The organism is Arenibacter sp. P308M17, from assembly GCF_003426735.1.
Lineage (GTDB): Bacteria > Bacteroidota > Bacteroidia > Flavobacteriales > Flavobacteriaceae > Arenibacter.
The window spans coordinates 115,343-173,013 of the sequence record NZ_QVON01000006.1; the positions used below are offsets into that span (position 1 = coordinate 115,343).

At 39.7% G+C, this 57,671-nt stretch carries 61 protein-coding genes (2 of these 61 running past the window's edge); 44 read left to right on the forward strand and 17 right to left on the reverse strand.

The features are described from left to right. The 12 genes from D0S24_RS14920 to D0S24_RS14975 all read right to left on the reverse strand — a co-directional run. Positions 1-379 carry the 5' portion of a universal stress protein gene (locus tag D0S24_RS14920; RefSeq protein ID WP_093978453.1) on the reverse strand. It extends 92 nt beyond the left edge of the window, so 379 of the gene's 471 nt are visible here — the first part of the coding sequence; it begins with the start codon at positions 377-379; the stop codon falls past the left edge of the window. A gap of 46 nt (positions 380-425) precedes the next feature. Beyond that, a complete protein-coding gene (locus D0S24_RS14925; protein ID WP_117020657.1) occupies positions 426-1,130 on the reverse strand; it encodes a lycopene cyclase domain-containing protein in 705 nt (234 codons plus the stop codon). Further along, positions 1,131-1,403: a DUF5676 family membrane protein gene (locus D0S24_RS14930; protein ID WP_093978455.1), complete on the reverse strand. Its 273-nt coding sequence runs from the start codon at positions 1,401-1,403 to the stop codon at positions 1,131-1,133. Between the two features lie 78 nt (positions 1,404-1,481). Then, complete coding sequence (locus D0S24_RS14935; RefSeq protein ID WP_117020658.1) at positions 1,482-1,928, reverse strand: hypothetical protein; 447 nt, start codon at positions 1,926-1,928, stop codon at positions 1,482-1,484. A gap of 125 nt (positions 1,929-2,053) precedes the next feature. Next, entirely contained in the window at positions 2,054-2,269 is a 216-nt protein-coding gene (locus tag D0S24_RS14940) for an SHOCT domain-containing protein (RefSeq protein ID WP_117020659.1), read from the reverse strand. Positions 2,270-2,386: 117 nt separating this feature from the next. Then, positions 2,387-3,202, reverse strand: coding sequence for a 5-fold beta-flower protein (locus tag D0S24_RS14945; protein WP_117020660.1), 816 nt, complete (start codon positions 3,200-3,202; stop codon positions 2,387-2,389). A 71-nt stretch (positions 3,203-3,273) separates the two neighbouring features. Then, a complete protein-coding gene (locus D0S24_RS14950) occupies positions 3,274-3,492 on the reverse strand; it encodes an SHOCT domain-containing protein (RefSeq protein ID WP_117020661.1) in 219 nt (72 codons plus the stop codon). A gap of 27 nt (positions 3,493-3,519) precedes the next feature. Next, entirely contained in the window at positions 3,520-3,735 is a 216-nt protein-coding gene (locus D0S24_RS14955) for a heavy-metal-associated domain-containing protein (RefSeq protein ID WP_117020662.1), read from the reverse strand. Between the two features lie 20 nt (positions 3,736-3,755). Beyond that, positions 3,756-4,025, reverse strand: a complete 270-nt coding sequence (locus tag D0S24_RS14960; RefSeq protein WP_117020663.1) for a hypothetical protein — start codon at positions 4,023-4,025, stop codon at positions 3,756-3,758. A gap of 32 nt (positions 4,026-4,057) precedes the next feature. Beyond that, the gene (locus tag D0S24_RS14965; protein WP_251795800.1) at positions 4,058-4,447 is read right to left on the reverse strand and encodes a hypothetical protein; all 390 of its coding nucleotides are present in this window, start codon (positions 4,445-4,447) and stop codon (positions 4,058-4,060) included. A gap of 340 nt (positions 4,448-4,787) precedes the next feature. Next, positions 4,788-5,369 (reverse strand): AraC family transcriptional regulator, encoded by a 582-nt coding sequence (locus D0S24_RS14970; protein ID WP_117020665.1) that lies wholly within the window; start codon positions 5,367-5,369, stop codon positions 4,788-4,790. A gap of 180 nt (positions 5,370-5,549) precedes the next feature. Further along, entirely contained in the window at positions 5,550-5,972 is a 423-nt protein-coding gene (locus D0S24_RS14975; protein ID WP_117020666.1) for an HYC_CC_PP family protein, read from the reverse strand. Between the two features lie 272 nt (positions 5,973-6,244). Here D0S24_RS14975 and D0S24_RS14980 point away from each other — a divergent pair, with 272 nt between their 5' ends. Next, complete coding sequence (locus D0S24_RS14980; protein ID WP_117020667.1) at positions 6,245-6,688, forward strand: ubiquinol-cytochrome c reductase iron-sulfur subunit; 444 nt, start codon at positions 6,245-6,247, stop codon at positions 6,686-6,688. A gap of 112 nt (positions 6,689-6,800) precedes the next feature. Here D0S24_RS14980 and D0S24_RS14985 read toward each other — a convergent pair whose 3' ends face one another. From D0S24_RS14985 to D0S24_RS15005, 4 genes are all read right to left on the reverse strand, one after another. Continuing rightward, positions 6,801-7,520 (reverse strand): gluconate 2-dehydrogenase subunit 3 family protein, encoded by a 720-nt coding sequence (locus tag D0S24_RS14985; RefSeq protein WP_117020668.1) that lies wholly within the window; start codon positions 7,518-7,520, stop codon positions 6,801-6,803. A 4-nt stretch (positions 7,521-7,524) separates the two neighbouring features. Further along, on the reverse strand, positions 7,525-9,246 hold the full coding sequence (locus D0S24_RS14990) for a GMC family oxidoreductase (protein ID WP_117020669.1): 1,722 nt from the start codon (positions 9,244-9,246) through the stop codon (positions 7,525-7,527). Positions 9,247-9,602: 356 nt separating this feature from the next. Beyond that, a complete protein-coding gene (locus D0S24_RS15000; RefSeq protein ID WP_117020671.1) occupies positions 9,603-10,349 on the reverse strand; it encodes a DUF6503 family protein in 747 nt (248 codons plus the stop codon). A gap of 104 nt (positions 10,350-10,453) precedes the next feature. After that, positions 10,454-12,688 (reverse strand): TonB-dependent receptor domain-containing protein, encoded by a 2,235-nt coding sequence (locus D0S24_RS15005; protein ID WP_117020672.1) that lies wholly within the window; start codon positions 12,686-12,688, stop codon positions 10,454-10,456. 273 nt (positions 12,689-12,961) lie between these two features. Here D0S24_RS15005 and D0S24_RS15010 point away from each other — a divergent pair, with 273 nt between their 5' ends. From D0S24_RS15010 to D0S24_RS15225, 43 genes are all read left to right on the forward strand, one after another. Further along, positions 12,962-13,378 carry an HYC_CC_PP family protein gene (locus tag D0S24_RS15010; protein WP_117020673.1) on the forward strand — a complete coding sequence of 139 codons (417 nt, stop codon included), beginning with the start codon at positions 12,962-12,964 and terminating at the stop codon, positions 13,376-13,378. Between the two features lie 102 nt (positions 13,379-13,480). After that, positions 13,481-17,314, forward strand: coding sequence for an efflux RND transporter permease subunit (locus tag D0S24_RS15015; protein ID WP_117020856.1), 3,834 nt, complete (start codon positions 13,481-13,483; stop codon positions 17,312-17,314). Further along, the gene (locus D0S24_RS15020; protein WP_117020674.1) at positions 17,311-18,534 is read left to right on the forward strand and encodes a TolC family protein; all 1,224 of its coding nucleotides are present in this window, start codon (positions 17,311-17,313) and stop codon (positions 18,532-18,534) included. The genes D0S24_RS15015 and D0S24_RS15020 overlap by 4 nt, the downstream gene beginning before the upstream one ends. A 4-nt stretch (positions 18,535-18,538) precedes the next feature. Further along, the gene (locus tag D0S24_RS15025; RefSeq protein WP_117020675.1) at positions 18,539-20,326 is read left to right on the forward strand and encodes an efflux RND transporter periplasmic adaptor subunit; all 1,788 of its coding nucleotides are present in this window, start codon (positions 18,539-18,541) and stop codon (positions 20,324-20,326) included. 47 nt (positions 20,327-20,373) lie between these two features. Further along, on the forward strand, positions 20,374-22,800 hold the full coding sequence (locus D0S24_RS15030) for a multicopper oxidase domain-containing protein (RefSeq protein ID WP_117020676.1): 2,427 nt from the start codon (positions 20,374-20,376) through the stop codon (positions 22,798-22,800). Between the two features lie 3 nt (positions 22,801-22,803). Continuing rightward, complete coding sequence (locus D0S24_RS15035; RefSeq protein ID WP_117020677.1) at positions 22,804-24,102, forward strand: APC family permease; 1,299 nt, start codon at positions 22,804-22,806, stop codon at positions 24,100-24,102. A gap of 12 nt (positions 24,103-24,114) precedes the next feature. Then, on the forward strand, positions 24,115-24,270 hold the full coding sequence (locus D0S24_RS15040; RefSeq protein ID WP_117020678.1) for an SHOCT domain-containing protein: 156 nt from the start codon (positions 24,115-24,117) through the stop codon (positions 24,268-24,270). 40 nt (positions 24,271-24,310) lie between these two features. Next, a complete protein-coding gene (locus D0S24_RS15045) occupies positions 24,311-24,697 on the forward strand; it encodes a DUF302 domain-containing protein (protein WP_093978480.1) in 387 nt (128 codons plus the stop codon). Positions 24,698-24,768: 71 nt separating this feature from the next. Further along, entirely contained in the window at positions 24,769-25,398 is a 630-nt protein-coding gene (locus D0S24_RS15050; protein WP_093978481.1) for a DUF3347 domain-containing protein, read from the forward strand. Next, a complete protein-coding gene (locus tag D0S24_RS15055; protein ID WP_093978482.1) occupies positions 25,399-25,851 on the forward strand; it encodes a heme-binding domain-containing protein in 453 nt (150 codons plus the stop codon). 24 nt (positions 25,852-25,875) lie between these two features. Continuing rightward, the gene (locus D0S24_RS15060) at positions 25,876-26,394 is read left to right on the forward strand and encodes a DUF3347 domain-containing protein (protein ID WP_093978483.1); all 519 of its coding nucleotides are present in this window, start codon (positions 25,876-25,878) and stop codon (positions 26,392-26,394) included. A gap of 146 nt (positions 26,395-26,540) precedes the next feature. Beyond that, positions 26,541-27,071, forward strand: coding sequence for a hypothetical protein (locus D0S24_RS15065; protein WP_093978484.1), 531 nt, complete (start codon positions 26,541-26,543; stop codon positions 27,069-27,071). A gap of 350 nt (positions 27,072-27,421) precedes the next feature. Next, positions 27,422-28,102: a class I SAM-dependent methyltransferase gene (locus D0S24_RS15070; protein WP_093978485.1), complete on the forward strand. Its 681-nt coding sequence runs from the start codon at positions 27,422-27,424 to the stop codon at positions 28,100-28,102. Positions 28,103-28,159: 57 nt separating this feature from the next. Continuing rightward, positions 28,160-28,648 (forward strand): nuclear transport factor 2 family protein, encoded by a 489-nt coding sequence (locus tag D0S24_RS15075; RefSeq protein ID WP_093978486.1) that lies wholly within the window; start codon positions 28,160-28,162, stop codon positions 28,646-28,648. 16 nt (positions 28,649-28,664) lie between these two features. Beyond that, positions 28,665-29,246, forward strand: a complete 582-nt coding sequence (locus D0S24_RS15080) for a DUF2911 domain-containing protein (protein ID WP_093978487.1) — start codon at positions 28,665-28,667, stop codon at positions 29,244-29,246. 1 nt (position 29,247) lies between these two features. Then, positions 29,248-29,964 (forward strand): PepSY domain-containing protein, encoded by a 717-nt coding sequence (locus tag D0S24_RS15085; protein ID WP_093978488.1) that lies wholly within the window; start codon positions 29,248-29,250, stop codon positions 29,962-29,964. A 493-nt stretch (positions 29,965-30,457) separates the two neighbouring features. Continuing rightward, positions 30,458-31,024, forward strand: coding sequence for an AraC family transcriptional regulator (locus D0S24_RS15090; RefSeq protein WP_093978489.1), 567 nt, complete (start codon positions 30,458-30,460; stop codon positions 31,022-31,024). 81 nt (positions 31,025-31,105) lie between these two features. Beyond that, positions 31,106-31,753 (forward strand): trans-aconitate 2-methyltransferase, encoded by a 648-nt coding sequence (locus D0S24_RS15095; protein WP_117020679.1) that lies wholly within the window; start codon positions 31,106-31,108, stop codon positions 31,751-31,753. A 142-nt stretch (positions 31,754-31,895) separates the two neighbouring features. Beyond that, positions 31,896-32,270: a metalloregulator ArsR/SmtB family transcription factor gene (locus tag D0S24_RS15100; RefSeq protein WP_031442533.1), complete on the forward strand. Its 375-nt coding sequence runs from the start codon at positions 31,896-31,898 to the stop codon at positions 32,268-32,270. Continuing rightward, positions 32,267-32,860, forward strand: a complete 594-nt coding sequence (gene merTP / locus D0S24_RS15105; protein ID WP_093978491.1) for a mercuric transport protein MerTP — start codon at positions 32,267-32,269, stop codon at positions 32,858-32,860. Before D0S24_RS15100 ends, merTP (D0S24_RS15105) begins: the two co-directional genes overlap by 4 nt. 17 nt (positions 32,861-32,877) lie before the next feature. After that, positions 32,878-33,219 (forward strand): heavy-metal-associated domain-containing protein, encoded by a 342-nt coding sequence (locus D0S24_RS15110; RefSeq protein ID WP_093978492.1) that lies wholly within the window; start codon positions 32,878-32,880, stop codon positions 33,217-33,219. A 29-nt stretch (positions 33,220-33,248) separates the two neighbouring features. Beyond that, positions 33,249-34,955, forward strand: a complete 1,707-nt coding sequence (gene merA, locus D0S24_RS15115; protein WP_181938115.1) for a mercury(II) reductase — start codon at positions 33,249-33,251, stop codon at positions 34,953-34,955. Between the two features lie 9 nt (positions 34,956-34,964). Next, on the forward strand, positions 34,965-35,351 hold the full coding sequence (locus tag D0S24_RS15120) for a metal-sensing transcriptional repressor (RefSeq protein ID WP_008992792.1): 387 nt from the start codon (positions 34,965-34,967) through the stop codon (positions 35,349-35,351). A gap of 68 nt (positions 35,352-35,419) precedes the next feature. Then, a complete protein-coding gene (locus D0S24_RS15125; protein WP_093978493.1) occupies positions 35,420-35,689 on the forward strand; it encodes a thioredoxin family protein in 270 nt (89 codons plus the stop codon). 35 nt (positions 35,690-35,724) lie between these two features. After that, positions 35,725-36,306, forward strand: coding sequence for a mercuric transport protein MerTP (gene merTP, locus D0S24_RS15130; RefSeq protein WP_232514112.1), 582 nt, complete (start codon positions 35,725-35,727; stop codon positions 36,304-36,306). Between the two features lie 153 nt (positions 36,307-36,459). Continuing rightward, positions 36,460-38,718, forward strand: coding sequence for a cation-translocating P-type ATPase (locus D0S24_RS15135; RefSeq protein ID WP_117020680.1), 2,259 nt, complete (start codon positions 36,460-36,462; stop codon positions 38,716-38,718). Between the two features lie 20 nt (positions 38,719-38,738). Next, positions 38,739-38,951 carry a heavy-metal-associated domain-containing protein gene (locus D0S24_RS15140; RefSeq protein WP_009778930.1) on the forward strand — a complete coding sequence of 71 codons (213 nt, stop codon included), beginning with the start codon at positions 38,739-38,741 and terminating at the stop codon, positions 38,949-38,951. 14 nt (positions 38,952-38,965) lie between these two features. Beyond that, positions 38,966-39,760 (forward strand): zinc-dependent peptidase, encoded by a 795-nt coding sequence (locus tag D0S24_RS15145; RefSeq protein WP_117020681.1) that lies wholly within the window; start codon positions 38,966-38,968, stop codon positions 39,758-39,760. Between the two features lie 56 nt (positions 39,761-39,816). Beyond that, on the forward strand, positions 39,817-40,212 hold the full coding sequence (locus tag D0S24_RS15150; RefSeq protein ID WP_251795801.1) for a hypothetical protein: 396 nt from the start codon (positions 39,817-39,819) through the stop codon (positions 40,210-40,212). A 118-nt stretch (positions 40,213-40,330) separates the two neighbouring features. Next, complete coding sequence (locus D0S24_RS15155; RefSeq protein WP_117020682.1) at positions 40,331-44,746, forward strand: CusA/CzcA family heavy metal efflux RND transporter; 4,416 nt, start codon at positions 40,331-40,333, stop codon at positions 44,744-44,746. Positions 44,747-44,762: 16 nt separating this feature from the next. Next, positions 44,763-46,019, forward strand: a complete 1,257-nt coding sequence (locus tag D0S24_RS15160) for an efflux RND transporter periplasmic adaptor subunit (RefSeq protein ID WP_117020858.1) — start codon at positions 44,763-44,765, stop codon at positions 46,017-46,019. A gap of 246 nt (positions 46,020-46,265) precedes the next feature. Then, positions 46,266-46,604 (forward strand): P-II family nitrogen regulator, encoded by a 339-nt coding sequence (locus tag D0S24_RS15165; RefSeq protein ID WP_117020683.1) that lies wholly within the window; start codon positions 46,266-46,268, stop codon positions 46,602-46,604. 16 nt (positions 46,605-46,620) lie between these two features. Continuing rightward, positions 46,621-47,043 carry a Fur family transcriptional regulator gene (locus tag D0S24_RS15170; protein WP_117020684.1) on the forward strand — a complete coding sequence of 141 codons (423 nt, stop codon included), beginning with the start codon at positions 46,621-46,623 and terminating at the stop codon, positions 47,041-47,043. A gap of 42 nt (positions 47,044-47,085) precedes the next feature. Next, on the forward strand, positions 47,086-47,433 hold the full coding sequence (locus tag D0S24_RS15175; protein WP_008992769.1) for an STAS/SEC14 domain-containing protein: 348 nt from the start codon (positions 47,086-47,088) through the stop codon (positions 47,431-47,433). A 9-nt stretch (positions 47,434-47,442) separates the two neighbouring features. Next, positions 47,443-49,968: a heavy metal translocating P-type ATPase gene (locus tag D0S24_RS15180; RefSeq protein WP_008992768.1), complete on the forward strand. Its 2,526-nt coding sequence runs from the start codon at positions 47,443-47,445 to the stop codon at positions 49,966-49,968. Between the two features lie 37 nt (positions 49,969-50,005). Continuing rightward, complete coding sequence (locus D0S24_RS15185) at positions 50,006-50,443, forward strand: Fur family transcriptional regulator (RefSeq protein ID WP_008992767.1); 438 nt, start codon at positions 50,006-50,008, stop codon at positions 50,441-50,443. Between the two features lie 2 nt (positions 50,444-50,445). Then, positions 50,446-50,694, forward strand: coding sequence for a hypothetical protein (locus D0S24_RS15190; protein ID WP_040460583.1), 249 nt, complete (start codon positions 50,446-50,448; stop codon positions 50,692-50,694). Then, positions 50,691-51,482 carry a cation transporter gene (locus D0S24_RS15195; protein WP_040460578.1) on the forward strand — a complete coding sequence of 264 codons (792 nt, stop codon included), beginning with the start codon at positions 50,691-50,693 and terminating at the stop codon, positions 51,480-51,482. The genes D0S24_RS15190 and D0S24_RS15195 overlap by 4 nt, the downstream gene beginning before the upstream one ends. 45 nt (positions 51,483-51,527) lie before the next feature. After that, positions 51,528-51,728, forward strand: coding sequence for a sodium:calcium exchanger (locus D0S24_RS15200; protein WP_117020685.1), 201 nt, complete (start codon positions 51,528-51,530; stop codon positions 51,726-51,728). Positions 51,729-52,020: 292 nt separating this feature from the next. After that, the gene (locus D0S24_RS15210) at positions 52,021-52,221 is read left to right on the forward strand and encodes a hypothetical protein (RefSeq protein WP_031442553.1); all 201 of its coding nucleotides are present in this window, start codon (positions 52,021-52,023) and stop codon (positions 52,219-52,221) included. Between the two features lie 475 nt (positions 52,222-52,696). Next, the gene (locus D0S24_RS15215; RefSeq protein ID WP_117020686.1) at positions 52,697-53,896 is read left to right on the forward strand and encodes a di-heme oxidoredictase family protein; all 1,200 of its coding nucleotides are present in this window, start codon (positions 52,697-52,699) and stop codon (positions 53,894-53,896) included. Further along, on the forward strand, positions 53,897-54,337 hold the full coding sequence (locus D0S24_RS15220; protein ID WP_031442555.1) for a ubiquinol-cytochrome c reductase iron-sulfur subunit: 441 nt from the start codon (positions 53,897-53,899) through the stop codon (positions 54,335-54,337). Beyond that, positions 54,327-55,541, forward strand: coding sequence for a hypothetical protein (locus tag D0S24_RS15225; RefSeq protein WP_220377773.1), 1,215 nt, complete (start codon positions 54,327-54,329; stop codon positions 55,539-55,541). The genes D0S24_RS15220 and D0S24_RS15225 overlap by 11 nt, the downstream gene beginning before the upstream one ends. A 236-nt stretch (positions 55,542-55,777) precedes the next feature. On the opposite strand, the gene D0S24_RS15230 is transcribed toward D0S24_RS15225, so the two are convergent. Then, a protein-coding gene (locus D0S24_RS15230) for an efflux RND transporter permease subunit (protein WP_093978507.1) crosses the window boundary here: on the reverse strand, positions 55,778-57,671 show its 3' portion. It continues 1,187 nt past the right edge of the window; the window shows 1,894 of its 3,081 coding nt (coding positions 1,188-3,081); its start codon lies off the right edge, out of view; its stop codon occupies positions 55,778-55,780.

The following is a 57,671-nucleotide window of genomic DNA, read 5'->3' on the forward strand; positions in this document are numbered from 1 at the left end:
AGCGTTTGAACGCTCCATGGCCATGTGACCCGATCACGATTAGTTCCGCACCAAATGTCTCTGCCTCATCCAGAATCGTGATTTTTGGAAGGCCTTTCACAACAGCCGTCGTAATGGATAAATCGGCGTTCTTCTTTTGCAATACCAGACTGGCATTCTGTACGATGTCTTCTGCTGTTTTTTTTGCGTTTGACACGGCTTCTTCATAATAATTGCCCATGGAACCGCCCAAGGGAACTACTCCCGGAGCGGCCAATAAGGGATTCTCGAAAACTGAGATGACACGTACTTCGGTGTTGGCTGGGAACCGCATTCTAGAAAGTTCTTCCACCGCTGTATTGCTGTATTCCGATCCATCTATTGCTAATAGTATTTTCATGACATTTAATTTAATGGTGATACTTTATGTTCGTATTAGATAACCTCTAATCAATGGTTATCGGTTTCATTACTTTTCTCCAATACAGATGCTCATATAACCCTGACCAGTACATCCCGAAAGTGAAGGCAAATAAAAGCTCTTCAATGGGTATGCCCAGAACAATAAGATGAGTCAGGTTTTCCAGATTCCAGTACAACTCCACATATTGAGGATAGAATGGAAGAATACTTCCGAAATAAATGAAGTACAGTACAGTAAATAAGATTCCTCCAACCCATATCTTTCCTTTTAAATCCGGGCGACAGTACAATGTTGCCATACCACCAAAAAACATTGCAATGATGCCACAATAAATATGGTTGAGCGATGTAAACAGCGCCATTATGAGGAACACTATTGCTGGTATAAAGAGAACATAAATATGTAGCTTATGTCTTTGGTGGTTCCGTTCGTTATGTGGTATTTCGGCAAGGCTTCGTTTAAAAATAAGGTTGTAAAGTACCGTGCCAATCCCGCCGATAGCAAAAGAAAAAATAAGGCTCTCTATGTCGAAACCTGATTTTTCTGCCAAATCGAACAGCGAAGGTGGAAACCAATATTCTGGGACAAATAAGGGCTCTGTTAACCCAAACGGCATAGTAATAAGGCTCATTTTGAGCATCTCTTTTCTTGATGCTTTTCTCAACAGATAAATGACTGCCCAGAGCGCAAGAATTATTAGTGACCATATAAACCAGACGTATTGCATCTATTTTTTTATTTGTGCATTATAAAAAGCCGCAATACAGGCACCTATAAGCCACCCTAAGATGAATGTTTGTACTATTCCTAAACCTGCTTCCCATAATGGCACATCCATCCTGATAATGCTTGTGGTATCTAAACCGTGCAAGAGGCTGTTGAAAAAATCAATAGTGCCTTCTCGACCTGCTGTTGACATAACTATCATACAGCCCAAGTAAATTAGTGCTCCCGTAAGACCGAAAGCATATCCGAGTTTTTTTACGTTTAATCGATTCATGATTGTGTGTTTATTTTAATAGTTATATCAAATTTATTTGAATGATACATACCCAGCAGGGTAAATCTAAAATTGTAATCAATGGTTCTTTTCCATACTCTTTTTGTACTCCATCTTATTGTGCATAGCTTTTTCCAAATCCTTATGCTCAAGAGTATGGTCACAAAAGGTGTCGCTCAAAAGACTATCGTTGGCGATGACCGGCATAAAATGATGTGTAGTTAGCAGCATCAGATCTGGATATCTGGAAATCATATCACTGAGTTTTCCGGCAAGAATGGTATCGTTTGCCGCTGCGTTTACGAGTTCGTCAACCATCATGCCCGTGGCATGGTCATTATCCATCATTTTGGTAATATACTTCTTGCCCAAATCATGGTCTTCCACCATCAATGTCAAGATCTCATCTTGTTGTGACGGATCTTTAAGCATATCCTTTACAGAACTTTCCTGTTTTTGTGCACAGGCCGATAATGTGAAAGTGGCCAATACAATTCCTACTGCCATTTTGATTTTTGTTTTCATTTCATTTTGTTTTAAGTGTTAAAATTTTACTCGATAATCGAGATTTAAATACACCGAGGCTTACCTCGAAATCAAATGTTTTTCTGTTAAATGCCTCGAGGGCTTGCCCCGAGGTAGTTTACTCCTTATTCAGATTTTAAAAGTTTCTTGGACTCCTCGTATTCCTCTTTCGTGATTTCGCCTTTGGCATATCGCTTTTTAAGAATGCGCAGTGGGTCTTCTTTTCTGTTTTTCGTATAGGGCAGGTCGTATGGTGCGTAAAAGATCCAGATCAATAGAATGAACCATACGATCCACCATATAAAGTGCATACCACCGAAGTGTCCGTTAAAAAAGTGCATAGTTTTCAGTTTTAAAAGATTAGACTTATTTGTTTAAAAAAATTCTGTTGATGTATCGACTTCATCCCAAATTAATTTTTTATGGATGACGTGATATTAGTCCTGTTTGATATAGGCCTATTTTAAGGTCTCCTTTACCAAACCGCAGCCGGGCATAGTTTCTCCCATATAAGGATTGCTAATATTTTCGCTCAAGCTTAGCCAATTTGCCCCTTTCCCTTCCATGGCCATCGGGCAATGGTTCCAGTAAAGGGTTTTCCCGTTCAAGCCTGTTTCCTTAAAAATAATGTACAGTTCTTTGGACAAATTCGCAAAGTGCTCTCGCTGTTCTCTAAGATCGTAGGCGTTGGACAACTCCTCTAAAGTCTTTTTCATATGGGTTTCGTTCAAGGCAGTAGCGTCATTTAAAAGTTGTGCTGCCGCTTCGCTTGCGGACTCACTGTTATCATCAACAAGGGCATTTTCGATGTTCATATACCCGGCCAATATTGCATCCGTGTCATCTTCAATCTTATTCTCCTTGAAAAAACAGTGTACCGCACAGGCATGGAGTTTGTAGTTTTTATGTATATAGCCCAAGGAATGGCCTTTGGGATCAAGAATTTCACATTTTTCATCGTTCCCTTCAACATATAGCACGAACTCACCGCTATCGTTATAATATCGACCTCCCTTTTTTGCCTTTCCCATTGAATTGCCCTCCGCATCATATACTTTCCCGTTTTTAATGAAGCCGAGCTTCTTTCCCTTGTTATTAAAGATAATATCCTCCTTGCTTATATAGCCGAGCTTCATACCACGGTCAGAGACTTCCCCCTTCCCGTTGATATACATCTGCCTTTTGGTTTTATCGCTTGCCTGAGCAGAGGTAAATTGTGCTGAGAGCAGTATTCCTGCCAGGAATACAAGGCTCATAATTAAGTGCTTTTTCATTTTCTTGGTTCTTTACATTTCACTACTATTTTTTGTTTTTAATTTTCAAATGTGCTAATAAGGGGCCTTGATCAATCGTCCGATTTTAAAAGTTCCTTTGATTGCTCATATTCCTCCTTGGTAATCTCGCCTTGGGCGAACCGCATTTTGAGCAACATTAGTGGGTCGTCTCCCTCAATTTCTTGATAAGTCGAACTGGACGGGGCAAAGAATATCCAGGCCAGCAACACAAACCAAATAGCCCACCAGATAAGGTGCATGCCCCAAAAAATTCCGTCTCTATAAAACATACTGTTAGATTTAAGATTATTGTTATTTTAATTAATTTCTGTTATGGTATAGCCTTCAAGTTCGTTGAGTTGCTCTTGCAGCTCATCTACTGAAAGTTCTTCCTTCATGCTGATAATCGTGGCACCTTTCGGCTGCAAGAAAATCTGTGTTTTCTCTACCGCCGGATGTTCTTCCAAAGTTCTTTTGACCCTTGTCACACATCCGCCACAGCTTATTCCTTCGATTTGAAATTTGCGTTTCATTGTCCAACTTTTACTGTTATTTAATGATGTCGATGTCCTTCATGTCCTTTTTTGTCCCCATCATCTAGCACTTCCTCTTTACTTTCTCCGTGCTTCTTATTGCTATGGCCGCCATGGTTATGGCCACTGCGACCATGTGAGCCATGCGGCATAAAGAGATGCACTACGAACATCAGGATTATGAAGGCAAAAAGGCCGTTATACCCTGTGATCCCCAACGCCGGGGCGAAAAATATCAGTAGTAGGGGCAGCCCACAACCGATAACCATCCATATCCAATGACTTTTCATGTTTTCCTGTATTTGCGTTAAACTTTAGTGTTTTAATGATGATCACCATGACTTTGGCTCTTGCTCAATTCCATTTCGCCCTGCTCGATAATGTCCAATCCTTCCTCGGCCATCATATTTTTACAGGACTCCATACAATCCTCGCTCATCATGCCTTTTTCATGCATCATTTTCATCATGTTCCCCATCATCTTACCATTTTTCATCATGGATTGCATCATGTTCTTCATCATCGTACTGTCTTTCATCATCATTTGCATACCATCGCCTTTCATCATGCCACCCATCATTTTATGGTTGCCCTGCATCATTTGCATTGCATGATCGCTCTCTTCCATGTTTTCCATAAGACCGGTCATGTATGCATGATTGTTCGCAATGGCATCAAAAATCTCACTTCTTGTTTCGGAGTTGTCGAGCATTGCGTTAACGTCAGTTTTCTGGCTGCAACCGTTTAAGGCAAACAAGCCGATCGTCAAAAAAATTAGTGTTGCTGTTTTCATTGTATTTGATTTAAGGTTTATTCGATTCGTTTTAACTTTTTCCTTTATTTACTTCCGAAGTTTCACAAACACATTTCGTACCTTAATTTTTGCTTCAATCCAAAAGTTTAAATGGGTTCGCTTCAACTTTTTGTCCCAAGGAAACTTATCAACGCCAATGTGGTCATTATTGGCAAGAATTTTTCATTTTATTCGTATTAAGTTGTTAACAAATCTATTTTTTCTTGTATGTGTTCGTCTGCATAATTTTCTTTCTTATCTATATAATTTCGTCATAGAATTTACGCTCCCAGCCTTCTGCATTCTTATAATCGGTCATGCTGATACCCGTGATGTTCTTGAACTGCCTCGACAGATGGTTTACACTACTGTAGTCCAGCATATAGGCTATATCCGAAAAGGTATATTGTTGTAGCTGTATCAGTTCTTTGACCTTCTCGATCTTTAGTTTTATAAAATACTTTTCAATGGTGGTATGTTCTTTTTTGGAAAACAGCTTGCTCAAAGTCTTATAGTCACGATGAATGGTCGATGCCAAATGTTCCGAGGTCTTTTCCCTTAAATGCAATGGCAACTCTTTGATAAGATCTATGAGGGTGATCTTTACCTCCTCTACCAACATTTCCTCTTCGCTTTTGGCGATTTCAAATCCATTTACATGGAGTATGTTTATAACCTTCGCATCTATTTCTCTGTCATTGTTTTTGGTCGAACGAACGGTCAGCTTTCCCAATTCAAGGGAAAGCACCTCGATATTGATTTCTTCAAGCTCATGTTTTATGACCTTTAGGCACCGTCTACAGACCATGTTCATGATCCAATAAATTCTAGTGGATTCCATGTATGAAAATATTAATGTTCTTAACTGAACTATAAAGCGTCAGAGGATTGATTCTCTGATAAAATACAGGTCGAAAAAGGTTGTCGCTAGAAAATAGGTGCGACAGTAGATAACCAACAATGTACTGTTGGCCAATGGGGAAGCACAGATTATTTTTACAATAATCTGCTTAAATAAAAATCAAATCAAGAGAGTTTCGTGAAGTACGAGTATGTCCTTCTCGATCCAGGGAGGATCATGGTTTATTAAGGGAACTGTTTTAAGTTCAAGTCTTTGAAATAGATTTACATTGGTGTAGAAAAATGCTTTTAAGAAAACTACCTTGTTGGCATCCAGTTCGAAGGAATCCGATTTTAGATTGTCCTCTCCTTGCTTTACAAAGGTTTGGTTGCTACAACAATCCTTTTGACCTAGGGAACATTCTTTGGTAGATTTTTCATCTTGTTGCTTGACTTTTTCATCGCAAGATTTTACTTTACGGAAAACAGCAAGGTCCACCAATTTATCACAACAAAAGTGCATATCGGCTGCAAACGCGGTAGTGGAAAAAAGCACCGCGAAAGCTAAAGTGAATGCAAATATTTTGTGAAAAAGGCGTTTCATGTTCTCAAGTTAATCAATTTTTTTTCAAGTTTTAAAGTAACTTATTCGGATTTTATGTGCTTAAAACGCTTAAAATAATAGAGTTATATTGTTTTTTAGCTAATTACCTGTACAAATGTAAATGAAGGGTTTAAACAAAAATATGACTATTGTCATGTTTGTCAGAAAAATTCTGTAATCGCTAAAATCGGCCAAATAAATAATTAAGTGCAATTAGTTTAAGGATACTTTTTTTCCAATAAAGTCGTTCCTTTCTTATAAACATATCTGTTATGGAAAGAAAGCGGTTTTTACGGAATTTGGGTGCCGGTGCGGCATTCGCCATAGTTTTTCCCTGTGTTCATGGTTGTTCGAAAGATGGCAACGGAGATGTTGCCCCCGAGGATATGAGGCCTATACCTACTGGAATTGACTTTACCATTGACCTTGACGCTCAGGAAGGTGCGCCTTTACAGAACAACGGCGGATTTATCCTAAAGGAATTCGTGGTAGTGGCCAAAAACTTGGAGGGGCAGTATGTGGCCGCCAGTCAAATATGTAGCCATCAACAGACCGAGGAAGTGCGATTTATTTCGAAGGATGGGGGTATCTATTACTGTTCAACGCATGGTGCACGGTTTGACCAAACGGGAAAACCGTTAAACAGCATCACAAGCAATCCGCTAAAAATATTCAGAACTGAGCTTACCGGAAATATACTGCGCGTGTTTGAGTAAAACAGTTGCTTCATGACACCAACGAACACCATTTGTTAACTTTTTCGACATTGTAATATTTGCCTTTGGGGCCAGATGCTATGCTCTTGAGAAAAATAAGATAGTTTATGGGCTATGTCAATAAATTGCCATCGCTATCCCACTCGGCCAGAATGCCCCTTTTACTTTGGTCCACACATTTTGCGAGCCATTCTTCTTCGTAAGCAACTCCGTGCTGTTTCAGTACATCTTCCGGTACGCCATCCCAAACCGTGGGTGTGTTGCCTTTATAGCCCAAATCCTGAATGCCGATCTTAGAGGTATAATATCCGGTAATCGTCAAATTTCTCATCAACGAGAAAAACTGTATTTCCAAAGGGCGTTCGGCCTCGGGGACTTTGATATCGGGGTAGGCGATGGCATCCAATAGTTGTTTTTGTTGTTCTTCCGGTGCCGATTTAAATTCTGCACCAAATTCGGTATTGCTACTATGGTCCAACCACATCAGACCGCCTCGGAGGGTTGTCTGCATTTCAGGAATATCCTTGGCCATGAACTCTATAAAATCGGGAACCCCGGCATCCGATGCACTACCAAATTCTTCATTGGCGGGCAAGATTAAATCACCCAGAACGGCAATGGTTTCCAGCTCGTGTTCGTTGAAAAACTGTTCCTTCTCCAGTTCCACGATCAACCCCTTTTCCTTTGGGGTTCTTCCATATTTGTAGTTGTAGCCAGGTAAGGCCTTGGTCTGTTCCGCCTTGGCCTCTGCTTCCGGTTTGCATCCGTGTACGGCCAATCCTCCTGCGACCGAACCCAAAATAATAGATTTTATACTGTTTCTTCTGTCCATTTTCCTAGATATTTTGCTGTTTCAATTGTTCGATGATATAGTCCGATGTTCTCCAAGAGAGGGCCAAAATGGTCCAGGTTGGGTTCTTGTCCGCTTGGGATACGAAAGGGCCCGCATCAACGATAAATACATTATCCGTGTCGTGAAGTTGTTGAAACTTATTGGTTACCGAAGTTTTGGGATTATTGCCCATTCTGGTAGTGCCTACCTCATGAATGATCCAGCCTGGCGGGGATATGCCATAATCCTCTTCCTTGATGGGTTTTGCGCCCAACGCTTCCCCACCCATATTGTGGATCAGTTCTTCAAAGGTATCCTGCATGTGCCTTACCTGTTTGCGTTCGTAATTGGACCATTTGTAATGGAAGCGAAGTACGGGAATACCAAATTCATCGACCTTGGTAGGGTCTATTTCGCAGTAATTATCCTTCATGGCAATAGATTCGCCCCGGCCTCCAAAGCCAAGGACAGCCCCGTAATATTTTTTGATATCCTCCCGGAGGCCTTTGCCATATCCTCCGACAGTTGTCCCAAAGAACTTGTTGAACTCATTTACATTGAACCCGAACCCATAGTTAGGCATGCGCATACCGCCCCATACCTCGATATGGTAGCCACGCGGAAAATCCAATTTCTTATTATCGCCCCACCAAGGGGAATAAACGTGCATGCCTCCCACACCATCCTCATTATAGGATACTTTACGGTTCATCAGGCCTGGGATAAAGGCCGCCCTGCTCGCCCCCGTGGAGTCGTGCAGGTACTTTCCGACTATATCGCTGCTATTGCCCAATCCATTTGGGTGATGGGCACTTTTGGAATTTAGCAGTATACGGGCCGTGCTACAGGCCGATGCTGCAAGCACAACGACCTTTCCCTTTAGCTTATATTCTTTTCTATCCTCTTTGCTGATGTAGGAAACGCCCGTTGCCTTACCTTCTTCATTGGTCGTAACCTCCCTTACCATGGCATTCACAAATAGATCGATCTGGCCTCCGTTTTTTTGTGCGGGGAAAATCAAACAGGTTTCCGAAGAGAAATCGGCATATACCATACACGCCCGATAACATTGCCCACAATAAAAGCAGATGCCCCTATCGGGATTTATCATCTTGGTAAGGATAGACATCCGTGAGGGATAAACAGGTATGTTCGATTTTCGTGCTCCGCGTATATAAAAAAGTTCGTGTAGTCTTGGTTTGGGAGGGGGCAGGAAGAAACCGTCCGGATCATTGGGCAAGCCTTCATTGGTGCCAAAAACCCCGATCAATTTGTCCACTTTGTCATAATATGGCTTGACATCCTCATAGGAAATGGGCCAATTGTCGCCTAATCCATCCTCGTTTTTTTGCTTAAAATCCTTGGGGCCAAATCGTAATGAAATCCTGCCCCAATGATTGGTTCTGCCGCCGAGCATCCGAGAACGGAACCATCTGAAATTGCTGCCCTCCATATTGGTATAGGGCTCTCCCTCAATATCCCAGCCACCATAGGCACTATCAAAATCGCCAAATGGCCTCACGGTGCCCGCCCCTCTTCTCGGAGATTCCCATGGCCACTTTAGCTGTGTCATTTGTTCAGGATCTTTGGGATCAAAAAAAGGGCCTGCCTCCACCACGGCAACCTTTAGACCCGAATCGGCAAGTATTTTAGTGGCCATTCCACCACCTGCCCCAGAGCCGACGATGATAACATCATACATTGTCGAAGATTCCTTTATCTGCATGGTTTCCGGTTTTAAAGAGATTCGTTCTTTCGGCAAAAATCCATCATTTCAAAACAGTCTCTTAGAAAAATTCAAGTTAGAACTTTATTGGATTCATGGGTTCTGTATGCTTTTGCCATTCCAATTGAATTATTGGAATAAATGTATGCAACCGCAAAGACCTTCTTCTACACAATTTTCTTTCTTTTTTATACAATTTCCTCAAAAAATGCTTTCAGATCCCAACATTTAAAAAAACCGGTATAGTTCCTACACTAGGTGGAAAGACGTATAACTTTGGTGATAGAACATATGTAAGGAACTTATCTGAATAGGTGTTTGTAGTTTTTAAGAATACTATACTGGTAGGCCAAAATTTAGGATTTTGGAATTGCTTTTATTTTCACATTTTTTAATTCTATAATGGAAAGCTCTTCCAGTTTTCCATTTTCAAAGGCTTTTTCAATTTGCCCGAAAGGAACCCCGTCTTTTATTTTCGGTTGCAGGTTCCGATAGTCCTGTATGGTAACGCCGTTAACGGTACGTTGATTATATGCCTCGCGAAACCGCATCCCTCCTTTACCGGTAAAATACTTATAGGCCAAGTAGTCCATACTATAATCCTCAACATCGAACCAGTAAAGGAACACGTCCTCAAAATCAACGCCACCGCCCTCCTTTTTAAAGGTTACACGAATCTTATGGTATTCTATTCCTTTGATAAAGGTGGTGCCCTTATTCTCAAGAACAACGGCAGGGTCTTTTAGCCACAAGGGAAGAAATGCAAAGTACATTACGGAATTGACTGAATTTGTATAGGCATTTTTTCTTTCCTCCGTGATAGATGCCATGGTTTCGTCAATATAACGGGTAAACCCTTTATTGGTATATATATCCCTCACCAAACTACTGTCCCTGTTCTTACCGATTCTTGTATAAGTAAATTGTCCGTTTTGCCGTTTGTAACTATAGGTATGCTTACGGAAGGTAAAGGAAGCCTCTGCATTTTTCATTTTTTCCATACCCGATACCTCAATGGCCTTGTCCACTATCCTTTCTTGTGCCAAGCTAAGGAAGGGCAAAATCAAAAGGGAAAAGAGTAATTTTCTTCTAAAGGCTTTCATATATATTTCAATTTTTTTAATTCATGATTCTTCGCTACAGGGAATAAAATCAAAAATAACTTTATACCATTAGGTACAACGATACTTAATCTTCGATTTTTATTTCAAAAACCATAGGCTAGTGAAAAGTTGATGCCAAAAGGATGCCCCGGTCTTAACCCTGCCGGAACCCTGGATACCGCATAGGTTTCATCCATTAAATTGATAATGTTAGTAGAGAAGGTGATGTGTTTATTGTAAAAATATCGACCCGACAGGTCAATAACATAATTGGAATCTACTTTTTGGTTTTCCGGTATTGTGCCCGTTCCCGCTCGCGTCCTAAAGGCGTCGGTATAGCGCAAACCCATATCTAGTGCAAATTTTTCATGCTCCAATCCAAGATTCAAATTAAACTGATTTTTGGCGATGTAAGGAATTTCATCGCCTTCCGTGACCTCTCCGAATATATCGGTATCACTTTCAAAGGAACTGAGGAACTTGGTGTCGGTCAAGGTATAGGATACCGATACGGGAAGTCTTAACTTTTCGGAGCTGTTCTTTAAAAAATCGTAGTTCAACAATACCTCTACCCCGCTTACCCGTACCTCGCCTGCATTGAATTGGTCAAGGCTGCCCGTACCGCCAGTGGCGGCAAGGTCGCTTCCCAGTAGGTTTTGATAATCATTGTAGTACGCTATTATTTCGCCTTTTAGACCACTGTGGTTGAAACGTGTACCCAGTTCGTAATTTATGCTTTGTTCCGGATTTTGGCCGTCAGTATTTCCTGGAGGAGAAAACCCTTTGTGAATTCCACCAAAAACGGACAAATTATTGGCAAAGCTATAATTGGCACCCAATCCCGGTATCCAAACATCCACCCTGTTCTCCCTTTCGGAAAGGTCAATGCCCGACCTCGCCGCATCGTTGCTTCCATAATCCGTTCTACCCAACGTTATATTCTCATAGCGCAGGCCCGGAGTAACTGTCAGTCCGTTAATACTTAATTTATATAAAAAATGCGCAGCGACGGCTTTCGCATAACTTATACGATTGGCATCTTCACCCTTTTCGCCTACTGTAGTCCTTATTAATTCTTTATTTTGAAATGCATACCTGTCCACCCATTGAAATCTGTCCTCGTCATCTTCGTGATAACGTATTCCCGCTTCCAGGGTTTGTAACCAATCCGAACCCCATCGTAATTTGGCTATGGATTGAACACCATTTGAGGTGTATGTTCTGTTGTTTGCCTTTATACCGAACACGTCTTCGGAAGTATCGCTATTTCCCAATAATGCATTGTACTCAATGGCGTACCTCTCAGGGTCTGCGAGCACATTGTTGATTCCGACACGCTCCCCCAGATTAACATCATCCAATTTATACCAATTGCGCTTGAACTTATTAAGGTAGCCTGTGGTTTGTATGCTCAGTGCCGGGGAAAGTTTTAAAAAATGGGTCAATTGGTACTGTTGGTGTTCCGAATCCATCACATCTTTTGACGAAGCCCGATACCTGCGGTACGGATTTTCCTTGAAATCTATATCTGTCAGTCCCAAATACGTTTCATTGGCCTTCTCCTCGGAATACTGAATTTTAAATTGAAGGGACTGATAGAATCTGGCATCTTCATCAGTACTTATACGGAACTTTGCCAAATAATCCGATTTATCGAAACCTGTATTGCCGCCCCCGTCCAAGTTTTTAAAGCCATTGGAATTGTAGTTGTAGTACTCACTAACAAACCCAAAATTCTGATAGTTGTCACCAACGACAACCTGTGTATTTCTTGAGTTGAAATTACCGGCAGACAACACGACCCTTCCCAAAAGTTGGTCGGGAATGCGAGTTGAAATCATGTTGATCGCTCCGCCTGTCGTATTTGGCCCATACTGAATTTGACTGCTTCCTTTCAATATTTCCACAGCTTGCATTCGGCCAATGGTCGGAAAATAATACGCTGCCGGGGCACTATATGGGGCCGGGGCAATTAAGACACCGTCCTCCATAAGGTTGATCTTGGCACTCCGCTCGGGTGAGGTACCACGTAAACTTATATTTGGCCGAAGACCAAACCCATCTTCTTCATATATATTGATCCCGGGCACACCTTTTAGGGTTCTGTTAATATCGTTGTAACTAAATTTTAGGAGTTCTTTATCCGATATGTAGACCGCAGAACCTGTCCTATTCTTTGCCTCGAACGTACTACCTAGTATGGAGTTGCCGTTCACAATGACCTCGTTCAACACCTCGGTTTTAAGGGCCGTAGAATCTTTCCGATCTAGAGTGTCTTGGCTCAGCACCTTGGTATAAAAAGAGAGAAAAAAGAGGGATATTAGAAATGGCTTCCACATGTTGTATTTATTTAGATTTAATAAAAATAAATTACAAACGTAGTTGATTTCTACATACCTTACAAAACTATTTATAAAAATTCTAAATAAACTTTCTTGAAGCCCTTTATGTTGATTGATTGAGGGCCACCCATTTCTAAAAAGATGATATTTATCATGTAATAAAAAATTGAAATCAACTAGGTTTGCCCTTTCTAATAATGGAATTCTGCAATTCTAAATTTTTGTTAAACTATAGCCTTACACTAAAATTTTTGTACTTTTGCATAGTATATGAAGAGTATTTTTCATAAAATAGTATCTTTTTCGATGGCACTTTTGGTGCTGTTCTCGACCTTTTCATTCACGGTCGAGCAGCATTATTGTGGAGATACCTTGGTTGATTTTTCCATGTTCGGCAAGGCAGAGTCTTGCGGTATGGATATACAACAACTGTCCAATTCCCATGATGACAACTTAAAAAAAATAGGGTGTTGTGAAGATGAGACTCTTTCTGTCTTAGGACTGGATGACCTAAAAGTTTCGCTTGAAAAATTAAATTTTGAGCAACATAAATTTGTAGTTTCTTTTGTATATAGTTACTTAAATCTTTTTGAGGGGTTACAAGAGAACATAGTTCCGTTTAACCACTACCCTCCACCTCTCTTGGTTAAGGATATTCCTATCCTACACCAGACTTTCCTTATTTAAAAGCTTTCTTATGAAGTTTTGCCGTGCTATTGATTTAGTATGGCTAAGGGCATTTCTTGCCTTTGGAACATTTCTTTTAATTCCAACCCAATATTTCATAAAATGCTTAATAACATTATTAAATACTTTTTAGAGAACAAGTTAGTTACTGTTCTTATATTATTTGCGTTAATCTTATGGGGTGTTTCTACCTCACCGTTCAATTGGAATACGGGATTTATTCCTAAAGATCCTGTTCCAGTAGATGCAATACCGGATATTGGTGAGAACCAGCAAATTGTGTTTACACAGTGGCCAGGTCGCTCACCACAGGATATCGAAGATCAGATATCCTATCCAATGACCACTTATTTACTTGGCATACCGGGTGTTAAGACCATTAGAAGTTCGTCAATATTCGGATTCTCTAGTATCTATATTATTTTTAATGACGATGTTGAATTCTACTGGTCGCGGTCCCGGATTTTAGAAAAATTAAATTCACTTCCAGCCGGCCTTTTGCCAGATGCCGTAACGCCAACTTTAGGTCCCGATGCTACAGCTTTAGGTCAAGTATATTGGTATACATTGGAAGGTAGGGACAAAGATAATAACCCTACAGGCGGTTGGGATCTGCACGAAATACGCACCGCACAGGACTTTTATGTAAAATACGGCTTAAACGCAGTTGATGGCGTTTCAGAAGTTGCCTCTATCGGAGGATTTGTTCAGGAATATCAAATTGATGTAAACCCCGATGCCCTTAAAGCATATAATATTCCATTGCATCGTGTCATGCAGGCCGTACAGAAATCTAACAAAGATGTTGGGGCAAAGACCATCGAAATCAATCAGGCCGAATATCTCGTTAGAGGTCTCGGCTATGTAAAAAAGACAGAAGACATTGAAAAAGCGGTGGTTGCCGTTCAGGATAATGTTCCTGTGCGTATTAAAGACATAGGGGTTGTCAGTTTAGGGCCTGCTACACGTAGGGGTATACTGGATAAAGGTGGTGCCGAAGTGGTAGGAGGTGTTGTGGTTGCCCGTTACGGTTCCAATCCGCTAGCGGTCATCAATAACGTTAAGGACAAAATCAAGGAAATTGCTCCTGGATTACCAAAAAAGACCTTGGCCAATGGGGTAGAGAGCCAATTGACCATCGTACCGTTCTATGATCGCACGCAATTGATCCATGAAACTATAGGTACTTTAGAAAATGCCCTCTCCCACGAAATTTTGATCAGTATCATTGTTGTGCTGGTACTGGTACTTAACTTGCGTGCGTCCATTATAATTTCAAGTCTTTTGCCTGTTGGTGTATTGATGACTTTTATAGTCATGCAATATGCAGGAGTAGATGCCAATGTTGTAGCGCTATCAGGTATCGCGATTGCCATTGGAGTCATGGTGGATGTTGGAATTGTTTTTGTTGAAAATATAATCCGGCATTTGGAAATGCCCGAGAACCACGGTGTTAAGGGAAAGGAACTCATGCAGGTCATTTATAAGGCAACGGTGGAAGTAGGATCGGCTATCACAACGGCATTGGCTACTACTGTAGTTAGTTTTGTGCCTGTTTTTGCAATGCAGTCGGCAGAAGGAAAATTGTTTAGGCCTTTGGCATTTACAAAAACATTTGCACTATTAAGTGCGTTTGTTTTGGGTATTATCGTGCTTCCTGCTTTGGCGCATTTTGTAATGGGTATAGATTACAATAAAAAGCGAGTACGCCGTTTCTGGTCTATTCTGTTAATTGTAGCAGGAATTCTTTTTGCTTTTTATGCACATATGTGGTTGCCATTGGTTATATCGCTTATTGGTTTAAATAACCTTATGGAACCTAAATGGCCCGAGAAATATAAATTATATCCCAACTATATTAATTTAGGATTAACAATCTTTATAGCCTCCTTTTTCCTAACGGAAGAATGGATGCCATTAGGGCCTCAAAATGGGATTATTATTAATTACTTCTTTGTGTTGTTTTTAATTGGAATCATACTAGCAGCACTTATGGCGATTGTTCATTTTTACACCCCTGTATTGAAATGGTGTCTGGAAAACAAAGGAAAGTTCATGCTTATCCCCTTTGTAACATTGTTTTTTGGGGTATTGGTATGGATAGGGTTCAATACGACCTTTGGATTTGTAGCTAAAGGTTTGGAAACAGTAGGTTGGAAGAGTGTTAGGCAATCTTCAGGTTGGACAGCTGCATCAAATCTTTTTCCTGGAATAGGTTCAGAATTTATGCCATCATTAAACGAAGGAAGTTACCTCTTAATGCCCACTTCTATGCCACACTCTGGGGTGGAATACAATAGGAATGTGGTAGGGCAAATCGACATGATGGTAGGGAAAATTCCTGAAGTAGAACTAGTGGTTGGGAAACTGGGACGCGTAGAATCTGCACTTGATCCCGCACCAATTTCTATGTATGAGAACATCATCAATTACAAGCCCGAATTTATTCTAAACGAAGCAGGGCATAGGGTTCATTTTAAAGTGGACCGCAAAGACAGATTTATTACCGTTCAAAAGGATACCCTTACGAACGAAGAGGCATTGGCAAGAGGAATTATCGAAGAGGACTTGATTGTGGATGAAAATGGAGAATTTTTTCGAAATTGGAGGCCACATATTAAATCACCGGATGATATATGGGATGAAATCGTAAAGGTTACCAAAATACCTGGGGTTACTTCAGCACCCAAATTACAACCGATTGAAACACGTTTGGTGATGTTGCAAACAGGTATGCGCGCTCCTATGGGAATAAAAGTATATGGTCCAGATCTGAAAACAATAGAAGATTTTGGTATGCAACTGGAAACAGTTTTAAAAGGAGTACCATCCGTTAAATCGGAAGCTGTATTTGCCGACCGTATTGTAGGAAAACCTTATTTGCACCTCAATATAAACAGGGATGAAATATCTCGATACGGCCTTAATGTTGAAGATGTACAACAAAGCATCGAGACCGCCATTGGTGGGATGAAGATTACTTCTACTGTTGAAGGTAGGGAACGGTTTCCGGTCAGGGTACGTTACCCAAGGGAACTTAGGGATGATCCCGAATCATTAAGTAAAATTTTAATCCCAACCCCGGTAGGGGCACAAATACCGCTTTCCCAAGTAGTCGATTTCGAATATGTAAGAGGTCCGCAGGCCATAAAAAGTGAAAATACCTTTTTGGTAGGCTACGTGCTTTTTGATAAAAGGGATGGGTTTGCTGAAGTTGATGTGGTAAATGACTCACAGGAAGCCATTCAACAAAAAATTGATTCAGGTGAACTCATAGTCCCTGCTGGAATAAGTTATAAGTTTTCCGGTAGCTATGAAAACCAGATCAGGGCAGTGAAAAGGCTGTCCATTGTAATACCGATCAGTTTGATCGTGATATTCTTGCTCCTCTTCTTTCAATTCAAGACTGTCATTGCGTCATCCATTCACTTTTCAGGAGTATTTGTCGCTTTTGCCGGAGGATTTATCATGTTATGGCTTTATGGACAGGATTGGTTCCTTAATTTTTCCATTTCGGGCGTAAATATGAGAGATCTTTTTCAAATACATACTATCAATTTGAGCGTTGCCGTTTGGGTCGGTTTTATTGCACTTTTCGGTATTGCGACAGATGATGGTGTAATAATGGGTACCTATATTCACCAGGTCTTCGAAGAAAAGAACCCTCAAACAATTCCTGCTGTTAGGGCAGCCGTTTTGGAGGCTGGGAAAAAAAGGGTGCGACCAGCGATGATGACCGCTGCGGTGGCAATCATTGCTCTTTTACCGGTGCTTACTTCTACTGGTAAAGGGGCCGATGTAATGATTCCTATGGCTATTCCAACTTTTGGCGGAATGACCATACAGATCATGACCATGTTCGTGGTGCCTGTTCTTCAGGCTTATTGGAGGGAAACGGTCATTAAAAATCAAAACAAAAAAATTGAAAAACAATGAAAAATATAATTATAACCGTAATATTATTTAGTGGTTTGGGCTTACAGGCCCAAACATTGGAAGATTATTTCAAGATTGCAGCAGAGAATAACCCCGGATTACTTTCACAATACAAGGAGTTTGAAGCTGCCTTACAAAAAGTACCTCAAGTAAGCACCTTACCTGATCCATCTTTTTCGTTTGGATATTTTGTTTCACCAGTCGAGACAAGGGTTGGGCCACAACAAGCACGTTTTTCATTAACACAAATGTTTCCTTGGTTTGGGACATTAAAGGCTCAAGGAGATGCCGCTACGCTTATGGCAGAGGCAAAGTACCAGTCTTTTTTGGATGCCAAGAACAAACTCTATTTTGATGTCTCGGCCGCTTATTTTCCATTGTACGAACTCAAGGAGTGGATAAAAATCGAAGAAAATAACATCGCTATCTTGGAATCCTATAAGACCATTTCCAATTCAAAGTTCAAAAACGGCAATGGAACCCTTGTAGATGTACTACGTGTAGATATTATGTTAAAGGAGGCCAAGACAAATTTAGCAATTCTGAACAAAAAGGAAAGTCCATTAAAGGCAGCGTTTAATAAGCTACTCAACCGCGTCGAAATGCAACCGGTTGTCATAGCTGATTCCATTGTTGTTGAACCTGTTCTATTGGACTATAATAAAGATGCGCTTGCTATAGATCATCCACTATTGAATTCAATAGATTTGAAGACAAAAGCAAGCGAGGCATCAGAACGTGCAGCAATTAAGCAAGGATACCCAAAACTAGGGTTAGGCTTGGACTATGTAATGGTGGGTGAGCGTACAGACATGACTTTAGTCGATAATGGGAAGGATGTATTGATGCCAATGCTAACGGTAACCCTTCCAATATTCAGAGGTAAGTACAAAGCAGCAGTCAAAGAAGCACAATTAATGCAAGAGAGTTATTCATTCCAAAAAAAAGAAATAGAGAACTCACTGAATTCAAACTACGAAATGGCTTTGTTCGATATTCGGCAGCAAACAGATTTGGTTTCATTGTTTGATGAACAAATAGAGGAATCAAAACAAGCATTGAATCTATTATATACGGCATACGGAAACTCGGGAAAAGATTTTGAAGAGGTGCTCCGAATGCAACAACAATTACTAAAATACGATAAACTTAAAATAACCGCACAATCTCAATATAGAATTGCGATGGCCAAACTCGATTATATTACAGCAAAAAAATAGCATCATGACAAGAGAAACTAAAAAAATAATAAGTATTGCAGTATCTACCCTATTTGTGGGGTTATTGCTTGGATGGTTCTTTTTTGGAGGTTCCAAAAACACCACAGTTGATGAACACCAACACGATAGTGAAATGGTCGGGGAAACCATTTGGACCTGTTCCATGCATCCTCAAATAAGACAGAACGAGCCAGGGGACTGCCCAATTTGCGGCATGGAATTAATCCCCTTGGAAAGCGACGACAATTCAGAACTGGACCCAATGGCCATTAGTATGTCGCCAACTGCAATGCAAATCGCTAATGTAGGTACAGAAATTGTAGGCAAGGCCAAGCCTGTAAAATCTGTTCGATTGAATGGAAAAGTTGAGGCTGATGAGCGATCTGTTTATTCACAGTCTTCCCATATTCCTGGACGTATTGAAAAGCTAATGGTCAATTTTACTGGCGAGTATGTCAACAAAGGTCAAGTAATAGCTTCCATTTATTCGCCAGATTTGGTCAATGCTCAAGAAGAACTTTTTGAGGCTCGAAAAATTGTGGAAACAGAACCGCTTCTTTTTAACTCGGCCAAAGAAAAACTGAAAAACTGGAAGCTAACTGATAACCAAATTGCACAAATTTTAGAATCTGGAATTGTTAAAGAAGAACTCCCTATACTGGCAGATATATCGGGTTATGTGACCGAAAAAAAGGTCAATCTTGGGGATTATATCATGAAAGGAATGGCTATATATGAGATTGCCAACCTAAATAGTGTTTGGATCTTATTCGACGTTTACGAATCGGATATGGCATGGGTAAAAAAGGGGGATGTAGTCAATTTTACAGTGCAATCCTTGCCTGGAGAAAGTTTTAAGAGCAAAATTTCATACATAGATCCCGTAATCGACCCTATGACACGAGTTGCAAAGGCTAGGGTAGAGATAAACAATAGCGGTTTAAAACTCAAACCCGAAATGTTTGTGTCAGGTACCGTAGAAGCAGAATTGCCAATAAAATCGGAAGCTATCATAGTTCCTAAAACTGCCGTGATGTGGACCGGGCAACGTTCGGTAGTGTACATAAAGAATACTACAGCTAAGGGTGTTAATTTTATGATGCGTGATGTTACGTTAGGACCGGCTTTGGGAGATGGATTCGTCGTGAATGATGGGCTTCAAGAAGGTGAGGAAATAGCCATTAATGGTACATTCAGTATCGATGCCTCGGCGCAATTGGCTGGTAAGCCCAGTATGATGAATCCCGAGGGTGGTCCTGCCATGACTGGGCACAATCATGGGGGTGGCGCTATGCCTGCCACAAATGGAACACCCAATAAAACGGCTGCTAAAAAAGTATCGGTTAGTCAAAAAGCCAAAGATGCTCTAAAGCCCCTTTTTACTGAATATCTATCCATGAAAGATGCCTTGACAAATGACAACTTGGAAAACGCCAAAAAGGCAGGCTCAAATATCTTAAAAACGGTTGATGGATTGAACATGGCTTTATTTACTGGCGAATCGCACAATGTTTGGATGGGATTGAGCAGTGACTTAAAGAACACGCTTCAGCATGTTCAGCATTTTAAAACACTGGAAGAGATTCGAAAAGCGTTTCAACAGGTATCCAATATCATAATTGGACTGGAAACGTCATTTAACCCCAACGACGAGGCGTTATATGTTATGCATTGCCCTATGGCCAATAACAACAAGGGTGCAGATTGGGTGAGCACTTCCAAAGAAGTAAAAAACCCATACTATGGACAGTCAATGCCTACTTGTGGGGAGGTTACAAAGGAGATTAAATAGGAACTCTCAAAGAGATTTCAATAAATTCTTAAAAAATAATATTGACAATGAAAACTGTTAACACAATATTACTCTTATTCTTAACTTCATTATTATTCGCCCAAGTTGGCACAAATGGTGGGGACAGAAATGAAGAAGGGCGTCCCGTAATTGAGTATAACCTTACCCTGGAACAAAAGGAGATGACCCTTGGAGGCGTAACGGCCAATGGAATGACTATAAATGGTAGTATTCCTGGCCCTACGTTAGAATTTAATGAAGGAGACCTTGCCATAATCAATGTAACCAATAAAATGGACAAAGAAACTTCAGTGCATTGGCACGGATTAATACTTCCAAATTTCTATGACGGTGTACCCTATTTAACTACGCCACCAATTGAACCTGGTACGACATTTCAGTATAGAATTCCTATTAACCAATCGGGTACGTATTGGTATCATTCCCATACAATGTTGCAGGAGCAGAAGGGAGTTTATGGTTCCATAGTCATTCATCCAAAAGAAAAGACATTGGAATATGACAAAGATTTGGTTGTAGTGTTATCTGACTGGACCAATGAAAAACCTATGAACGTTTTGCGTAACCTTAAAAGGGGTAACGAATGGTACCAAGTTAAAAAAGGTACCGCAGTGCCATTAAGTAGAGTCATAAAAGAAGGTGCATTGGGAGCTCAATTTAAGTTTTGGCGCGATAGAATGGAAGGTGCCGATATTGCAGACGTCTATTATCCTGCTTTTTTGTCCAATGGTAAAAAACTAGCAGAGTACCCAGATTTTCAACCCGGTGAAAAAGTAAGGATTCGCTTTATCAATGCGGCAGCATCTACCTATTATTGGATGGATTTTGGAGGAGGCAACCCAATGGTTGTCTCAAGTGATGGTATAGATGTGGAACCTATATCCAAAAGCCGATTTCTTTTCGGAATTGCTGAAACCTATGATGTTATCGTTACCATCCCCGAAGGCACATTAGAAATTACAGCTACAGCGCAAGATGGTTCCGGACATACTTCCGTGCGTTTAGGACAAGGTATACTTTATCCTGCAAAACCGATTGACAGACCGGACAAAGTGGCAATGATGAAGCAAATGGCAAAAATGGATATGAAGATGGGCGCGCCTGCAATGGTAGGAAATCAAAAGAAAAAAACACCAGAGTTTTTGATGCAGAAATATGGAATGAAGATGAAGATGGATATGAAAGATGGACAGATGAACATGGATATGCCCGATAAGATGTCCATGAAGGATGGTGCAATGAAAAAGCAAATGGATATGAACATGAAGATGGATGAGAAAATGCCCATGAACGACGGCAATATGAATATGGACAATACGATGGTAATGAAAAAGGATTCTATTCCAATGAACCATAATAAAACAAGGGACAAAATGAATGACCACATGAATCACGATATGTCCAAGATGCAAAAAGATTCAACAGCTTTTGATTACAATGCACGTAAAACCTATTTCAACTATGATTTTCTAAAAGCTAAGGAAAGTACAACTTACGGGGCGGATATACCGGTAAATGACATTCTGCTCAATCTAACCGGAAATATGCAACGTTACGTGTGGAGTATGAATGGAGTACCATTGTCTGAAACAGATAAGATTAAAATCAAGGGTGGGGAAGTTACAAGAATTACTTTGAATAACATTACAATGATGCACCACCCAATGCATTTACACGGGCATTACTTCAGGGTAATCAACGAAAACGGGGAACGTTCGCCACTAAAACATACCGTTAATGTACCACCGATGCAAAAAGTGGTCATCGAATTTTACAATGAAGAGTATGGCGATTGGTTTTTTCATTGTCACGTATTGTATCATATGATGGGTGGTATGGCACGTGTATTTAGTTATGATACGCCAAGAGACGAACGGATGGCGGAATTTCCAGTACAAAAACTAATTGATGAGACCGACCACTATTATTCGTGGGGGGCTGCTCGTGTAAGTTCAAACTTTAATGAACTTTTTTTGATGTCGAGCAACATTCGTAACGAATTTGGATTACGTGCCGAATTTGATTATGACCAAAATGCAGAGATAGAAGTGAACTATAATCGATACCTCAATGATTGGGTACGCTTGTATGCAGGGGTGAATACCGAAACTTCAACACCAGATTCTTACGATAAATTTAATACTGTTGGATTGGTTGGGGTTAAATACTTTACGCCTTATAGATTTAATGTAGATGTGAGTATGGACCATCAATTGCGCCCAAGAATAAGACTGGACAGAGAGTTGTTGATTTTTCCAAGAATTTTCTTAGAAGGAGAATATGAATACAGAGCGGATTTTGGTTGGGTCAATGATTTGGAAAACAATAAATCTTTTGAAAGTGAAACCCAATGGCTCGTAGGGCTTGCGTACATTGTTTCCAGAAACTTTTCCATACAAGGAAATTACAATAATCGTTATGGCTGGGGTGGCGGTCTGTTAGTTAGATTTTAAGAAATGGCACAATACAGAAAAAATAGCCTGAGCTTGACCGGAGCCGTATCACTTGGTACGGGTGTAATGATCGGTGCGGGAATTTTTGCCCTTTTGGGCCAAGTGGCCGAGCTATCCGGTCAATGGTTTCCCATCGCATTTTTGGTCGGTGCTATTATCTCAGGATTTAGTGCATACTCTTATATAAAAATGTCAAATGCCTACCCATCCGCAGGTGGAATAGCCAATTACCTGAAAAAGATTTATGGCAAGAGTGCATTAACCGCTTCCGGAGCATTATTGATGGCCTTCTCAATGGTCATTAATGAAAGTCTGGTCGCACGAACATTTGGTTCGTACACCTTGCAATTGTTCGATGTGGGCGATGATAGTATTTGGGTTCCTATTTTGGGTGTTTTGCTATTGGTCGTAGCCTTTTTGATCAACATTTCAGGGAACAATATTATTGGCAAATCATCCTTAGCCATGGCCATCTTGAAGATTGGCGGCATTTCCATTTTTGCCATTGGCGGACTTTGGGCCGCTGGGTTTTCGTTTGGCGAGGTACTACCATCCAGCGATTTAAGCGAGTATCCCATTGCAAGTTATTTGGGGGCTTTGGCCTTATCGATTTTGGCGTACAAAGGGTTTACCACAATAACCAATAGTGGGGGAGAAATTGTAGACCCGAATAAAAACGTAGGCAGGGCCATTATCATTTCATTGGCCATTTGCACCTTGGTATACCTATTGGTCGCGTTTGCGGTATCATCTAATCTTTCCATAGAGGAAATTATAAAAGCCAAAGATTACTCATTGGCAGAAGCGTCAAAACCGGCTTTTGGCAAGTATGGTCTTTGGTTTACGGTAGGCATCGCTATTGTGGCTACAATTTCTGGGGTCGTAGCAAGTGTTTTTGCGGTTTCTAGAATGACGGCCATGCTTACCGATATGGAGCTTATTCCCCATAACCATTTTGACATGTCGGGTGGTATCCAAAGGCATATGTTGGTCTACACCGTTGTATTGGCCATCACGTTGACTGTGTTGTTCGATCTCACACGGATCGCCTCCTTGGGTGCGATCCTCTATCTGATTATGGATATCGGAATTCATTGGGGCATCCTAAAAAATTTGAAAAAGGATATAAAGGCAAACACCTACATAATCGCAACTGCCATTTTTCTGGACCTTGTCGTTCTGGGAGCTTTTTTATATATAAAGGCATCGAGCGATCTACTGGTGGTGGTCGTGTCGGCAGTACTGATGGTCCTCATATTTACAGGGGAAAAATGGTTTTTGAAAAGAAATGATAACACTTAAAATAGAGAAGTTATGATGATGTACTGGTGGGTCATAGTCTTGGCCGTGATAGTTATAGGAATTTTTTTCTATGCAGGAAAAAATGGGAAGCAGATGGGAAAAGGAGAAAGTCCCATGGAAATCTTGGACAACCGTTTCGCAAAGGGCGAAATATCAAAAGAGGAATAGGAAGAACAAAAACGAACGATTAATTCTAAAAACTAAGAAGATGAAGTATTATTTTAATAAAACACTCAACGAAGACTTTGACAAAGTAATCGAAAAGGTTACCGAGGAACTAAAAAACGAAGGTTTTGGCATCTTGACGGAAATCGATGTTAAGGAAACCTTGAAAAAGAAACTGGACGTCGATTTCAAAAAGTACAAAATACTCGGTGCCTGTAACCCGCCTTATGCCCACAAAGCATTGGAAGCCGAAGATAAGATAGGCACTATGCTTCCTTGTAATGTAATCGTACAGGAAATCGAGGAGGGTACGGTCGAAGTTGCCGCGGTAAACCCCATGGCTTCCATGCAAGCGGTAGAAAATGAACAATTGAAAGAAGTGGCCGAAGAAATTACCAACAGGCTTGAACATGTAATAGATAAACTTTAGGGGTCGGGATCATCCAAATTACAGAAAACAAAAAGTAACACAAATAATTATAATTCTAAAAAACACAAACAATGAAAAAGGTAAGAGTATCAACAGGAATTTTGGCAATGGCGGTAATTGCACTAGGTGCAACATCGTGCAAGGACACAAAAAAAGAGGGTAGTAGTGCAGATGGGGTACAATCCGAACACATGGATGACAATGGGCACATGGGTGATGGAATGGAAGATCATTCGCAAATGGACCAAGACAATATGAACCAGGGCGGAATGGCCATGATGTCATCAGAAGTTGTCGCGGATTATCTTACGCTCAAAAACGCCCTTGTATCAGATGATAAAGACGGTGCAGCAACGGCAGGAGAAAAGCTGGAAGGTAGTCTTAAGGATTTTGACACGAGCAAATTTTCAGACGAACAACGGGCCGAGTTAACAGATATTATTGAAGATGCCACAGAACATGCGGAACATATCGCCAAAAGCGACATCGGGCACCAACGTGAGCACTTTGATATATTGAGCAAAGATGTCATTGACCTTTTGGCCATTACAGGTTCTGAAAGAACACTTTACCAAGCCTATTGTCCAATGTACAACAATAATAAGGGAGCACAATGGTTAAGTGCCACTGAAGAAATCAAGAATCCTTATTACGGAAGCAAAATGATGACCTGCGGTAGTGTACAAAAGCAAATCAATTAAGTGAAGGCGGTAAAGGTCACAGGATGGATTCTGTTGGTAGCGTTGGTGGGCATCCAGTTTATGCCCACCGAACGCAATCAAAGCGATTTGATACCCAAAACGGATTTTATGGTCGTTAACGAGGTGCCAAAAAATATCGAGAGCATCATCAAAACCTCTTGTTATGACTGCCACAGCAATAATACCGACTATCCTTGGTACAATAAGGTGCAACCGGTGGCGTGGTACTTGGAAGACCATGTGGAGCATGGCAAGGAAGAATTGAATTTTAGCGAATGGGACACCTATTCATCGCGAAGAAAGAATAGCAAACTAAAATCCATTATAAGCCAAATCGAGGATGATGAAATGCCCCTTACATCGTACACGCTCATCCATAGAGACGCAAAACTTTCGGATACCGAAAAGAAAATCGTTTTGGATTGGGTGTCAAAACTAAAGGACAGTTTATAATAGAATAACTTAAAAGTAATAACAATGAAAAAAATAAATAATGGATTTGTGGTCATGTTGATGCTGACTATTTCTTTTGTTTCAGCACAAGATAAGATAAAGTTGAACCATGACCATAGCAAAATGGAAATGAAGCAAACGCCTATTGAGTTCAGTAATGAGAATGTGGCCAATGCCTACGAACATTATGAACACGTAAAAAATGATCTGGTCGGTTCAAATCCTGGAGATGCCCAAAAGGGTGCGGAGATGTTGAACGAAGCACTTGGTAAAGTTGAAGGTGCCGGTGCCGCTTTATCGGCATCCCAAAAGATAGCCGCTACGGATAATTTAAAGGTACAGCGAAAAGCATTTTCAGAATTGAGTACTAAAATGGAAGATATTTTAAGAGGAAAAATAACGGCGGGTAAACTGTATAAGGATTTTTGTCCCATGGCCTTGAACGGGGGCGCCTATTGGTTATCCTCTATCGAGGATATCCGTAATCCGTACTACGGCGCCCAAATGCTCAGCTGTGGAAAGGTTGCGGAAGTAATCCAATAATAAAAGCCTGTTATGGGAAGTAGCGATTTAGTTTGGTTGGTTAGTTGGTTAGCCCCTTCCCTTTCAGGTAATATCCGGTTGGTGTTGGCCAAAGAATTGAAGGCCAATTTTAGTGGTCTTAAAAAAGAAGTCTAAGTAGAAAATAAATGGAAGAATTAAGCCTCGGCATTTTCGTTGTACCCACTATAGCGTTGACTTTGGTCATTTTGGGTTATTTGTATTTTGCGAAACAGGTAACAGACATAGGGGAATATAGGAGGTTTGTGTTTGCAGTGGCAGTAACGTCCTTTATGTTGAATTTTATATGGGAGCTGGCGCAAGGCCCATTGTACGAAGGGTTCGAATATGATTTGAAACATATCTCCTTTTGCGCCTTGGCATCCGTCGCGGATATGTTGATGGTATTCATACTGCTTTTTGCCTTAGGACTAATTTATAAGGATGTGTATTGGATGCAAAATTGGGGTTCGAAAAGTATGTTGCTTTTGGTCCTTGTCGGATTTTTTGGGGCTATTCTAGCAGAGGTTTGGCATACCGCTAGGGGCGATTGGGCCTATGTTGATGCCATGCCACGATTGCCAGTAGCAGAAGTGGGGATTTCGCCCGTTCTTCAGTTTACGATATTACCATGGCTGATTTTTTTGATTTGCAAGAAGTTTATAATGGAAAAAGTATAGTAAGATATAGCTCTGGGTGGGCTTTGGGAGTGTTTTTTGTTTGGTTAATTATTTAGTGTTTCCCATTTCTGCCCAGACGATAGTGTTGAAGGAAAAAGTCCTGTTATGGGAAGGGAATATGTAGTTAATGATTAGTGTTTAATGCCCTTCCCTTGACAGGCACAATAAAAATGTAATGGAAGACTGTTGTAAAGATTGTGGAAAGCATAAGAAACGTAAGTCTAAGCTTAAGAAATGGTTTAGTTATTCGCTTTATATCATCATTGGATCGATAGTCAACTGGACACTGGTCATACAGATCTATAACAATTATTTATTAAAACAGGAATAGTGTTACCAAACGGATTAACATGGTAAAGAAAAAGAACAAAGAATTTATTCCCGCCTTGGGCTATGACTGGTTGACCAAGTTTTATGACTTGACCATTTCAGTTACTATGCCGGAGAAGAAATTTAGAAATAAATTGATTGACCTGTTAAATCCACAAGATGGCGAACAAATTCTTGAGTTTGGATTTGGTACCGGCCAGAATTTAATTATTGCCAACGACCGAAATAGAAACGCAAGCTATACCGGTTTGGATATTGATCCAAAGGTCAAATATATTGCGGAAAAGAAGTTCGCTGAAAATGATGTTGATATCAAACTTGATCTTTATGGGGGAGATATTTTTCCATATCCAGATAGAACTTATGACAAGGTATTTAGCTCATTGGTGTTCCACCAATTGGATAAGAACACAAAGATTTCTTGTTTAAATGAAATCAATAGAGTGCTTAAACCTGATGGAGAGTTAGTTATAGGGGACTGGGGAAAGCCCAAATCCAAACTTATGAGATTACTGTTCTATACGGTCCAAATTCTTGATGGATTTGCCACCACCACCGACAACGTAAATGGACTTATCCCAGATTACATGGTTGAAGCAGGGTTTGAAGACGTTAAAGAATCAAGTTACATAAACACCAAAATTGGAACCTATAGCTACTATCAAGGCAAAAAATCAAGTCCAGCTATCATTTGGAGTTAATAGAATTCATAAAGGAAAAGAACAAAACAGCAATCAATAACCATAATATACAAAGTCATGAAAAAATTTAAAGCAATCCTTTTACCTATGGCGACCGCATTGATTTTCAGTATCGGCCATGCCCAGATTAAAACACCTTCTTCAGAGAAAGAAGCCGTTATTTCTGTTATGAAGGCATATAATGGCGCCATAAAAAATTTAACGACCAATGGCATCTTAGAGCTTTTTTCTGAAAATTCCCAAGTTTTTGAATCAGGCGGCGTTGAGGGTACCTTCGCCCAATATATAGAACACCACTTGGGACCTGAGTTGAAAGAATTTAAAAGTTTCGATTTTTCCGATTATGCCATAGAGGCGGAAATAGATCTTCCCTATGCATTTACCATGGAAACTTACATTTATACCATTGTGTTTAACCCAGATGAAAAAGGCGAAAGTAGAACAATAAAGAAAAAAGGGGTGGCAACTTCAATTTTAAAGAAGATGGACGGCCAATGGAAAATTATTAAAACTCATACTTCCTCTCGGAATATCAAAAACAAATAACCTAAAAACTAAAGCCATGAAAAATCCAAAACCGTTACTAATTATTTTAAGTTTCCTAATAATGGTAGCCTGTAAAGAAGATAAAAAAAATACAGAACCTGAACATAACCATATGGAGGCAGAAAAGGTATCTACTCCCAAGAAAAATTTAAGTCCACATACCAGTAATATGGCAATGGTAGGCGAGGCCCATATCCATATAGATTATTCCTCTCCTGGTGTTCGTAACAGAATTATATTCGGAGGTTTGCTGCCATACAATGAAGTCTGGCAAGCAGGAGCACATATGGCCACTTGGTTAGAGACAAACAAAGATTTAATGATTGGGGGAAAAGAACTCAAAGCAGGAAAATATGGTTTTTTTGTAATACCGAATAAAGAAGAATGGACTGTAATTTTTAATAGCAACTGGGACCAACATGGTAAGGATGAATATGATGAGAAGGATGATATTTTACGCTTTTCGACAACTCCTAGAATTTCAGAAAATAGTCAAGAACATTTAGAATATACAGTCAACAAAACAAGCGATACATCAGGAACTATTAAAATGAGTTGGGAGAAAGTCACTATTGAATTTCCATTTGAAGTAAAATAAGATGGTAAAAAGACAAACAGCACTGAAAATAAGAAAAGTACATCGGTATCTTGGAATTTTTCTGGGAATTCAGTTTCTGATGTGGACCATTAGCGGCATGTATTTCAGTTGGACGGATATCGATGAGATACACGGAGACCAATTTCGACAGGCACCTGTTGAAAAAACCACATTTATGAATCTAATCAGTCCAACAGAGATTAAGTTCGATGCCATAACCTCTTTGGAACTAAGGGAAATAGCAGGAGAGCCTTATTATTGGATTGATCACAGTCAATTGGTCAATGCAAAAACAGGTGCATTAAAAGCTGAAATATCCGAACAGGACGCCCTTCAGGTGGCGAGGAGAAATATGCTGCCTGAACTGAAAGTTAAAAGCATAGAACGCATCGAGGAAGTGGAGGCCCATAGTGAATATCGAGGCAGACCCCTTCCAGCCTTTGTCATATCATATAAAACACCCGAAAATATAAAAGCCTATGTGTCCGTCAAAGATGGTTCGTTCCAAACATTGCGCCATCGCGATTGGCGTTGGTTCGATTTTCTTTGGATGACGCATACGATGGATTATCAAGGCAGAGATAATTTCAACACCTTTGTACTAAGAACATTTTCCTTAATGGGCTTGCTTACCGTGATAAGCGGGTTTACACTCTGGTACATATCCTCCCCAACAATTAGGAAAATAAAAAAGGGGAGTTATTCAAACCAATCTTAACTTGAAATTGAAGAAGATTATGAGGAAAATCGTAAATATGGAGGAAAGGATAAAAGCCCTCGAAGGATAATAGGGCAGAGAAAGAGGGACATTATATAATAATTTCAATTTTGATTTTATTCGTGATAAATGCTTTAATAACGGCGCTAGTCATAGCTTTTTATAAGTAAGTAGGATAATGCAAAGAACACTTAATAAAACTAATATCTCTTTTCGTTGATAGACCAGCCTTGTAGGGAAAATAGCAGTAGATAGTAGATAAATGTAGGTACTAACCCTATTTTGAACTTTTTAAAAGAAGATGACGATGAGCCATAATCGCAGGAAAAGAAGAAAAAACAAGAGAAAACCACCGCAAGGGGGCATTACTAAAAAAGATAGAGCATATGGAATCATTGCTATAGTGCTGTTATTCCTTATGGCAATAATATTCGTTCTTGTACGAACTTTTTCTTAGAGCAAGAAGATGATATAAAATTGAAGGTAGAATCAAATGAGCAATACTATCCATATTAAAAACATGGTCTGCCCCAGATGTATAAAGGCGGTTTCAACCGTTTTGCAGAAATTGGGCATTCCCTACACTTTGATTAAATTGGGAGAAGTGGAATTAGTCTCCGCACTTGACTTGAAAAAAAAATTGTCGTTGTCCATAGAACTTCAAGATGCCGGTTTCAGTTTGATAAACGATCGAAAAAGCCAACTTATCGAGCAAATGAAAAGTCTGGTGGTACAAAAAATCCATCACTCCGATGAAGAACTGGATATAAAATGGCCCGATTTTATCAGTGACAAGCTCAATCTTGATTACAAGTATTTAAGTTCCCTTTTCTCGTCAGTAGAAAGTATTACGTTTGAGCAATACATTATCAATCAGAAAATTGAACGTGTGAAAGAACTCATTGTGTATGATGAATTAACCCTGAGTGAGATAGCATTTCAATTACATTATAGTAGCGTTGCGTACTTAAGCAATCAATTCAAAAAAGTAACCGGAATGACACCTACGCAGTTCAAGAAGTCTGTAGACAAAAACCGAAAATCCTTGGATGAGATTTAAGGTGTGCTTACCGCTATTAAGGGATATTTAAATCAATAGATGATATATTGATTTACCAATGAACCAAATTTAGATATCAAAATGAAATTAGACAGAAAGAAACATTGGGAAACAGTTTACGAAACTAAAAATCCAGACCAGGTAAGTTGGACCCAAGAAATACCAAAAACTTCACTGGAGTTTATACGTTCGTTCAAACTAAATAAAAAGGCAAAAATTATAGACATTGGTGGTGGCGACAGTAAACTTGTTGACTATTTACTTGGGGTAGGGTATAATAACATTACTGTACTTGATATTTCAGAAAAAGCAATTGCGAAAGCTAAAAAAAGATTGGGAGAAAAGGCAAGTAAAGTAAATTGGATTGTAAGCGACATTACCGAATTTAAACCTCATTCGTCTTTTGATGTTTGGCACGACAGGGCAACTTTTCATTTTCTTACAACAGATGGCCAAATTAAAAAATATATTAAGCAAGCGACAAAATTTGTAAGTGGCTATTTAGTAATCGGTACCTTTTCACAAAACGGACCAAAAAAATGTAGCGGACTTGAAATAAAACAATACAATGAAGAGGAATTAACATTGGAATTAAAAAAGGGATTTGACAAAATTCAATGTATAACAGAGGACCACACAACACCGTTCAACACCATGCAGAATTTTCTGTTTTGTAGTTTTAAAAGACAATTGACAGAAAAGCCAGCATTACCTATTCCTACAAGCTAAAAGAACAGAAGTACAATTCGCTAGTTTTAGTTTTTGTCAAAACACGAACCAAAACGAAAAGGACATAATGATCTAAACTTCTTTATCATTTCATATTTATTTTAGCATTTGCTTAAATAATAAATAAATGTAACTTTGTTTTATGGAAAATAATTCTTGCATAAGACAACAAGCGGATATTGAACAGATAAACCGTTGTAAAGTGACGGTTTCAGAACTAAACGAAACATTTGATTATTTAGCAAATGGACTTTCATTGGTTGGAAATAGTGTAAGGCTGAAAATTCTTTACCTACTCTTTGAGGAAAAAAGACTTTGCGTTTGTGATTTAAGCGACATTCTCGGAATGAACATTTCAGCTATTTCCCAACATTTGAGAAAAATGAAGGACAGAAATTTATTGCAAACGGAAAGAGAAGCCCAAACCATTTTTTACTCACTAACTCCTGAATATTCAACATTCTTGAATCCGTTTTTTGAAATACTCGATAAAAACAAAGTTTTAGAAACGATATGAAACGTGAAAAAAAATTAATTGGTGCAGGTTTACTTGCTGCTATTACAGCTTCATTATGTTGTATTACACCCGTTTTGGCTCTCATTGCAGGAACAAGCGGAATTGCCTCAACATTTTCTTGGATTGAGCCTTTTAGACCTTATCTAATCGGGCTGACAATTTTAGTGCTCGGCTTTGCTTGGTATCAAAAACTAAAACCTCAAAAGGAAATCGACTGTGAATGCGATACGGACGACAAACCAAAATTTATTCAATCAAAAAAGTTTTTAGGAATTGTAACTGTATTTGCAATTATAATGCTGGCATTTCCATATTATTCATACATTTTTTATCCAGATAATAAGAAAGAAGTAGTCATTGTAAACCAATCAAATATTCAAACTGTAAACTTTAATGTTCAAGGAATGACTTGTGCTGGCTGTGAAGAAAGCATAAAACACGCTGTAAATGAATTGGACGGTATTATAAATGTAACCCCTTCGTATGAAAGGGGAAATACCGTCGTAGAGTTTGATAAGTCTAAAACCTCTAAAGTAGCTATTGAAAAGGCAATTAATTCAACAGGATACAAAGTTATAAAAGACAAATAAACGCAAAATTACCCATTATGAAAAAACTATCAATAGTGCCTATTTTGGCTTTAATGCTGTTTTCTTTTCAGGCCAAATCACAAAGCAAGGAGGTTACAAATCAAGTTATGGAAGGAGCTTCAAAGAAACACAATGCAACCACGGTGAAATTTAAAATTACAGGCATTACTTGTGCTGGTTGTTCCAATGCTATTTATAATGAATTAAAGGAAGTAGATAGTGTTTTGGAACATTCGGTTGAATACCCTGGAGATATTGCTGTTATTGAGTTTGATGGTTCAAAAACAAGTATCAAAGCCCTAAAACTTATCATAGAAAAGAAAGGGTTTAAGGCCGAAGTAATTAAAGGGAAGGTCTAATTTTTAATAAGTAAACAGTACCGATTTCAATGAAAAATACAGCTAAAATGAAAATCAAAATGCCTCAAAATAGAGAAACCATTACATTGGAAATCGAGGGTATGACCTGTAAAGGTTGTGCAACACATATCGAAAAGGATATGAACGCAACTGAAGGAGTTTTAAGTTCCACAGTTAACCACGAAACCGGAAAAGGCGAATTTAATTTTGATGCTGATAAGATGAGTAAGGCAAATGTAATAGATGCTATAAACAGCGTTGGTGATTATTCGGTTGTAAATAATGTCGACGAGGAAGAGGTTTCCGCTGTAAATTCCAAAGGCCAAAATCAATTCGATTTAATAATTATTGGTGGTGGTTCAGCTGCATTTTCAGCAGCCATTAAAGCTGAAGGTTTAGGGCTCACAACACTTATGGTAAATGCAGGATTAGATTTTGGTGGCACTTGCGTAAATGTGGGTTGTGTACCGTCTAAAAACCTTATTCGGGCTGCCGAAACGGTACGTCTCGCTACGCATTCCAATTTTAAGGGTATAAAACCTAAAGGAGCAGACATTGATTTTACTCAAATTATAAAAGACAAGAAAGCATTAGTTTCCACACTACAACAACATAAATATATGGATGTGGTAAGTGATTTCAAAAACTTAACAATGCTTAAAGGTTGGGCAGAATTTGTAGATAATAAAACCATTCTTGTAAATGGAAAAGATACATACACAGCAGCTAACATCATTATAGCAACAGGAGCGACAACAAACATTCCAAGTATTGAAGGACTGAATAAAGTAGGCTACTTAACGAATGTTTCTTTATTCGATTTAGAAGAAAAACCAAAAAGCTTAACCATAATGGGAGCTGGTTATATTGGTTTGGAAATTGCGATGGCTTACAACAGATTGGGTGTAAAAGTACGTATCATTGAATTTACCGACAGGCCATTACGCAGTCAAACAAAAGATATTACAGATGTTTTGGTAGAACAAATGAAAAGTGAAGGGATTGAAATCCTTCCAAACTTTAGAGCGTTTAAATTTGAAAAGAAAGGTAACGATACAATTATTCATTGTAATTGTCCTGATGGTTCCACAACTCAAATTGTTGAAAAAGGACATATTGTGGTGGCTACAGGGACGAAGCCTAACACCTCTAAATTAGGGCTTGAGAATATCGGCCTAAAGTTAACAGAAAGCGGCCATATTATTGTAAATGAAAAAATGGAAACCAATATTTCCAATATTTATGCAGTAGGAGATGTCACCATTACACCGGCATTTGTTTATACAGCAGCAACCGAAGGTAGTACAGCAGTGCACAATGCGTTTTCATCAACAAAAACAAGTATTGATTATTCATCATTACCTTGGGTAGTATTTACAGACCCTCAAATCGCAGGAGCAGGTATAGATGAAAATGAAGCAGAAAAAAAGGAAATTCCTTTTGAAGTAAGTAAACTTGATTTAATTCACGTTCCAAGAGCCTTGGCAGCTCAAGATACCAGAGGGTTCATAAAACTGATACGCAACACTGAAACCGATAAATTAATAGGCGCAAGAGTAGTTGCACCTGAAGGTGGTGAACTGATACAACAATTGAGTATGGCTATTAAATTTGGAATCACTGTAAAAGATTTAGCAGAAAGCTTTTATCCATATTTAACTTTAGGAGAATCTGTTAAACTGGCAGCGATTACCTTTGGGAAAGATGTTTCCAAATTAAGTTGCTGCGCGAGTTAAGTTTGAGTTATGAAAGGAGAACAGTACAAATTACCTACTGATTTAATCTTGGATATTAAATCCAGATTAAAAACTTTGAGTGGTCAAATAAACGGCATTGTTAAAATGCTTGATGAAGGAAAGGACCCCGAACAAATAAACATACAGTTCAGATCCATTGATAAGGGGATTCAAAAAGCACATTACTTACTGCTGGATGAAGTCTATCGAAAAGCACTTGCTATTGGAATTGTAAAGGCCGTGGACTCTTGCCCAGGAAATTGTGGCAATGAAGATAAAATTGAATATTTAAAAAGTGAATTCCCCAATTTGGAATTATCCGATTTGACCAATCGCTTAAAAGAAATCCAAACTATTGAAACCAGATTAAAAAACTACAACGAAAAAAAAGGTTAAAAAAAGTTTGGTGACCCCCTACCTCACGTTCTCATCTTTGTTCCATTATTAATTTAAACTTAAATAAGATGAAACGACAAATCGAGATTTTTACAGCAGGTTGCCCGGTATGCGAGCCTGTGGTGCAATTAGTAAAAGAGACAGCAGGAAAGGACTGCGAAATCATACTTCATAATCTGTCTGAGCAATGCGAAAGTAAAATATGTGTTTCAAAAATGAAGGAATATGGGGTTACAAGAGTTCCTGCCATTGCTGTTAACGGAAAACTACTGAATTGCTGCACCAACATCGAAATCACAAAAGATGATTTGGTAAATGCTGGAATAGGAAGTTGTTAGGTATGGCACTTACCAAATTGAACAAAAAAGCATCTATGGGTACTGCTGTATTTTCAGCAGTTTCCCTTAAACTATGCTGCTGGGGTCCTTTACTACTTACAAGTGTAGTTGGTATTAGTGGGAGTTCTGTCTATTTTTCTTGGCTTATTGCATTGAAACCTTATCTATTGGCCATAGCATTTTTGTCATTGGGATTGGCTTTTTATCAAGTTTATAAAAAAAAGAGAGTGGACGATTGTGACAACTGTGAAACTGATAAACCATCATTTTTTAAGTCGAAATTCTACTTGTGGTTGGTTACAGCGTTTGTTGTTGTAATGACATTGGTTTCTTATTATCCTCAAATATTTCACCCAATGGCCACAAAAGGAATTGTTGCAACAAACAATACACATATTCAAACTGTAAAGTTGAATATTGAAGGGATGGTATGCTCTGGTTGTGAAGAAAATATCAACCATTCTGTAAATAAAATTGACGGGGTTACAAATGTATCTACGTCTTTTGAAGAAGGGACTTCAATTATAGAATTTGATACCACTAAAACGAATATCGATGAGATAAAAAAGGTCATCCAATCAAAAGGGTATTTGATTACAAATACTAAAGACCGATAGACACGTCCCCATTATGATTATAAGAGACATAAATTATTCCAATTGGTAGTAATAATTCGTGAAGAGTAAATTCTACAAATCATTCAGCATATAACGTAACACATTACAGTCTTTTAATCCTGAAATTTGTAACATACAAATAAGAACGGATTTATGGAGACAATCAACATATTTGAAACCAAAGAAAAGAATACTAAAAAAGGAATAAAGGAATCATTCCCTGTTACGGGAATGACTTGTGCATCTTGTGCAGCAAGTGTTGAATCTGTATTAAAACACACGGAAGGTGTGTTTGATGCAAGTGTTAATTTTGCCAATAGTTCCGTTCTTGTGGAATATGACAAGGAGTTGAGTCCAAATCAACTTCAAAACGCACTTCGTGAGGTCGGTTACGATATTATAATTGATGCCGGAGACCCTTCGGAAGTACAACAAGAACTTCAGCAAAAGCATTATCAGGACATAAAAAGCCGAACCATCTGGTCGGCGATACTTACGCTGCCCATTTTTGTGTTGGGAATGTTCTATATGCAATGGGAACCAGGCAAATGGATTTCATTGGTATTGGCCTTTCCCATTCTTTTTTGGTTCGGGCGTAGCTTTTTCATCAATGCCTTCAAGCAGGCCAAACACGGTAAAGCAAATATGGATACCTTGGTGGCTTTAAGTACCGGAATCGCTTTCATCTTTAGTGTATTCAATACGTTCTTTCCTGAATTTTGGTTAAGTCGCGGTATCGAACCTCACGTATATTACGAAGCGGCTACCGTGATTATCACCTTTATTTCCTTGGGGAAACTATTGGAAGAAAAGGCAAAATCCAATACCTCTTCAGCCATCAAAAAACTAATGGGTCTTCAACCAAAAACCCTTAAAATTATTGAGAATGGGGAAGAAAAGGAAGTTCCTATTTCATCTGTACAGGTGGGTCAGACCATTTTGGTGCGTCCCGGAGAAAAGATTCCCGTGGATGGCGAAGTTTCCAAGGGAAGCTCGTATGTAGATGAAAGTATGATTACGGGAGAACCCGTTCCAGTTCAGAAATCCCAAGGGGAAAAGGTGTTCGCTGGCACCGTTAATCAAAAAGGAAGCTTTCAGTTTACCGCTGAAAAAGTAGGCGGGGAAACCCTGCTTTCCCAAATCATTAAAATGGTTCAGCAAGCGCAAGGTAGTAAGGCACCCGTTCAAAAACTGGTCGATAAGATTGCCGGTATATTTGTTCCTGTGGTATTGAGTATTTCAATTGTAACCTTCATTGTCTGGATGTCTGTAGGAGGCGATAATGGCTTTTCACAAGCCTTATTGACCTCTGTAGCTGTGTTGGTTATCGCTTGTCCGTGCGCCTTGGGCTTGGCAACACCTACCGCCATAATGGTAGGTATCGGCAAGGGAGCCGAAAATAATATTCTGATAAAGGATGCCGAAAGTTTAGAACTCGGCTATAAAGTGAATGCAGTAATCCTTGATAAAACAGGTACGATTACAGAAGGAAAACCACTGGTAACCGATATACTCTGGAAGGATAAACTTCAAAATCAAAAGGAATACAAGGAAATTCTTTTGGCTATCGAAGCACAATCAGAACATCCTTTGGCAGAAGCGGTCGTCAATCATTTGAAAGAAGAAAATATTGAACAAGCAGAAATTACTTCCTTCGAAAGCATTACCGGAAAAGGTGTAAAGGCGCAATCAGAGAAAGGTTCAAAATATTATGTAGGCAACCATAAACTAATGGTCGAAAAAGATATTCAAATCGACGCTACTTTAATGCAAACAGCAGAAAGTCTCGAAGAGAAAGCAAAAACGGTCATATTCTTTGGTAACGAACATCAAGTGCTGGCGATACTCGCTATTGCAGACAAGATAAAGGAAACTTCAAAAAAAGCTATAGCTATGCTTCAAGAAAGGGGCATCGAGGTCTATATGCTCACGGGAGATAACAATAAAACCGCATCAGCTGTTGCAAAACAAGTAGGAATAACAAATTACCAAGGCGAAGTAATGCCTTCGGACAAAGCAACTTTTGTCGAAAAATTACAGGCAGATGGGAAGATAGTAGCAATGGTAGGTGATGGTATCAACGATTCGCACGCTTTGGCGCAAGCTAATGTGAGTATTGCAATGGGTAAGGGTTCGGATATAGCAATGGACGTCGCAAAAATGACCTTGATAACGTCAGATTTACAATCCATCCCCAAAGCATTGGAACTATCAAAGAGGACCGTGCTGGGCATACGTCAGAACTTATTCTGGGCATTCATTTATAACATCATTGGTATCCCAATTGCAGCAGGAGTTCTTTATCCCGTAAATGGGTTTTTATTGGACCCTATGATTGCAGGTGCAGCAATGGCATTCAGTAGTGTATCTGTAGTTGCAAATAGCTTAAGATTAAAACGAGTAAAACTTTAATAATAAATAAATTTAATACTATGAAAACTTTAAAATTTAAAACAAATATCAATTGTGGTGGGTGTGTATCAAAAGTAACCCCTTTTTTAAACAAACAAGAAGGTGTAGAAAGTTGGGAAGTAGATACCTCTAATCCTGATAAAATCCTAACCATTGAAAGCGATGGTGCAACCGAAGAAGACGTAAAATCGACTTTGCAAAAAGTAGGATTTAAGGCGGAACCTGTAGACTAATACGTTTTTTTAATATGGCTTACATTTTAATTTCAGTTGTTATTGTTCTCTTTGCTGTTCATTTTTATAGAAAAGCGAAACGCCATAGTGTAAAGCCATTTCCAGAGGATTGGCACAAATTACTGATGGATAATGTGCTGTTTTATAGAAACCTTTCAAAAGATAGGCAGCTTATTTTTCAGCAAAAAATGATGCAATTTTTAAGTGAGGTCTATATCGATGCTGTGCAGTTTGAATTGGAAGAATTGGATAAGATTTTAATTGCAGCAAGTGCAGTAATCCCAGTTTTTGGCTTCAAAGAGTGGCATTACACCAATTTAAGCGGCATCCTTTTATATCCAGATAATTTTAATGAGGATATGCAATTCAGCAGTAAGGATAACTCACGGAATATTGGTGGAATAGTTGGTAATGGAAGGTTCGAGAAACAGATGATACTTTCCAAAAAAGCATTGTATCACGGCTTTAAAAATACAACGGATAAAAGTAATACTGGCATACACGAATTTGTGCACCTTATAGATAAGTTGGACGATAGAACAGACGGTGTGCCAGAGCGGCTAATGGAACATCAATATGCCATACCTTGGTTAAACTTAATCCATAAAGAAATGGAAGCGATAAATGATAACCACTCTGATATCAGAAAATATGGTGGCACTAATCAAGCTGAATTCTTTGCGGTTGCTTCAGAGTATTTTTTTGAACGTCCGGACTTGCTTAAAAAGAAACATCCTGAATTATACAGGATGTTGAGTGAATGTTTTAATCAAAATTTGAGAGGTAATGTTTCACATTACAAAATATAATGATAATTTCTTTGCACAACCTGTGCATCTCAATTTTTGTATCTTTGTCAAACTTTATGAAAATATTCTTTTCCATATCAATGTCTATTTTATTCTTTTTTCAGGGAATCAGCATAGATATGGACTTTTGTGGACCAATTAAAGAAATTTCAAACATCATTACCCATTATCAAGACCATAAATTTTATGGCGATTCTTTCGTTGAATACGTAGTTGAAGATTACATTGACAATGATGCAAAAAATGAAGGGCATCATAATAACCCAGATAAGGAGAATACACCAGTTCATTCCCATAATCAATGTTGTCATCCTTTAGTATTAATTATTAAGAACAACAATTCAGCTTTAACCAATCGATTAAAGTTTGAAGATAAAGAGCAGTTTAATTCATATACTGTCAACTTCAATTCCATATATCTGGAATCCCTTTTTCAACCCCCTCAAGTATAATTCAGTTTTTTTAAGGATAGCTATATCCTAACGTGATGTTTCTCAAAGTAGGCATTGCTTTATAAATACGTTGCATCTATTCGCACCGTAAGTTTTAAACTGAATTAATACATTTTCTATGATTAACAAAATCATTTCATTTTCCATTAATAATAAATTTATTATTGGACTCTTTATAGTGGCACTCGTTGGTACAGGTATTTGGTCTATGACCACTATAAATTTGGGTTCTGTCCCAGATATTACCAACAACCAAGTACAAGTTATTACCGTTGCCCCAAATTTAGGTACTGAAGATATAGAACAATTTGTTACCTATCCCGTAGAATTGGCAATGGCAAATCTACCTGACGTTATCGAACTACGTTCGGTGTCCCGTTTTGGTCTTTCTGTAGTTACCATTGTCTTTAAGGACGAGGCAGGCACTTATCTTCCCCGGCAATTGGTACAAGAGAAATTAACCGAAGTTGCCGGAGAAATCCCCGAAGGTTTTGGCACACCTTTTATGGCTCCCATAACAACAGGTCTGGGCGAAATTTTTCAATATACCTTAAAAGTAAAAGAAGGCTATGAGGACAAATATGATGCCATGGAGCTTCGCACCATACAGGACTGGATTGTAAAACGCCAAATGGCGTTAGTCCCCGGAGTCGTCGAGGTCAATGCCTTTGGAGGTTATGTAAAACAATACGAAGTTGCCATTAATCCTGATAAACTAAAAAGTTTTGGCATTACAATGAATCAGGTATTTGAAGCTCTTAAAGTGAACAATGCTAATACCGGTGGTGCTTACATTGAAAAAAACCACCAAGCCAATTTTATCCGTGGCGAAGGGCTGGCTCGAAGTATCGCCGATTTGGAAAACACGGTTGTGACCACTCAAAATGGAAGCCCTGTCTTGGTAAGGGACGTTGCCGAAAAAGTGGGTTACGGAAACCAAGTGCGTTATGGTGCATTTACCCAAGACGGTCACGAATCTGTAGGCGGACAGATTTTGATGCTTAAAGGCGAAAGCCCTGGTACTGTGATAGAAAATGTACAAAACCGTATTGATGAAATACAAAAATCCTTGCCGGAAGGTGTATATATAGCACCGTTTTTAAGCCGAAGTGAATTGATTGGAAGAACCACAAGTACCGTAGAAAAAAACTTGATTGAAGGTTCGCTGATTGTGATTTTTGTTTTGGTGTTATTGTTGGGAAGCTTCCGTGGTGGTTTGATTACAGCTTCGGTAATCCCATTATCATTACTATTCGCATTTATTTTGATGAAACAATTTGGGGTGTGGGCAAATTTAATGTCCTTGGGTGCAATCGACTTTGGAATCATCGTGGATGGTGCGGTAATCATTGTAGAAGGAATGGTATTCCATATCCATCAGCGGATGAAAAAAACCACAACCGCCATTGGTCAATCTGAAATGGATGAAATAGCCTACGAATCGGCCAGTACGATGATGAATTCGGCATTTTTCGGACAATTGATTATCCTTATTGTATTTACCCCCATTTTGTTCTTAACAGGCGTTGAAGGAAAAATGTTCCGTCCAATGGCATTTACCTTCGGATTTGCGGTGTTGGGAGCGATTATCCTTTGTCTTACTTACGTCCCAATGATTTCGTCGATGTTCCTGAAACCAGCAAAGAACCAAAATGGTTGGTTTGCCAAGTTTGAAAACAGGATTGATAGGTTCAGTGATAAAATAATGTCTGGGCTAAACAGAGGATATGTGCCATTGCTCAATTTTGCACTTCGCTTTAAGGCTGGTATCCTTTTAGGTGCAGTTACCCTACTATTAATCGCAGGATTTATCTTCAGCAATATGGGTGGCGAATTTATCCCAAAATTTGATGAGGGCGATATTGCGTTTCAAGCGTTGATAAAACCAGGTAGCAGTCTTACGGAGTCCATCGAGGCTTCAAAAAAACTTCAAAATTTAATCAATGAATTTCCAGAAGTAAAAACAGTAATTTCAAGAATTGGGGTTGCCGAAATCCCAACCGACCCAATGCCTATGGACATTGCGGATAGTTATATCATTCTTGAAAAAGATAAGAGCAAATGGACTTCAGCAGACAGCAAAGAAGAACTTATCGAAAAAATACAGGAAAAAATTTCAGTTGTTCCAGGCGTAAATTTCGTGTTTACCCAACCTGTAGAACTTCGTTTTAATGAATTATTGACGGGTGTCCGAGAAGATGTTGCCATTAAACTATATGGGGAAGATTTGGGCGTTTTGGCAGACAAGGTACAGGAAATCGCTGCGGTCATTAGAACTGTACCCGGAGCGGCTGACCTCAATGTGGAAGCTACAAGTGGCTTACCTCAAATGACGGTGGAATACAATCGCGCAAAAATGGCACAATACGGTGTAACCGTGGATAAATTGAATGATTATGTAAGTGCCGCCTTTGCAGGAGAAGAAGCAGGTGTAATTTTTGAAGGCGAAAAACGGTTCGATGTGGTTATCCGATTGGCAAAGGAATTTAGACAAGACATCAACAACCTTAAAAATCTTTATATCGATTTACCAAATGGAGCGCAAGTACCATTAAAGGAAGTGGCGGAAATCAGTTATAAACCCGGACCGATGCAAATTTCAAGGGACAATACCTCCCGTCGTATTTCAGTAGGGGTCAATGTCCGTGGCCGTGACGTAAAATCGATGGTCGAGGAAATACAGCAAAAACTGGAAACACAAGTAAAATTGCCACCTGGTTATTTTGTAACCTACGGAGGTTCGTTCGAAAACCTACAACGTGCTTCTGACCGATTGATGATTGTAGTGCCTATTGCACTTTTCTTAATATTCATATTGCTTTATTTTGCCTTGAGCTCATTCTCACAATCGGTAATGATTTATATGGCAGTGCCTTTGGCGGCCATTGGTGGCGTATTTGCTCTTTGGATAAGAGGAATGCCTTTTAGCATTTCCGCAGGTGTTGGCTTTATCGTGCTCTTTGGGGTTGCAGTTTTAAACGGATTGGTACTGATAAACAAATTCAATGAATTAAAAGAAAGTGGAATGACAAACTTAAAAGACAGAATATACGAAGCCACCCACGAGCGTTTACGCCCAATTTTATTGACGGCAACCGCAGCCATTATGGGCTTTATCCCAATGGCGGTTTCTACCTCTGGTGGCGCGGAAGTGCAACGACCTTTAGCAACGGTTGTTATTGGAGGATTGCTTACAGCTACTTTTTTAACGCTTGTAGTCCTTCCCGTATTATACTATTGGCTTGAATCACGAAAAGAAAAGAAAGAAAATGATGGCGATGTAAGCTATATCAACAAATCCACGAATATTATAACCATATTTTTGATGGTTGGAGGTTTGATGGCTTCTAGTACTTCATTTGCCCAAGACACCAATCAAGATGGTACAATCCCAAAGACCTTGACCATTGATGAGGCCATTGCTGTGGCTAAACAGAATTATCCATCACTTAAAGAAAGCCAAGCATTTATTGAACGGGAAAAGGCACTAAAGGGAACGAGTTTTGACCTTGGTAGCACTCAAGTTTTCACGGGCAAAGAAGAATATGGAAATAATCTTCCTGGAGTGCAGACAACCGTTGGTGTACAACAGAGCAACATTGATTTGCTTTCCGGTTTTTCAAAATCGAAGTTTTACAAAGAGCGTATTGCCTTGGGAGAAAAGTTTTATGTGGCCAGTGAACAACAATTGGTGCGTAATGTGATGCAGGCGTATGACCAAATTAATTATTATAAGGCACAGTTGCGCTTTGCAGACCAATTGGACAGTATTTATGCCAATTTTAAGACCGCTGCCCAACTTCGCTATGATACGGGAGAAACAGGTAAATTGGAGTTTATTTCAGCCTCTTCCGAATTTCAACAGATTCAAGTATTAAGGCAACAAGCCTTTGATGATATTGAAATTGCCAAGCGCGCCTTAAAACAATATTTAGGAACCGATGAATCCATTGAGACCATTAGTGAACCATACAAAACATTGGATTTTATGGCGACATTGGATTCCATTTCGGTGGCCAATAACCCAATGTTGCAATATGCATTACAAAATGCCGAAGTAAGTAAAGCAAACGTGGGTGTTGAGAAATCACAATTCCTACCGAAATTCAGTTTTTCCTATGGAAGACAAGTAGTAGATGAAGTGTCAGGCTTCAACACCTATCAGGCAGGTATTAGTATTCCGTTGTGGTTTTTTCCCCAGAAGTCAAGGGTAAAGGCAGCCAAGGCAGACGCAATGGTAGCAGAGAATCAGTATTTGGAGCAAAAGGCGGTTACAGAAAGTCGCGTGTCGCAGTTGGCCAAATCTCTTGAAAAGACAAAGAAGATTTTGCAATATTACGAAGAAGGCGCACTATTGTTGGCAGAACAACAAATTACCACAGCGCAATTGGCATCCAAGGAAGGCGAAATAGATTATGTCAATTACATCACGATTCTCAACAGTGCCATCAGGATAAAACAAAATCATTTACAGTACATCAATCAGTTTAACCAGCAGACCATTGATATGCAATATCAATTGGGCAATTTATAACCTTAAAAAAAGAAAAATGAAGAATATATTATTAGTAAGCACCGTATTATTTACACTTATGTTTATGAGTTGTAATGATGCTCCAAAATCTGAACTTGGGCATAACGAAGCCGAAGGCGTATCAAAAACCAATGAAGCTGGAGAAGATGCACACGGCGAGGAAGGCCACAATGAAGGAGAAGAAGAAGGTCATAGTGAGGAAGAAGGTGTTGTGGAACTCACAAAGCAACAGGCCGAAACCATTGGTTTGGAAATGAAACCTTTGGAGGAACGTAATTTAGGGAACAACATTAAGGTAACAGGAACGCTGGAACTTTTCCCACAGGACAAGGCGAACATAAGCCCGTTTGTTGGTGGAAATGTGAGTTCCATAAAAGTCATCCCTGGAGATAACGTAAACAAAGGTCAGGTGCTGGCATATATAGAACACCCAGATATCATTGCAATGCAACAGGATTATCAGGAAAAAAATGACGAACTGGTGTTTTTGAAACAGGATTTTGAACGTAAGCAGACCCTTTATGATAAAGGCGTTTCTTCTGGTAAGGAATTTCAGATGGCACAGTCAAAATTTCGTTCTACAACATCCAGCGTCAATGGTTTGCGGTCCCAATTGAGACTGTTGGGAATTAACCCAGACAAAGTGGCGGAAGGCCAAATATATCCCGCTGTTCCCATTACCACGCCCATAAGTGGTTACGTGGATGAAGTAATGATTAGCCTTGGCGATTACGTGGCACAACAATCCAAAATGTTCTCAATAAGCGATAATTCAAAAATTTATGTCAACTTCAAAGTATATGAAAAGGACATAAAGCAAATCAAGCAAGGGCAACAGATATATTTTTCCACGGCCTCTCGCCCAGATGAACTGCTTAAGGCCACCGTTCGGTCTGTAGGCAAAACTTTCGAGTCTGACCCAAAAGCTTTGGAAGTTCTTGCAGATATAGAAAACAAGGATAAAAACCTTTTGCCAGGTATGTATGTGGAAGGGCGCATAGTGCAGGGCGATAAAAAGGGTTTTGCCGTACCGGAAGCCGCCATTATAAAGGAAGGCGAGCAATCCTTCATTTTCATTTTGGATGAAGATGAGGAAATGGAATCTGACAAAATGAAATTCAAAATGATACCCGTAACGGTTGGTATTACCGATTTAGGTTTTGTTGAAGTCAATCTTCCTGCTGAAGTTTCAAAGGATGCCAAAGTGGTCATAAACGGAGCTTATAACCTGTCTTCGGAAATGGTTAAGGGCGAACTGGAACACGGACATTAATTCAATAATAATCAAAGGTTTTGAGTCCGAGTTTGTTTATCGTCTTAATTAGTTAGTTAAAAATTAGAAAAACAGGCTCGGTTCAAAATCGATTAAAAATTTAAAATATGAAATGAGCCACAACAATTTTGGATACCAACCGAAATGTTGATTGGCGAAATCAGAGATTCACGAACACCTTTAAATAAAATAAAAACGATGTGAGTAATTACATATGACCATTAAAAAACAAATAAATATCAACAGATGAAAGAAATAAAAGCATTTATAAAACCGAACCGAATCCAAAGAGTCATTGAAGCACTTTCTGACAATGGATTTGAAAGTATGACCCTTTCACAAGCAGAAGGCACGGGCGCATTCAAGGCAAAAGGTGCAAGACCGTCGCTAGATTTTCACGTAACAGATAGTCCTGTGGTAAAATTGGAATTGGTCTGTCAAAATGAGGAAGCCCAAGCGGCCATTGAAACAATTATAGCCAACGCCAAAACCGACGGGCCTGGAGATGGTATTATTTATATAGCAAATATTGAAGATGCCTTTCAGATTAAAACAGGAGATTCCTTAAAACGTTACGACCTGTAAACCTCTTTCTGAACAAATGGAAAAAATAGTTCAATTTTTAGAAAGCAAAGGAATACGGCCTACTGCAATGCGCCTTATGACCTATAAGCGGTTGGCAGAGTTGAATGTTGCCATCAGCCTTGGCGACTTGGAAAAGGATTTTAAGGTCAGTGAAAGAAGTACTCTATTTAGGACTATGAAAGCGTTTGAAGAAAAAGGTATTGTGCATCAAATCGAGGATGGTACGGGAATTATAAAATACGCCCTTTGCGAAGAAAATTGTGAATGCGAGGTCGGCAACGACCTTCATTTGCACTTTCATTGCAACAATTGTAATGAAACGGTCTGTTTAATAGAGCATAAAATCCCTCACATCAACTTGCCTGATGGCTATATCACGGAGGACATTAACTTGGTGGTAAAGGGTATCTGCGAAAAATGCAGTGGCAATTTGGATTAAACCTTTGGTTTTTAAATTCAATTATCATTTAAATAATGAGCAATGATAACAATCTATAAAAAAGAGGCTACTGTATATATGGTAGCAGAGAATAAGCTGGATGCCAAGGATTATGAAAACTTGATACCGGTCTTAACAGAACACATAAATGCATATCAGGAAGTGTTCTGGTATATTGAAATGCAAAATTTTGAAGGCTGGACGGTAAGTGCCTATTGGAAGGGTATTGAATTAAATCTTCCGAATGAAAAGCATTTAAAGCGTGTTGCTTTGGTGGGTAGCGTTAAATGGCAAGAGCAATTTACCGAGGTATTGCTTCCTTTTTCAGAAGCTCATATAAAATTTTATAAGACCGAAGAAAAAGACGATGCCAAAGAGTGGATAAAATAAAAATAAAAAATGGAAAAACTACAACTAAAAATATCGGTCATCCTTCCGCAAGTTCCAAACGAAAAAGATTCTTGTGTTGAAAGGCTTATTCAAAAACTACAAGCTAAAGAGGGCATCGAAAAAGTGCACATTGCCGATGCAAACGGAGCTAATGTGCCACAGCTCTGTTTTCATTATGACCCAGATATCATTTCCATCGACCGCATTCAATCCCTCGCCGAAAGTACTGGTGCCGAGATTACCGAAAAATACGGGCATTTGCTCATTGAAGTTAAAGGAATCAGACACACAAGACAGGCTCGTTCCATAGAGAAAAGCCTTTTGGCAATCAATGGAGTTTTGGAAGCTTCCGTTTCAGGCTCTGGAATGGTACGACTTGAGTTTGATAAAAAGCAAACAAATTTTGATGAAATAAGCAAACAAATTGAAAAGGAAGACCTTCAGGTTCAACGCAGTGCTTCAAACGAAAATGATTACACCAAAGCATCCAAAAAACAGGAGCGTTCAAAGAAGGAAGAGACTAAAGAGCAAACTTCCACAGAGGGACACGAGCACAAAGAAGGCGAGACCCACGAGGAAGGAGAAGAGCACGCCCACGGTGGTATTTTCGGTAAAAATACGGAGCTCATTTTTTCCATTATCTGTGGGGCACTTCTCGGAATAGGTTTCGGCCTTTCCTATGTGGAATCCATCCCAGATTGGGTCAGTCTTACTTTATACATTGGCGCTTACTTTTTCGGTGGTTTCTTTACGGCCAAGGAAGCAGTACAGACCGTCGCCAAAGGCGGTTTTGAAATTGACTTCTTAATGTTGGTTGCCGCCATTGGTGCCGCCATTCTGGGAGAATGGGCAGAAGGTGCATTGTTATTGTTCCTGTTTAGTTTGGGGCACGCCCTTGAACATTATGCAATGGAAAAGGCCCGAAAGTCCATTGCGGCACTGGCAGATTTGGCACCAAAAACGGCATTGCTCAAAAAAGATGGCAAGACAGAAGAAGTCGGGATTGAAAAATTAATTATAGGTGATATCATTGTGGTCAAGCCCAACAGTAAAATATCTGCCGATGGTGTTGTGGTCAAAGGAAAAAGCAGTGTCAACCAAGCACCTATCACAGGGGAAAGTGTACCTGTGGACAAAATTCCTGTGGAAGATACGGGCAAGGACTATTCAGCAGACGATGATATCAAGGACGAAAACCGCGTTTTTGCTGGAACTATCAACGGTAATAATACTCTGGAAATAAAGGTAATCAAAGAAGCCAAAGACTCTACGCTGTCCCGACTGGTCAAATTGGTCAACGAGGCACAGACCCAGAAATCCCCTACCCAACTGTTGACCGACAAGTTTGAAAAATATTTTGTACCATCCGTACTGATATTGGTTAGTATCCTACTCTTTGCCTTTTTGGTCATTGATGAACCGTTTAGTGCCAGTTTTTACCGTGCAATGGCAGTATTGGTAGCTGCCAGCCCCTGTGCACTCGCCATTTCAACACCAAGTGCGGTATTAAGCGGTGTGGCACGGGCAGCACGGGGCGGTGTACTTATCAAAGGTGGGCGACCACTTGAGGATTTAGGGGTCATTACCGCTTTGGCTTTTGATAAAACGGGCACGCTTACCGAAGGCAAGCCCAAACTTACCGAAGTAGTACCACTGGGAAATATTGAAGAAAATGAACTGTTAAAGATAGCCGTTGCCGTTGAAAACTTGAGCGACCACCCTTTGGCCAAAGCCGTCGTAAGGGATGGGAAAGAGCGTCTGAAAGGTACTGATATTACCGATGCGTCAGATTTGGAAGCGGTTCTAGGAAAAGGTATCAAAGCGTCCTTTGGCAAGGATAAAATCTATATTGGAAACCTTGACTTGTACGAAGACCTCGATGAAGCAATACCATCCGAAGAAATATCGAATAAAGTAAAAGAACTTGAAGGTGGTGGAAATACCACAATGCTCATAAGAAGGAACAAAGAATATATAGGTATCATCGCCCTGATGGATACCCCACGGGAAGCGGCCAAGGAAACACTGAAAAAATTAAAGGAAATCGGCATCAAACGGATGATAATGCTAACCGGGGATAATCAAAAGGTTGCCGATGCCGTTGCTAAAGAAATTGGGTTGACCGATGCCTGGGGAAGCCTGTTGCCGGAGGAAAAGGTTGATGCCATTAAAAAATTAAAAGAACAGGAATCCAAAGTCGCAATGGTAGGCGACGGTGTGAACGATGCCCCTGCAATGGCAAACAGCACCGTAGGGATCGCAATGGGTGCTGCGGGCAGTGATGTAGCATTGGAAACAGCTGACATTGCCCTAATGGCCGATAAACTGGAAACCCTGCCCTTTGCCATAGGTTTGAGCAGGAAGGCAAAGACCATTATTAAGCAAAACCTTTGGGTAAGCCTCGGTATTGTGGCATTGCTTATCCCATCGACCATTATGGGTTGGGCCAATATCGGTATTGCAGTGGTCATCCACGAAGGCTCAACGTTACTTGTGGTTTTTAATGCGTTAAGACTTTTGGCCTATAAAAAATAAATTTAATAAAAAGGGTTGCTTTTGAATCAAGGTTAAAATGACCAAAACGGAAAAAATATTATCATATCACGGTATTCGCCCTACTCAAATGAGGTCGAAGATATACAAGTTCCTGAAAAGGAAACAAAGTGCAGTGTCCTTTTCCGATTTAAAAAAAGCCTTTGTTCAAAAGAGCGAAACCAATAAAACAGCCAACAGAACGACCTTTTATCGCAATCTAAAGATTTTTGAGGATAAAGGGTTGATTCATCAGATTAATGATGGTGTCGGGGTGTCAAAATATGCGATTTCTGATGAAAATGCCAAAGGTAAATACGGTACAGATTTACATATGCACTTTCATTGTACCGTTTGTAGGAAAACAATCTGTTTACCAAATAAAATATCGGAAGATAGCTTGCCAGATGATTATGAAGTGAACGATGTGAACTTGGTTTTGAAAGGAATATGTGAAAAATGCAGGAAAAAACAATAAGGATGAAAAAGCTTCAGCAATTGACCAAGGAAATTAACGAATTAACTTTGAGAATTGAACAGGACTATCCTGAACTATACCAATATCTCGATGAAAACCCTATTACCATTCCTGATTGCGAAACACCCGAGATTTCGGTCAACTCGTTCGTGGACTATTTGGATAACCTGAAGTCACTCTTGGAAAGGTATATAGAGTCGCATAAACAAATGAAGCACTTGAGGACAATTAATTCAGTAGTATATAAATGAACAAGAGCACTTTTAAAATCAGTAAAATGGACTGCCCTTCAGAAGAGCAGATGATTCGGATGAAGTTGGAGTCTTATGCCGAAGTAAAATATTTGGACTTTGATATTCCCAACAGAAAATTGGAAGTATATCACGTGGACGATATCAAGGCGATACAAATGTCTATAGCGAGCTTAAAACTTGGGGATTCCTTTGAGGGAACCACAGAAGCCGAACCACCCGTAATGGAAGACCAATCCAAACAAAAAAGAATCCTTTGGTGGGTCTTGGGCATCAACTTTGGCTTTTTCGTTATCGAAATGACCACTGGTTGGATATCTGGCTCAATGGGACTTATAGCAGATTCGTTGGATATGCTGGCAGATTCCATCGTATATGCGCTAAGCCTATTCGCGGTAGGCGGTGCCATTTCCAGAAAAAAGAAGGTCGCAAAATTCAGCGGATACTTTCAGATGGCATTGGCAACACTTGGGTTTGTAGAGGTTTTGCGAAGGTTTTTCAGCGATACCGAAACACCTTTGTTCCAATGGATGATTATCGTTTCGATTTTCGCATTGGTAGGTAATTTGATATCGCTCTGGCTTATCAACAAAACCAAGAGCAAAGAAGCCCATATGCAGGCAAGTGCCATTTTTACGTCCAATGATATCATTGTTAACGGTGGTGTTATAGCAGCAGGGATACTGGTTTATTTTCTGAATAGTAAATGGCCCGATTTAGTAATTGGCGGCATCGTTTTCACGTTTGTGATGCGTGGTGCAATAAGAATTTTAAAATTGTCGAAGTAGCTTTAAGTAAACCTTGAAATAGAAAAAAATAAATCAATAATAAAAATGAATATTTGGCTTTGGGTAGTAGTATTAGGATTGGCAGCTTGGGCGGCACATTGGGGTGCGGACAAACTGTTGACACCTTTAAAGATGCTGCGTAAACAATGGGGGCTTACCGCTTTGGCAGGGGTGGCATTCATTGTCATCGTTACCGCCAGCCCGGAAGTGGCCACAAACATTACCTGCATGTCGATGAACGTATAGTATTTTGCTTTACAAGCCTTTACGCTAGAAAAAGAGCGATTCTATGAATAAGGCGCTGAATAAAAGGTGAATAGACCATCTAAAATATTGACCATGTCTAAGAATAGAAGGGAGAGAAGGCAAACAAAAAAAGACAAAAAACCCAAGAGTATTGGAATAGCAAAGCGGGATAAAGTTTCCTGTATTTTGATATTTGCTGCTATGTTTATTGTATTACTTGTCATTTACTTTATAGATGCTATTCTATATTTCTTTTACCTTCTTTTTAAGTAATAATAAAAACAAAAGTAATATGAAAACTACGGCAATTTTGGTGCCGATAGATTTTACCCGTGCAGCGAATAATACGATAAACTATGTTATGGGTCTATCGAAGCAACTAAAAACGAAAATTGTTTTTGTACACACCTGCTCAGTGGCATATCCATCGAGCACGCCCATAGGAATGGCAGCTATGGCCGCTCCAGTTTCGAGAACCCAAGAATCCCAGTAAAAATTATATAAACAAAAACTCAAGGATTATCTCGGAAGCTTTCTGGATTTAGCATCTAAGGACTACAAAAGTTTTGTTGATTTTGGCACCACCGTAGTTGTCATTTATCAAACAGCAAAAGATGAGAAAGCCGATTTGATAATAATGTGCGCTAAAGGCGCAGACTCATCAATCGAATAATTTTTTTAGGCACGGTAAGTGAAAAAGTAAGTCGTACAACAACTTGCTCGGTATTAGTTGTTCCAGCGAGCGTAAAATACACTTCCATCAAACACTTAGTTTTAGCGCTAAATGAAGATAGTCTCGAAAATGAAGTTGATTTAGACCACTTGGTCAACTTGAAGGAATCATTCGCTGCTATAACATTATTTCCTTAACCTAATGGTATAAACATTTCAAAGATTTTCTGCATTATATTAAATAATTTAGACATATCTAAAAATTTAATTATATTAGCATAAATTAATTAACAGTAATGTCTAAAATAGCTTTTGTTTTCGTTGGACTATCAGTATTTCTGTTTTGTGGCTGTGAAAATTTGGGACCCGAAGAACCAATGGAATTTGATCTGTTGGATGGGCCTATCGATGGCCTGTCCATAAGCGAGCAAAAACGGTTTTTGGCTGGCGACATAGCTTTTAACGATGACGTCTTTACTGTTGAAAATGGCCTCGGCCCCTTATTTGTAGGGACTAGCTGTGTTAGCTGCCATTCAGGGGATGGCAAGGGCCATCCTTTCAATCAACTAATTAGGTTTGGCAATAATGATTTGGATTTATCTGCAATGCCAACTATCGGCGATGGCAGGAACCAAATTCAAAATAAGGCCTTACCCGGTTTTGAACCTGAAACCGTGCCCCACGGTGTGCCCTTTTCCATTTTAGTGGCACCTGCGGTAACAGGATTGGGCCTCTTGGATGCTGTCCCTGATGAGGAAATCATGGCCTTGGCCGACCCAATGGATGAAGATGGAGATGGAATTAGCGGACGGCCACACTATAATCTTACTCCCGAATTCACAAAGATTCGGGAAAACAGTGTTCCACAGGGAGACAATTATATCTTCAGGTTTGGGAAGAAGGCCAACAGCTATGATTTGTTGCATCAAACCGTAGGTGCATATAATCAAGACATTGGGATAACCTCCCTTTTCGACCCCATTGACCCGTTCAGTGGCCTCGAAGTAGATCCGGAGATAAGTACCAAAACTTTGAACGACGTGGTGTTTTACCTTAAGACCCTTAAGGCTCCTATTTCAAGAAACCAAATGGATCCAGATGTTATTGCCGGAAAAGAGCTTTTTAAATCGGTACAATGTGCTGCCTGCCACACACCGACCCTGACAACAGGTTATTCTCCCATTAAATCCCTGTCTTTCAAGGAGTTTCATCCTTATACGGATTTATTGCTACATGATATGGGCCTTGGCCTTGATGATGGATTCACAGAGGGCAATGTTGAGACCTCCGAATGGAGAACTCCACCGCTATGGGGAATCGGTCTATCCGCCAATTCCCAAGGCGGACAAATGTTCCTGCTACATGACGGAAGGGCTTCAAGTATTGAGGAAGCCATAGAAATGCACGGGGGCGAGGCAAATAATTCAAAGGCCCGGTACATTTCATTAGCACCAGAAGAAAAGTCACAATTGATAAAATTCATTAACTCCCTATAGATGCACAGGAAGGATTTCATTAAACGTTTAGGGTATCTAGCCACAGCCCTCCCAGCTTCCACCTTTTTTCTCCACAGCTGTGCGGGCCTGTACTATGCCTCCTTCATAACGGAAGAAGGAGTGTTGAGGATTTCAAAGAGTGAGTTTGAACAGATAAAAGGAGGGAAACAAATAGAGCGTGATTTTGTGGTCATCCAAAGCGATTCCATGGAATATCCCATAGGCATATTCAAAACTCAGAATCAAGGTTATACGGCCAGTTTAATGCAATGTACCCATCGAGGCTGTGAACTCAATATTGGCGGAGGTATATATAATTGTCCTTGTCATGGTAGTGAATTTGACCGCTTGGGTCACGTTCTGCAAGGGCCTGCAGAAGAAAACTTGAAGTCATTCGCAATAACAACCGATAATGAAAATATCTATGTACATGTCTCCTAAAATATGCGCTGTACTTTTCATGGTTCATATTTGCGTTTCGACCATTAGCGCCCAAATCAAGTATAAAGACAGTACCAAGACATCGATGAATATGGATGCGGTTTATGACCGTCCATTTTTGACTTTCGACAAATTTCCCGTCAATCTGGGAGGTTATCTGGAGGCGAACTCCATCTATAGCATTGAGGATGGATTGTCTGAAGGGCTCTCTTTTCAGGCCAGGCGATTGACACTTTTCGTTTCGGCTTCCATATCCAAGCGCATTAAGTTTTTGACTGAGCTGGAATTTGAAAACGGAACCGAGGAAATTGCCATTGAGTTCGCCTCGATGGATATCGCCCTACATCCCCTACTTAACCTTCGAGGGGGAATTGTATTGAATCCCATAGGCTCATTTAATCAAAATCACGACGGTCCGAAATGGGAGTTTGTAGAGCGGCCGGATGTTAGTACCAATTTGTTGCCCGCCACTTTCTCCAATGCTGGTTTCGGCATATACGGAAAGGCATACAAGGGAGATTGGACTTTGGGATATGAAGCGTATCTGACCAATGGTTTTGACACAAGCATTATCAATAACGAAGAAGAAAGAACTTTTTTAGCGGCTGTTAAGGAAAATTCTGCGCGATTTGAGGATAATTTTAGTGGGAGCCCGCTCTTAAATGGAAAATTGGCAATTAAACATCGTAAAATAGGAGAACTGGGTATCTCTTATATGGGAGGCGCGTACAACAGGAAGGAAATAGACGGCCTTCAAGTTGACACTGGATCAAGGCGGGTCGATGTACTGGCTTTAGACCTAAATACGACCATCAACAAAACCGGAACAGGGCTTATTGGTGAGATGGCCTACATTTGGGTGGATGTACCGGATACCTTCACACAGCAATTTGGAAATCAACAAGCGGGCTTTTTTGTCGATATTATCCAACCGGTGTTAAAAACGAAAATACTCGATTGGGAAGAGGCAATACTGAACCTGTCGCTCCGAACGGATTATGTGGATTACAATATCGGAAAGTTTGCCCAGACCAATACGGATATTGGAGATGACCTATTCGCTTTGACCCCTGCCTTGAGCTTCAGGCCATCACCCCAGACCGTTCTAAGGATTAATTACAGATACCAATGGCAGCAGGATATTTTGAACAATCCAGCTTCAAGAACCGCTACATGGTATTTCGGGATCAGCACTTATTTTTGATGCTTTTGGGAGGTTGGTTTTTAACAAATTGGATTGGTCCCTATACGGTTCGCCCATTTTAAATTAAATCAAAGTACTGTAAGCCGTATCTGCTGATGTAGGTGTTGCGTTACTGGATAAATTCAATGCGGTGAGATTGCATGGGACGAAGTGGAACTTACCTAAGTCCTCCCCAATCAATGAAAACGGTCAAAACAATATTGTTTTGACCGCCCCAAATATATAGTACTAATATTTTATTTGTTTGTAACCACCAACTTATACACACAAGGAATTACCACCAAGTTTAATATAGTTGCTGATAACAAACCACCTAAAATAACTACTGCCATCGGGCTTTGAATTTCACTACCAGGTTCGCCACCTTTTAAGGCCAATGGTATCAATGCCAGACCTGTGGTAAAGGCTGTCATTAATATGGGATTCAATCTATCTAATGCACCTTTCTTTATCAATTGAAAGCCTTGGATTCCTTCTTTTCTTAAATCCTCGTAACGTGAGACCAAGAGAATACCGTTTCGTGTGGCAATACCAAACAAACTGATAAAACCTATGGTCGCTGCAATACTTATGATACCTGAAGTAAAATACACAATCAAGATACCACCAATCAAGGCCAAGGGTAAATTGATCAATACCACGAACGCCAGTTTTACGTCCTTGAATTCATAATACAATAAAAGGAAAATGATAGCTACGGCGATGATGGCTGTTATTAAAAGCAATTGTGATGCTTTTGATTCACTTTCGAACTGTCCTCCATATTGTACACGATAGCCTTCTGGCATATTTACATTGTTGCCCACGACTTCCTTTATTTCGTTAACAGCACCACGTAAATCCCTGCCTTGAACATTGGCGGCGACCACAATCTTTCGTTGTACATCTTCCCGATTGATGGTGTTTGGACTGCTTACCGATTGAACGGTTGCCAATTCGCCCAGCGTGGTTTGTCCACCATTTGGTAAACTAATCAAGGTTTTATTGATGTTCTCAATATTGTCCCGAAACTGTTTTTCATAGCGCACCACCAAATCAAAATATTGCTGACCTTCATAAATCTCGCCCGCTTCTTCCCCCGCAAAAGCGATATCTACTTGTTCCATTAAATTGCCTACTGTCATTCCATAAGCCGAGAGAATTTGGCGTTTGGGTTTAATACGAATTTGAGGCACTTCAATTTGTTGGTCAACCGCAACATCTGCCAGTCCATCAATATCCTTGATGTTCTGTTCTACGCTTTTACCAACTTCAAACAGTCGCTGTAAATCTGAACCAAAAATCTTTATGGCGATATTGGCCCGTGTACCCGAAAGCATATGGTCTATACGGTGGGCGATGGGTTGCCCCAAAGTAATGTTGACACCTGGTGCAACACTCAAATTGTTTCGGACTTCTTCAAAGAATTCTTCTTTTGTTTTGTCCTCAAGTACAAAAGGCACATCAATTTCCGAAGCATTGACACCTTGTGCATGTTCGTCCAATTCGGCACGGCCTTGTCTTCTTGTAACGACGGCTACTTCGGGCATATCCAATAGTATAGTTTCGATTAATTTACCTGTCTTGTTGCTTTCTTCTAAAGACATTCCCGGTGGACCGACTACACTTATTACCAAAGAGCCCTCGTTAAATTCAGGAAGAAAACTCCTTCCCAACTGTGTGACCACTAAAAGACTTAACAGAAAGGCAATCACAGTTACGCCAATAATGGTTTTGGGTATTCTTGTGGCACGTTCCAAAAGGTTGCCATAATGCTTTTGTAACCATCGCTCCACGCGTGTACCTTCTGCCTGCTTGTTCAAAAGTTTTTCGTTATCCAACAAATAGGAACATAGAATAGGCGTGACGGTTACGGCAACAACCAACGAGGTCAAGACCGAAGTCACAAATGCTATTCCCAGCGGTTGCAACAATCGACCTTCCATTCCGCTTAAAAAGAACAAGGGGACAAATGATACAATAATAATTAGGGTTGCAATAATGATGGAACTTCTAATCTCTACCGAAGCATCACGCACTACTTTTATGGTCGATTCCCGCTCCGATTTCGGTTTTCTGATGTTTTCGCGCAAGCGTTTATACACATTTTCCACATCGATGATGGCATCATCTACCAATGCTCCTATGGCA

Coding starts and splice junctions, on each gene's coding strand:
- D0S24_RS14925 (WP_117020657.1), bottom strand. CDS start 1,130: ATGCAATACGTCTGGTTTATATGGTCACTAATAATTCTTGCGCTCTGG.
- D0S24_RS14930 (WP_093978455.1), bottom strand. CDS start 1,403: ATGAATCGATTAAACGTAAAAAAACTCGGATATGCTTTCGGTCTTACG.
- D0S24_RS14935 (WP_117020658.1), bottom strand. CDS start 1,928: ATGAAAACAAAAATCAAAATGGCAGTAGGAATTGTATTGGCCACTTTC.
- D0S24_RS14940 (WP_117020659.1), bottom strand. CDS start 2,269: ATGCACTTTTTTAACGGACACTTCGGTGGTATGCACTTTATATGGTGG.
- D0S24_RS14945 (WP_117020660.1), bottom strand. CDS start 3,202: ATGAAAAAGCACTTAATTATGAGCCTTGTATTCCTGGCAGGAATACTG.
- D0S24_RS14950 (WP_117020661.1), bottom strand. CDS start 3,492: ATGTTTTATAGAGACGGAATTTTTTGGGGCATGCACCTTATCTGGTGG.
- D0S24_RS14955 (WP_117020662.1), bottom strand. CDS start 3,735: ATGAAACGCAAATTTCAAATCGAAGGAATAAGCTGTGGCGGATGTGTG.
- D0S24_RS14960 (WP_117020663.1), bottom strand. CDS start 4,025: ATGAAAAGTCATTGGATATGGATGGTTATCGGTTGTGGGCTGCCCCTA.
- D0S24_RS14965 (WP_251795800.1), bottom strand. CDS start 4,447: ATGCTCGACAACTCCGAAACAAGAAGTGAGATTTTTGATGCCATTGCG.
- D0S24_RS14970 (WP_117020665.1), bottom strand. CDS start 5,369: ATGGAATCCACTAGAATTTATTGGATCATGAACATGGTCTGTAGACGG.
- D0S24_RS14975 (WP_117020666.1), bottom strand. CDS start 5,972: ATGAAACGCCTTTTTCACAAAATATTTGCATTCACTTTAGCTTTCGCG.
- D0S24_RS14980 (WP_117020667.1), top strand. CDS start 6,245: ATGGAAAGAAAGCGGTTTTTACGGAATTTGGGTGCCGGTGCGGCATTC.
- D0S24_RS14985 (WP_117020668.1), bottom strand. CDS start 7,520: ATGGACAGAAGAAACAGTATAAAATCTATTATTTTGGGTTCGGTCGCA.
- D0S24_RS14990 (WP_117020669.1), bottom strand. CDS start 9,246: ATGCAGATAAAGGAATCTTCGACAATGTATGATGTTATCATCGTCGGC.
- D0S24_RS15000 (WP_117020671.1), bottom strand. CDS start 10,349: ATGAAAGCCTTTAGAAGAAAATTACTCTTTTCCCTTTTGATTTTGCCC.
- D0S24_RS15005 (WP_117020672.1), bottom strand. CDS start 12,688: ATGTGGAAGCCATTTCTAATATCCCTCTTTTTTCTCTCTTTTTATACC.
- D0S24_RS15010 (WP_117020673.1), top strand. CDS start 12,962: ATGAAGAGTATTTTTCATAAAATAGTATCTTTTTCGATGGCACTTTTG.
- D0S24_RS15015 (WP_117020856.1), top strand. CDS start 13,481: ATGCTTAATAACATTATTAAATACTTTTTAGAGAACAAGTTAGTTACT.
- D0S24_RS15020 (WP_117020674.1), top strand. CDS start 17,311: ATGAAAAATATAATTATAACCGTAATATTATTTAGTGGTTTGGGCTTA.
- D0S24_RS15025 (WP_117020675.1), top strand. CDS start 18,539: ATGACAAGAGAAACTAAAAAAATAATAAGTATTGCAGTATCTACCCTA.
- D0S24_RS15030 (WP_117020676.1), top strand. CDS start 20,374: ATGAAAACTGTTAACACAATATTACTCTTATTCTTAACTTCATTATTA.
- D0S24_RS15035 (WP_117020677.1), top strand. CDS start 22,804: ATGGCACAATACAGAAAAAATAGCCTGAGCTTGACCGGAGCCGTATCA.
- D0S24_RS15040 (WP_117020678.1), top strand. CDS start 24,115: ATGATGATGTACTGGTGGGTCATAGTCTTGGCCGTGATAGTTATAGGA.
- D0S24_RS15045 (WP_093978480.1), top strand. CDS start 24,311: ATGAAGTATTATTTTAATAAAACACTCAACGAAGACTTTGACAAAGTA.
- D0S24_RS15050 (WP_093978481.1), top strand. CDS start 24,769: ATGAAAAAGGTAAGAGTATCAACAGGAATTTTGGCAATGGCGGTAATT.
- D0S24_RS15060 (WP_093978483.1), top strand. CDS start 25,876: ATGAAAAAAATAAATAATGGATTTGTGGTCATGTTGATGCTGACTATT.
- D0S24_RS15065 (WP_093978484.1), top strand. CDS start 26,541: ATGGAAGAATTAAGCCTCGGCATTTTCGTTGTACCCACTATAGCGTTG.
- D0S24_RS15070 (WP_093978485.1), top strand. CDS start 27,422: ATGGTAAAGAAAAAGAACAAAGAATTTATTCCCGCCTTGGGCTATGAC.
- D0S24_RS15075 (WP_093978486.1), top strand. CDS start 28,160: ATGAAAAAATTTAAAGCAATCCTTTTACCTATGGCGACCGCATTGATT.
- D0S24_RS15080 (WP_093978487.1), top strand. CDS start 28,665: ATGAAAAATCCAAAACCGTTACTAATTATTTTAAGTTTCCTAATAATG.
- D0S24_RS15085 (WP_093978488.1), top strand. CDS start 29,248: ATGGTAAAAAGACAAACAGCACTGAAAATAAGAAAAGTACATCGGTAT.
- D0S24_RS15090 (WP_093978489.1), top strand. CDS start 30,458: ATGAGCAATACTATCCATATTAAAAACATGGTCTGCCCCAGATGTATA.
- D0S24_RS15095 (WP_117020679.1), top strand. CDS start 31,106: ATGAAATTAGACAGAAAGAAACATTGGGAAACAGTTTACGAAACTAAA.
- D0S24_RS15100 (WP_031442533.1), top strand. CDS start 31,896: ATGGAAAATAATTCTTGCATAAGACAACAAGCGGATATTGAACAGATA.
- merTP (WP_093978491.1), top strand. CDS start 32,267: ATGAAACGTGAAAAAAAATTAATTGGTGCAGGTTTACTTGCTGCTATT.
- D0S24_RS15110 (WP_093978492.1), top strand. CDS start 32,878: ATGAAAAAACTATCAATAGTGCCTATTTTGGCTTTAATGCTGTTTTCT.
- merA (WP_181938115.1), top strand. CDS start 33,249: ATGAAAAATACAGCTAAAATGAAAATCAAAATGCCTCAAAATAGAGAA.
- D0S24_RS15120 (WP_008992792.1), top strand. CDS start 34,965: ATGAAAGGAGAACAGTACAAATTACCTACTGATTTAATCTTGGATATT.
- D0S24_RS15125 (WP_093978493.1), top strand. CDS start 35,420: ATGAAACGACAAATCGAGATTTTTACAGCAGGTTGCCCGGTATGCGAG.
- merTP (WP_232514112.1), top strand. CDS start 35,725: ATGGGTACTGCTGTATTTTCAGCAGTTTCCCTTAAACTATGCTGCTGG.
- D0S24_RS15135 (WP_117020680.1), top strand. CDS start 36,460: ATGGAGACAATCAACATATTTGAAACCAAAGAAAAGAATACTAAAAAA.
- D0S24_RS15140 (WP_009778930.1), top strand. CDS start 38,739: ATGAAAACTTTAAAATTTAAAACAAATATCAATTGTGGTGGGTGTGTA.
- D0S24_RS15145 (WP_117020681.1), top strand. CDS start 38,966: ATGGCTTACATTTTAATTTCAGTTGTTATTGTTCTCTTTGCTGTTCAT.
- D0S24_RS15150 (WP_251795801.1), top strand. CDS start 39,817: ATGAAAATATTCTTTTCCATATCAATGTCTATTTTATTCTTTTTTCAG.
- D0S24_RS15155 (WP_117020682.1), top strand. CDS start 40,331: ATGATTAACAAAATCATTTCATTTTCCATTAATAATAAATTTATTATT.
- D0S24_RS15160 (WP_117020858.1), top strand. CDS start 44,763: ATGAAGAATATATTATTAGTAAGCACCGTATTATTTACACTTATGTTT.
- D0S24_RS15165 (WP_117020683.1), top strand. CDS start 46,266: ATGAAAGAAATAAAAGCATTTATAAAACCGAACCGAATCCAAAGAGTC.
- D0S24_RS15170 (WP_117020684.1), top strand. CDS start 46,621: ATGGAAAAAATAGTTCAATTTTTAGAAAGCAAAGGAATACGGCCTACT.
- D0S24_RS15175 (WP_008992769.1), top strand. CDS start 47,086: ATGATAACAATCTATAAAAAAGAGGCTACTGTATATATGGTAGCAGAG.
- D0S24_RS15180 (WP_008992768.1), top strand. CDS start 47,443: ATGGAAAAACTACAACTAAAAATATCGGTCATCCTTCCGCAAGTTCCA.
- D0S24_RS15185 (WP_008992767.1), top strand. CDS start 50,006: ATGACCAAAACGGAAAAAATATTATCATATCACGGTATTCGCCCTACT.
- D0S24_RS15190 (WP_040460583.1), top strand. CDS start 50,446: ATGAAAAAGCTTCAGCAATTGACCAAGGAAATTAACGAATTAACTTTG.
- D0S24_RS15195 (WP_040460578.1), top strand. CDS start 50,691: ATGAACAAGAGCACTTTTAAAATCAGTAAAATGGACTGCCCTTCAGAA.
- D0S24_RS15200 (WP_117020685.1), top strand. CDS start 51,528: ATGAATATTTGGCTTTGGGTAGTAGTATTAGGATTGGCAGCTTGGGCG.
- D0S24_RS15210 (WP_031442553.1), top strand. CDS start 52,021: ATGAAAACTACGGCAATTTTGGTGCCGATAGATTTTACCCGTGCAGCG.
- D0S24_RS15215 (WP_117020686.1), top strand. CDS start 52,697: ATGTCTAAAATAGCTTTTGTTTTCGTTGGACTATCAGTATTTCTGTTT.
- D0S24_RS15220 (WP_031442555.1), top strand. CDS start 53,897: ATGCACAGGAAGGATTTCATTAAACGTTTAGGGTATCTAGCCACAGCC.
- D0S24_RS15225 (WP_220377773.1), top strand. CDS start 54,327: ATGTCTCCTAAAATATGCGCTGTACTTTTCATGGTTCATATTTGCGTT.